Here is a 44,214-nt window from a genome sequence, read left to right as displayed (position 1 = left end):
TGAAAGCCTTTCAGAATTTGGGTTTTTGGTTTCGTCACCATCTGTATACCCTTATTCTAAAGGCTTTTCCAGCTTTTTTAGATGGTTATTACTACTTTTTTTCGCTCAATTGGGGTATTATAGTAATTCTCCTCAATATATTCCGTTATTAATAAAAAACTATCTGAGTATATTAGATAGCTTATGTTTTCCATCTTCCACATCCGCCTCTGCCAAAACCTCTTTTTCGGCAACCTCTGGTTCGGTTCGTATTAAAACCCATTTGATAAAACTTCCGCAGCACCGTCACAAAATCGTCATCCATGCCTTGTGAAAAAAACACACCGTTTTCCAAAGGCTGTCTATATAGAAGATCGTAGCCTTTCCGTTTTTCCTCATCACCTAGTATCTGATAAGCCTCGTTGATCTCCTTTATGCGTTCTTCGCTCCCTGGATTGCCCCCATTCCGATCGGGATGATATTGCATGGCAAGTTTGCGATATGCCTTTTTGATATCCTGTTCGGATGCTTCATACGTCAACCCGAGGGTTTGATAATAATCTTTTGCTATCAATGGTACCTCCTGTCCATATTTTTATCCGCGTCTGCATGTGCCTCCATCCGTGCACGGAGGGGTCTCGCAACGCTCTTCGCGACCACAACATGTCCTGCCCGGAGTGCGTTGCGGCTCTCCAGTCATAAATGAGGCAACGGATAATATCTTCTCCATCTCAGTGCTTCCGCATTCTTTACAAGACACACGTTCATCTTTTCCCATACCCACTAAATACTCCGAGGTGGTTCCACATGCCTTGCAGCGATATTCATAGATTGGCATTTCAAACCTCCTTTAACCTTCTTTTAAACAAAGGGCTCCTTCTTAACCCGAAGAATCGCTAACGCTTGATTCGTCAGGTGGGGCAGAAGGGCTTGCCTGTTCCCGATTTTTCTGTTCCCCTGGCTATCCAGTCTAAAAATCTTTTCCAAGGCCAAGTCTTTCTGGAAGCTTTTTGAGACGAATCGTTTTTGAGTTTTTTTTCTTTATTCATACGCACTTTAGCAAAAATTTTTTTGTCATTCGTTCTTATACGAGTTTCGATCGTGTAAAACGGAATATACTCATGAAAAACAGTATAAAGGACGATTACCTATTCTCAGTCGTTTTTAAAAAATTGGTTCACCATACCAAAGGATTTGGCGGTGTCAAGCACTACCGGTTTTGCAACAAACACATTAGCTATTATCAGAAACCCAGAACATAAAAGATACCCCCAACGAATAGTCCAAAAACAACATTGAAAAATTTAATTACCGCAGAATCCTTAAGGCTATAGGAAAGAAGGGGGAGCATGCCGTGACCATCCTGTACAAATGATGTGGTCAAAAGAACGGAAAAGGGTATAAGGCCTTGTGCATACATCATAACAAATATAAGGTGGGGACCTGATTCAGGAATGACTCCCATAAAAGCACCGATCAGCAATACCCACAGCATATGATCACGGATAAAACTATCCAGATTCCACAAGGCCAGACCCCAGTGCACAAAAAGAAGGGCGCCAAAACTCCACCAGAAGACACGAAACAGGTGCTTCTTAAAGATGTGATCCCAGATGTGAAATTCAAGATAATGCTCGGAACAAATAATAATAATGAATAGGGTGCATACGGAAAGGCATATAAAAGTAATGCGTTTCCAGTCCCAGGTCAATGGGCCAAGGGTTCCCGTTGTGATTAACACCATAAAAGAAACGATAAGTACAAGGAGAAGAAATCGAGCAAAACAAAAGGGTTGGAAATTTTTAATGAGATTTTCTGTTCGAAAAACATCGTGGATACTTTGCTGATTGCCTCTATCAGGCATGCATTCTTCACAATGATTATCCATGCATGATTCGCACGGAGTAAATCTAAGGCGAGGCACAATCCAATCACTGATCCAGGCAAAAACGATTCCAAACACAAACAGCAATCCGAAAAGAGTCAACGCTGTCCCCGGGAATTGTGTGAGCATCACAAACGCTTCATCCCCTGAGGTGGCGATCATTCCACCCACTATGGCACCAAAAGAGATCAAGCCGTGGACATAAAGGCTGACGTTCATGAAAGCACCCAGACAACCAGGGGTGGACCCCAAAAAAGATGCCAAGGTATACTGTCTCCACCGGCCTTCTTTGATGATGCCCGACATACGTCTGCGACTGACCATATCGATAAAATCGACCAGAAGCATCATCACAAACACAAAGAATGTGATCATCAAAGCATGCTTAAAAATAATTTGCATTTCGTTAAATCTCAATACCCTGTGCCAGACTTTTCCATATACCCTTTACCGCTTTGCAACCTTCGCAGTCGTTGTCAAATTCCACCACGGTTTTTCCTTGAACCATTGCCTTGGTGAAGGAGGAGTCAAAAGGGACCCTTCCTATTACTCTTATATTTTTTTGTGTGGCAAAATCCTCAATCGCTTTTCCTTCATCCGGATTGAGATCAAACTTGTTAATACATAACATGGCGGGAATTTTGAAAAATGCGGCAAGCTCGGTAACACGCTCCATGTCGTGCCTACCGGAAACCGTCGGTTCAGTGACGATGAGCACCGCTGTGGCCCCACCCAGGGATGCAATGACCGGGCAACCGATCCCCGGAGGCCCATCGGTAAGAAGTAAATCCAGCTGCTTTTCTTCAGCAAGCTTTTTGCCTTCCTGCCGGATAAGGGTCACCAGCTTGCCGGAATTTTCTTCCGCAATGCCCAGCCGGGCATGGGCCATGGGGCCGAAGCGGGTCTCGGAAAGATACCATTCTCCGCAAGTATTCAGCGGAAACTCGATGGCTTTCTCCGGACAGAAATAATAGCACACACCACAGCCTTCACATTCAACGGCATCTACTACAAAATCTTCGCCAATGGCATTAAACCTGCATAAATCCCGACACAGGCCGCACTCAGTGCATTTGTTTTTATCAATGGTTGCAGTGTACCCGGACTCAAAATCATGGCTCTCTTTAATTTCCGGGTCCATGATAAGATGAAGGTCTGCCGCATCCACGTCCGCATCACAAAGAACCTTGTTTTCAGCAAGCGAGGCAAATGCAGCAACAATACTGGTCTTTCCGGTTCCTCCCTTACCGCTGATGATAACGATCTCTTTCATTTATAGTGCTCCTTTTCAATCTACAATTTTTTTAATACGAAGATATAACTCTGAAAACCTGTCTTTGTATTCAGGCATCGCCTCCACGATCATTTTTCCCCGTGAATAGGCCTCTGCAATCCGTCGGTCAAATGGAATTTCCATTAAAATAGGTACATTTTTTTCTTTGGCATATTTCTCTACCTTATCATCACCCATATCCGACCGGTTAATAACCAGACCATGCGGTATCCCCAGGATTTTAACCGCTTCCACCGCCAGCTCAAGATCATGCAGGCCGAATGGCGTTGGTTCTGTAACCAACAAAACAAAATCGGCATCCTTCATGGAGGCAATCACAGGGCACGATGTGCCCGGCGGGGCATCAATAATAGTCAATATCTCAGGCCGGGTATATTCTCGCACCTTTCTTATCATCGGGGGCGACATGGCCTCTCCGATCCTTAATTTTCCATGGATAAACTCCAGGCCATTTCTATGTCCCGTTTCGATTACACCCAATTCACGTTTCGTTTCGGTGATGGCTTTTACAGGGCAAACCTCCATACATCCCCCGCAACTGTGGCAGAGTTCGGGAAAAGACAATACGGTCTCGGCAATCACCACAATGGCTTTGAACTGGCATATTTCACCGCATTCGCCACATAGGGTGCATTTGTCCATGTCTACCTCGGGCACAGGGGTTGTAATCGTTTTGGTTTCTTCAAAGGTAGGTTGGATAAAGAGATGGGCATTGGGCTCTTCCACATCACAATCCAGAATCTGGACATCGGATCCAAGAGAAACAGCCAGATTGGTGGCGACCGTTGTTTTTCCCGTGCCTCCTTTTCCACTTGCTATACTGATAATCATCATTGACTCCTTTTCATTGCGCTTATCTATTTCCTCAGAGGTTTACTCCGGGTTACATGCCCCGGCCTCTCCCCATTCCGCGTCCCATTCCTGCTCCGCCTCCCATGCCGTAGTGCTCGGCCACATTGGCAGCGCTTGCAGGTTTTATATCGCCCCTTATATATTTTTCTACCGCCTCTCTTACTGTCCCGGAATTCCCTAAAAAAATCTCAATCCGGGCAGCCGAAAGGGTTTGCATGGCATTTGGCCCACAATTACCCGTTATTACGGATTTTACATCCTTAGATGCCACGAATTGGCCTGATTGAATGCCGGCGCCTCCACCAAGAGCGAGATTTTCGTTATCAAAGGCCTCAAAGCTCATGTCCTCTGTTTCCACAACGATAAAATAGGCACACCGGCCAAAACGAGGATCCACCGGGGAATCTAAACTCTTTCCATTACTGCTTACTGCAATTTTCATAACCATTTTCTCCTATGTTATATCTTTATAAATCGCATAAATTGGAATCCACACTGTTTGCACTCATATTTAAACATATATTTTTTACACGATTTCTCTTTAATATTAGATAAGCCGCCCGAGGAACTCAGGCGGCTTAACGTTGGTTGTTTCATAGCTTTAGAAATTTTGCTCAGTTATGGTGTGGATTTTTTAACTTCCAGCTCTTTTAACCGTTTCTTGATCTCTTTAAGACTATCTTCAAAATATTGAGCCTGATTTCTAAGCGCACTCGTTTCCTGCTCCAGGGTCGGAGCATAACTATAGCCAGGGGCATACGGAGCACCGTAACCATACCCGGCGTAGGGCACGCCCCATCTTCCGCCCCGTCCTCCCCGGAAGCCAAGACCGAGGCCCCGTCCAAAGCCTGCGCCGAAACTTCTACCGAGAGTCGGATTGACCGAGCCCGGTGCTGAATATCCGGCACAATAACCGGCTCCTCGTCCTGTCATGGAACCCATCCCTGATGGTCCTGTCCTATCTCCTCCTGGCATAGTCGCCTCCTTTCTTACGGGTTGATGTCATATTTTCTTCCATGAACCATTGGCACTGAAACGCCGCCGTTTGAACCCACAGCCCGGCATCTGGAATTTTGCAGCAGAAAGGTTTCCTTTTAAATAGGCGTCAATGACCTGATTCACATCGCCTGCAACAAACGGAATAACCCGGATACCGTAGGCTTCGATCATGTTTTCTAAAAAATGTGATACCGCACCGCAAATGACCACTTTTACTCCCATGGTATAGATTCTTATAGCTTTTGAAGACAGAATTTCGGAATGAACATTTTCATAGTGACTACTGGCAATCATCCCGTCTTCAATCCTTGCAATAAGCAGCATGCTCGCCGAATCAAGTAAAGGGGAAATCCGATTCTTCCAAACCGCAACAGCTATTTTCATTTTTTAAGCCGTCTCCTTTGGAAACTTAATCATAGCATTTAGCGTGCCACCAAAACCATAAATGGATAGAATTTTTTCTTATAATATATCAGTAGGTTAAGGGAGAATTGCAAGCGGCTGGACAGAATAGATATTAAAATGTGGTGCAGAAATGCGACTATTGCCTTGTTTATAAGTCGCATTAATGCGACTCTATCGGTGTGGCCGCAGTTAATCGGATTTTCTGCGACCGTTCATTTTCGGAAGATAGATACCCAGAGCTTTAATCTTTCTAAATAGGGTGCTTTTATGCATACCAAGCTCATCAGCGGTTGCCAGACGATTGTATTTATTACGTTTGAGTGTGTCTATGATCACCTGGACTTCAACCTGTTTCAAGGTTGAGTTGATCGTATCGCCCTCTTTTGGATTGGGAGTGGTGGGTATAAGAAAATCGGGTAGTGCATCCGGTTTGATTTGTCCCTCCAGGCAAAGCACAAAGGCATGTTCAATAATATTTTCCAGTTCCCGAATATTGCCGGGGTAAGAATGTGACATCAGAAGCGAAAGCGCTTCCTGGTTGAAGCCGGTTATTTTTTTACCTCGCAACCGATTGAGCCGGTTGATAAAATGCTCGGTCAAAAGCGGAATGTCTTCCTTGCGGTGGCGAAGGGGCGGAAGATCTATTCGTACCACGTTTATTCTATAATAAAGATCCTGTCGGAAGACTTCCTTTTTTACCAGATTTTCAAGGTTTTTATTGGATGCGGCGATGACACGGACATCGGCCTTAACCGCTTGTGTCCCTCCAAGAGGGAGAAAACTGCGTTCCTGCAACACGCGCAAGAGCCGCACCTGAAATGCGCTGCTGACATCACCGATTTCATCCAAAAGAATGGTGCCGCCCTGGGCAAGGGCAAAATGTCCCGGCTTGTCCTTTTTTGCATTGGTAAACGCCCCTGCCTTGTACCCGAAAAGCTCAGATTCCAGCAAGGTGTCCGGCAGGGCACCGCAATTGATTGCAATAAACGGCTTTTTACATCTCGGGCTTTGTTCATGAATTGCTCGGGCCAAAAGCTCTTTGCCGGTTCCTGTTTCTCCCTGAATCAATACCGATGAGTCGCTTTGGGCCACCTGGGGAAGAATGGCAAATATTTTGTGCATCAAAGGACTGCGGCTGATCATATCTCCCTGCTGATATTTTACGTCAAGCCTCTTGCGCAACTCCTCTACCGTGCTCATATCACGGAAGGTTTCAACACCGCCTATTACCGTTCCATTTTCATCTTTTAGCAGGGAAGTACATACGCTTACCGGAATGCGCCGTTTTTCACCATTAACGATATAGGTGGAAGTGTCCACAAAAGGCTTGCCCAGTTTCATGGTGCGGCGCAAAGCACAGTCCGTCTCACACATGTTTGAACGAAAAACTTCGCAGCACTGTTTGCCGATGGCTTCCTGACGGAAGATACCCGTAATCTTTTCGGCGGCACGGTTAAAAGAGGTAATCCGCCAGTTACGATCTATGGTAAAAACCCCATCGGAAATGCTTTCCAGTATGGTTTCCGTTATGTGGGGTGATATTTGGCTATGGCTGCCGTTCTTCATTTGCCTGTTCATCTATGGGCCTTTGCTGAGCCGGCTTTGTTTGCTAATGCTTGTGTGAGCTGCAAAGTTATTCAGTCGGTCACAGCATGCAGGTTGGTTTTGGAATGAATAAAGGTAAGTGTAGCAAATTATTTTTAAAAATGAAATAAAAATGCAAATCGACCCGGAGGGCCTATCCCAGAGGGCCGATTTGCTGCCAACAATATGGAGGTAAATGCCAAGTTAAACCTCTATCCAAAAAGACTTCAGCAATTATCATGCCATTTATATGGGCCGGTTCATTTTATTCAAGACTGCGTTTTTTTTAAGGCACAAAAATCGACCAGGTTTGGGAAGATCAATTCCTTTGTATGGCTGGCTAACAGGTCTGTTGCGGATTTTCCGTTACGGGTCTTAAAAAGGATCATTTCTTTTTTTTAATCGCAAAACGCAACCGGTCACATCATCTTTCAATCTAGAAACCACATTCCATAAGTCAACAAGGGTTAAAATTGTTCATTTTTTAATTTCCAAAATCCTCATTTTGTTGCCATCGAGCCTGGCCGTTTATTTAACAGTGAACCTTAAATTATTAATAAAAACTGACAATTCAATGGGTTATGTTTTTTCCGAAGGTAAGTTATATCTTGGCATAAATAATGCTTTAACATCATTTTTTACGTTGCCCATGATCCAAAATTAACCAACCCAATTGCAAATAGTTACCAAAAACACTTGCTTTAAAAATAAGAAAAAAAGGAGGTGATCACATTCATACCGGCTGAATTTAAACACAGATGGAAAATAATCATTGAAGAAAAAGGAGGTCACAATGCCTAGTTTTGTCATTGATGAAAAATGCGATGGATGTAAGGGAGGGGACAAAACTGCATGCATGTACATTTGCCCTAACGATCTAATGGTGCTGGATGCAGATAGAATGAAAGCGTATAATTCCGAGCCGGATATGTGCTGGGAATGTTATAATTGTGTAAAAATATGCCCCACCCAGGCGGTTGAGGTAAGGGGTTATGCTGATTTTACTCCACTGGGTGCAAGCGTTGTCCCCATGAGGGGTTCAGAAGATATCATGTGGACCGTCAAATTCCGCGGAGGTACGATTAAACGGTTCAAGTTTCCCATCAGAACCACACCGGAAGGGGAAGCTAAACCGGACGGCGGATTTGGCATAGGACCGGGAACTTTGGATGATCAGCTCCTGTTCACGGAACCGGCATCATTGAAAGAGGATAAACTCTGGACACTTGGAGATTAAAGGAGGTGACGCGTTATGCAAGAATTCAAAACGATCGAGGTGACGACTGATTTATTGATTATCGGTCCAGGAATGGCAGGATGCGGTGCATGCGTGGAAGGTGCACATTGGGCCAAAGAAAATAATTTGAAAGTCACCGTGGTGGACAAAGCGGCTATGGAACGAAGCGGTGCTGTGGGAATGGGACTTTCAGCCATTAATCAATATCAGGGTGAAAATTCTCCCCCCGATTACCTCAGCTATGTCAGGCAAGACCTGATGGGCCTTTGCCGGGACGACCTGGTCATGGATATTTCCAGACACGTCAATGGAACAGTCCACATGTTTGAAGGGTACGGACTTCCCATCTGGAAAGATGGAGAAGGCAATTATGTTCATGAAGGCCGGTGGCAACTTATGATCAACGGCGAATCTTATAAGGCCATCGTTGCGGAAGCCGGGAAGAATGCGGTTGGTATTGACAATATTGTCGAACGCGTATTTGTGGTTCGACTTTTACTCGACAAAAACGATAAAACTAAAGTGGCAGGCGCCATCGGGTTTAGCGTGAGAGATCCCGAAATCTATGTATTTAAATTTAAGGCCTGCATTGCCTGTGCAGGCGGTGCCGTTCACGTTTTCAAACCACGGTCAACCGGAGAAGGCTTGGGCAGAGCTTGGTATCCACCCTGGAACGCAGGATCAACCTCCTACCTGACCACCACTGCCGGCGCCGAAATGACTTCTCAGGAAGTGGTTTTTATACCGGGAAGATACAAGGATGCATATGGTCCGGTTGGGGCATGGTTCTTGCTGTTTAAGGCGGCAGCGACTTCTGCCAACGGTTTCAACTACATGGCTGAAGGTTTGGCTGAAGGGGGCGAACTTCACAACTGGCCACCCTATGGGGAAGTGAAACCGATCCCCACCTGTCTCAGGAACCACCTGATGATGATTGAAATGTACCAGAAAGGTGATGGCCCCATTTTAATTCATACGGATAAGGCCATTAAAAAGATTGCGGATGAAGCGCCTGATGAAAAAGCGTATAAAAAGGAAATAAAAAAGCTTGAGGCCGAGGCATGGGAGGATTTTCTCGACATGACCATCAGCCAGGCGGTTCTGTGGGCGGCAAAAGATGTCTTTCCCGAGGAGGGACCCTCCGAAATCCAGCCATCCGAGCCTTATTTTATCGGCTCCCACTCCGGAGCATCCGGTGCATGGTGCAGTGGCCCTGAAGATATCCAGACCGAAGAATCCAAGAATGAGTATTTCTGGGGGTATAACCGTATGACTACGGTTAAAGGTCTGTTTGCAGCCGGTGACGGGGTCGGACTGTCAAGCCACAAGTTCTCTTCGGGTTCTTTTACCGAGGGGCGGATCGCAGCAAAAGCAGCGATAAAGTACTGTGTGGATAACCCTGAAATGCCTGAATTTGATTCCGCAGAGGTGGATAAGCTCAAAGAACAGCTTGTGCTCCCGCTTAAGCACTATGAAGAGCATACCGCTTACACCACCCTGGGTACGGCTACCCGAAAATATGATCTGCCGGTGGAAGAGGTCAATCCAAATTATATTACTCCTAAAATGGCCATCTTCCGGCTCAACAAGATCATGGATGAATATGTAGCCGGCTGGGGTACTCAGTATACCTGCAGCGCGATTACACTGAACATTGCTCTGGATCTGCTGAAACTCCTCAAAGAGGATCTTTCCAAGCTTGCTGCCCGGAATCTCCATGAACTGATGCGGTGCTGGGAAAATATTCACCGGGTTCAGATTGCCGAAGCCCATACCCGACATAAACTGTTCCGCGAGGAAACCAGATGGCCCGGGTACTACTACCGTTCGGATTTCAAAAAGATGGATGAAGATAAATGGGGAAAGGTGTTTGTCAACTCTGTTTACGATGCGGAAAAAGATGAGTTTACCATGCTGACAAGACCATTAATGCACCTGGTGGACATTAAAGAGGTGGTAGGCATGTAAGCTTTCTAACAAGCCCCCAGGTGCCCGGAAAATTGCAAACCTGGGGGTTCATTCCGTTTCCAGTCCAGTAGTTGATGTTTCCGCCCAATTAAAGGAGTGCTGAAATGATAGATTTTGATAAAAAAGATATGATTGAGCGGGTGACAGAAATCTATGTTGCGGTTTTCCCCATACCGGTTAACGATGATCGAAAGACAGAGGTAATATTGGCCGGCTTTAAAAAAGACCCGGAAAATTCGAATATGTCTATTGTTCGGGCGACCGTTGAAACTCATGTGGATGCAGTAGATAGTCTGGTCGCCCTGTGCGATGAGATCGTGGATGAACAAGAAGAAATAGATTCTTATCGGTTATTAAAGTTTGATCAACATGGAATGCATATCCTTAATCCTGAAAATTTCCGGACTTTTGAGAAAAAATTCAGGAATGTGAGATGGAGCATCTGTTAACATAGAAACGTTGTTGGTCTGATACCTGTGTAATGCCATACAGGTATCCTCCATTGGCAGCCGTATGAGTTGGCACCCTTGTGCGGCTGCCAATTATTGAAAAGAAATATTTTATGAGCATTTCCAATAAGTTACAATTTGAAGCCATGACAGAAGCAGAGCTTGATCCTGTATTGCAACTTCTTCAGGGGGGCAATCCGGAGACTATCGCTTTAAAAGCTGGAATAACCAGGGAACAACTGTTTCAGATGCGTGATGATTTGCTGTCTCAGGCTGAACGCAAAAGGGTCGAACTTACCGATGTAAAATCGGATAAAATCGGCAGGAATGAATCCTGTCCGTGCGGATCGGGGAAAAAATACAAACATTGCTGTCTGGAAAAACATGAGGCGGCAAAGCGCATGAATCAGATGGAACAAAAAAAAGATCTTCAGGAAAAGGAAAAAGAACAGGAACAACTGATCCGGCATATAGAAAAGGCTTTTTCCCTGCTGGGTTCACACCAATATTCCAAAGCCATACATTCTGCATTAAATTTGCTCAAGCGTTACCCCAATGAGGACAGACTTCACGACATCGTGGCAACGGGTCACTTATATTCCGGTGAGTGCGAGGAAGCGATTAAAATCTGCAGTCATCGATTGGTTGTTTCCAGATCGGAAAAAGCGTATTTTATCGAACACGGGCGTTATCGCGATGCTGAAATAGACAGGCCTGCATTGTCCTACTACTATCCTCCCCTCACCTGGCTGCAAAAATACTGGATTGCGCTCAAGGCAAAAGATTATAAGGCGCAGTATCCTGAGCCGGAAAATCCGAAAATAATCACACTGGTCAAAAACCTCCAAACGGCTGATGATACCAACCAATTCCCCCAGAAGCACTCCAATGGCCTTGAACTGCGGCGTGATAAACTGGGGAAAACACTGGATAGGCTCAAGGAAACAGGACCTGAAGTTATTCCATATATCCTGCCTTTGGCTTGTAAATACTCCTGGACAGGTCTTTTTGTCCCTGAAATTCTTTCCTGTTATAAAAACGAACGGGCCAAGGGTGCTCTGATTGACATATCCATGTTTGGTTTTTCCTATGCCTCAGGAGCCAGCCTTCATTATCTGGAGAAAATAGGAGAAAGCGTAGTACCTGACATTGACGAGGCGTTTGCCAGAGATCAGGAGTTTGACTCCATAAAAACCGGAATCGTATCGGTGCTGGGAAATATTCGCACCCCGGCCTCTTATGAGTTGCTTTTACGCCTTCTTGAGCATAAGAGTTCTCATATCGTCAATTGGGCTGGAGATGCCCTGGGTAAATTCAACAACGTAAAGGCTCTGCCTGCTATGGTTGCCGCCAATGAAAGAATCGGGGGCGAAAAAATGATCGATGCAGCAATCCAAAAACTTAAAGATTTATAGCTTGCTCCATATTACATATCTTGGGCAAGTTTGACTTTAAAAACGGAAAATTGAGATGATTTCCACGCGTAGCTTTTCACCCGTTCAAGTGTTGTTTCATCATGACAGATAATTTGGTTGCAATGACATCTTTTATGGCATTTCTCACAAAAGTAATCATCATTAAGCGCATTGCCGCATGCACAATGAGGTGTCATAACCAGCGATTCTTTTTCTAGTGCGGCTTCATAGTAATCGTTGGGGAGGTCATTTTTTTCTATGATTTTGGTCATGTTCAATCCCTGCTTGATTAATATTTTTAAATCGTTTTAAATTTATCGTTTTTATGTTAATTTCAGCCAGATTTTCCTGCTTTTGGCAAATGTTTTTTGAATTAAATAAGTTGCTCCGTATTGAAAGGAACGAAATATTAGGATGGTCCAACCGAAAACGCCACGATGCCCTCACTGTGGACAAAAGATGAAAAAATGGAAGGTCCCCATTGCCTCCACCTGGCCCAATGAATTTTTTTATGTCTGTTTTAACGATGCCTGCTCCTATTTCGTTCAGGGTTGGGAACAAATATGGGAACAGACGGCAACAAAGGCATCGTATCGCTGCCGTTTAGATCCCGATACCGGTAAATGCGCGCCCCTTCCGGTGTGGTCCTCTGACGCCCTCAAAGATGATATTATTGAGGAATAAAAATTCCGTCTTTAAACACGGAGATGTTGCCTGATTTGAAGCGTCTTTTCTCCGAAGAGAGAAAATCTAAGCCATTTAAAGGCAAATGCCATCAATTTCATATCATCTGTTTGAATATGGGTCAGAACATCCGGGGCAATGTCAAACTTATCCAGAAAAGTGGTTTCAAATACAAAGCGCCTGAATTCATCCAGGTTGTAGCAGGCCAGATAAAACATCTGTAGTTGCGGGTCGCTGAGCGCCTTAATGACTTTTGCCTGCCTGCCTGCAGTAATATTCATAAACAACTCATTTGTTTCATTATCTTCATCCACCCCTTGATCCACGATCCATTCTTGAACCGTCCATTCCTGTTCTTCGTTGAATCCGAGACAATGAGATTCTTTCACCACAAAGTAATACTCGCCGGCAGAATATTTTTCACTAATTTTTAAAGCCGCACGTCCCAACGGGTAAAGCCGACAGGCACCGGGCCGATCTTCATAGACCGCACAACCTTTCCGGCTTACAAACGGACAGTTTCTGCTTTCATCGTCTTTCATTTTTAACCTGACCACCGGAACACCATAGGATTGGTCGATATCACTGGTGGTGAAAGTTTCTAAAAATGCCTCTGATGAGAGGTTGAGCCTGTTTTTAAGGCGAATGACATCGTAAGGTGTAAGCACCAGATTAAGATTGGCACAACACTTGGTGAAGCAAGGCAAGTCTTTATGGCAGGCAAACCTAAACTTTCGGTCCGGTATGGATTGCATCAATGGCTGATCTATCATTTGTTTTTCAACTCCTGCTTTTTGGCCTCCATGACAGCGGGTTTTACCTTGAGCACATGCTGTCCGAGCAAACCGTATTCCAGCCATGTCATAGCGAATTTATAAAGTTCAACATCATCTTGCCTTATTTTTTCCACCGTTTTCCTGTCCATCTCAAAGGTCGCTAAAAACTTGCTTTCAAATACAAAGCGCCTGAAACGATCCAGGTCATAACAGGCCATATAATACATCTCCTGGATCTTTTTATTGATAATTTTATTATTTCTAAGAGATTTATTCATGGTGATATTCTTAAAAGGATTTTCCATCTCTAAGTAAAGGGGAATCCCCTGTTCGACCTTCCATCTTTCCACAGTCATGGCTCTATCCTCAGCAAGACCGAGGCAGAAGGGAACATCCATAACAGAATAATATTCTTTTCCTGATTTTTCTGTTAGTTCGGTACTTTCAGGTTTTAGTGGATATATTCTGCAGGCCCAGGGCCGATCCTGGTATATTTTGCATCCCTCTGGGGCCACAAAGGGACAGCTTTTCTTATCGTCATCGCCCATTCTCAACACGGCTACCGGCAATCCTGCATCGCCGACCACAATATCGGTATAGCGGGCTAAAAAATCTTCCGAAGTTATTTTAAGTGCGTTTTTCATACGAATGATATCATAGGGGGTCAGAAAAATAGTAATATTACGACAACACCGTGTAAAGCAATCTAGGCCTTGATGACACTCAAAATTAAACCGCTCTTTCGGAGTGAGTACGGTTAAGCCTTGCCTTTTATTCTCTTTGTTGCTTTTTGTCATTCCTTATACCTCTCTTTTTCCATTTCAATTCCGTAGCGTATGATTTTGCGGCGGAGGGTGTTTTTGTTGATTCCGAGTTCATCGGCGGTGACCGCTCTTTTCCAGTTATTTCTCTGAAGCGTCTGGAAAATCGCGTTTTTTTCAATTTCTCTCAGGGTGGTCCCTGTTGCAGCAAAGGTTGCATTAATCTTTGATAAAAGCTCATCCGGCAAGTGATGCAGGCCAATAAGCTCTTCTCTGCAAAGTACAAAAGCGTGTTCAATGGCATTTTCAAGCTCGCGGATGTTGCCGGGCCAGTCATAAAGTACTAATGCAGCCATTGCTTCATGGGAGACACCTAAAATATTCTTCTTTTTATCACTATTGAAACGCTGGATAAAATGATCCACTAAAAGAGGAATATCCTCCTTTCGTTTCGCAAGCTCAGGCAGGGTCAGTTTCATCACATTAATGCGAAAATAAAGATCTTCCCTGAATTTGTTTTTTTCAACCAATTTTTCCAGTTCTCGATTGGTTGCGGCTACAATTCTGGCGTTGGTCTTGGCAGGTTTTACGGAACCTAAAGGCTCATAAGCATTTTCTTCCAGAACTCGCAACAGACGATTTTGCAAGGACCGGGGAATATCTCCGATCTCATCTAAGAAAATCGTCCCGTTTTGCGCAAGTTCAAAACGACCCGGCTTGTCTGTTTTGGCATCGGTAAAGGCCCCTGCCTTGTATCCAAAAAGTTCTGATTCTATCAGGGTGTTGGGTAACGCTCCGCAGTTGACCGGTATAAAAGGACCATTTTTTTGCGGGCTGTTATTATGCACCGCCCGGGCCAACAATTCTTTTCCTGTGCCGGTTTCCCCTTCTATTAACACGGTGCAATCGCTTTCAGAAATTAAAAGCAGGGTTGAAAAAATCTCCAGCATCTTTTTATTCCTGCTGACAATATTTCCAAAAGAGTAATGCTTGTAAAAGGACTTTTGTAACTTACTCAAATTAGACAAATCCCTGAAGGTCTCAACACCGCCAACGATATGGCCTCTGTCATCTCTTAGTATGGTAGCATTAACACTGATGGGGATACGCTTTGCATCAGAACGGATGATGTAAACCGGCATATTTACAATCGGTTTGTTGGTATTCAATACCTTGCGAAGAACACAATCTGTTTTGCATACATTGGCACAAAAAATCTCTAAACATGGCCGTCCGATGGCCTTTTCCCTCGATACCCCGGTAATTTTTTCCGCTGCCCGGTTAAACGAAGTAATACGCCAGTCCAAGTCAACCGTAAAGACACCCTCTTCGATACTGTCAAATATGATATGACAATTCTGTTCTATGGAATGCTGGATTTGGTCCATTTGTGCCTCAAATGTGCTGAGTCTTGAAAAGCGTTTTTTACCAACCCTTCGTTTTTAAGCTGTGTCAAAAGAAAAAATATTTTGTTTACAACCAGTGGCCAGACAATTGCCGAGGGGGCACAGCCCATACAGATTCGCCACCACATCGGAGCGGCTGAAGATACCGACGATTTCACCTTCATCCACCACTGGAAGCCGTCCCAAATCATTTTTTATCATCAAATGGGCCGCTTGACCCGGACTTTCTTCCGGATGGATGGTGATTACACGGGTACTCATGAACGCCTTGACCGGTGATTGGAAGTGTGGTGCTTTCTTTATTTTTTGAAAGTCCCTTCTTGAAAGGATGCCGACCAGTTTTCCGCCAGTGACCACCGGAGATCCTTTGTAGCCCTTTTCCCGCAACACTTTTCCGGCCTGGCTCATGGTCATTTCGGGATTCAACGACAGTACGGGAAAGGACATCAAATCCCGAATTTTCATAGATGCTTGATGGTCTTCACCAATCATTGCCCTGATCCAATCTTCCACAGCAGCCGGATCTGTCGATTTCAGCATGGCCGAACCTGCGCCGGGATGCCCGCCACCCCCCATGTGCCGCATGACAGCTGCCACATCAATACCCCTCGACGAACTCCGGCCGATTACCAGGCAGCGATTTCCATCCAGCGCAAAGATACCGAAGGCCGTTTCCACATTCAATATTTGCCGGTACATCTGAACCACCACGGCAAGATTGCTCACGTAACCATGAACTCTTAGGCGGTTTATGCTAAACAAATTTCCACCCACCGTGGTTCTGGAAGGATTTTTAAGCAGCCGGTACAGCACATCTTTTTGTTTTGGGCCGTATGCCGGGCTGAGAAATGTACCGACAATCTGAAGCTCCGCTCCTTTGTCAAGCAAATAACCTGCCGCATGGGCATCTTCCGCCTTTGTGGATTGAAAGGTGAGATTGCCGGTATCTTCATAAAGACCTGCCAGAAAAAGGCTGGCCTGAATGGGGGTGATTGACTCTTTCTGCGCCTTGATATAACGCAGCATCAGCGTAATATTTGCGCCCATCTCTTCCTGGCACTGCCATTTCGCGTTGATATCCCCCTTGTGGGTATGATGGTCGAACAGGATAATTTCAAGATGCGGGTCTTTCTTCAGAGAATCCAGCCGATCCAGACGGTCCCACCTGTTTGTATCAACCACAGTCAGTTTAGATACTTTATCCAAGCTGATTTTTTCAGGGGTGCAGAAGTCAAACAGATCTTTATGCAGCGACAGGAACGCATGGACATTCGGATTGAGGCTTCCCGGCAAAACCGTTATCATGCCCGGATATAACAAATTTGCCGCAACGATGGATGCCAACGCGTCGAAGTCAGTGCCTTTATGGGTGGTTACAATATGCACGGGTGTTTTATATATATTAAGTCTGGATCGCCTTTAATGCCTTTGTGGTGGTGTTTTCATCGACTTTTGAACCTTATCCGTTGTGTGTTCGTCATAGCTAAGTGCATACTTGGCTTGTCATTATTTTATGTCGCACTGGTTGTGTTATTCATTTTTTTTTCGGGATGATACCCCCTACCAATGGTTCATAAATTCTGTACTCGGTTTTTTCTTGGGTTATGGAATCGATCTGCTGCTGAATGGCACTTCTGTCTTTGCTATTTAGCCATTTCTTCCAGTCTTCGGCAGATTGCCAGGTCGATCTGATCAGGTACTCGTCGTCATGGGGTGGTTCGATGCATTTTAATGACTCACTGGACATGTAGCCCGGTTGTGCCCGGGCGAGGGATCGTAATTTTACCATGAGTGTGGCGACCTCTTCAGCTTTTTCTTTTACAAATTTTCGTTTGATCAACACCTGAACAGCCATATTTCTCTCCTTTCTTTTTCAATAAAATGGATCCAACTCCCTCGATAACCAATGAAAAATCTGTGGTTTTCCCCAGCCGGTTCAATTATCTCTTGCAAAATCGACACCCGCTGAACCTTTTATATCGTCTGGTTTCAATTTTTGGCCGGTTTTTATCGACACAATACGCAAATCAGCTATTTTCTGTTCTTCATGCGGTCCTGGAATTTTAAAGCCCTCATTTCCGAATAACCAGATTTCCGGGATGATTTCGGCGATCAATTGGCCTTCGTTGAAAACGCGAACCACAGAGCTTTCAGATACGACCACAGCCACCGCCTGGGTGTCACGGCTGATGGAAGCCGCCGCCACATGCCGGCTTCCCAACCCCAACGGCAGTTCAATCCGACGGGATGAAGCGTTGATATAGCGGGCAGCTGAAATTACCACTCCATCGCCGCTTACAATAAAGGCACCGTCCAGTTGGGCTAGTTCTTTGACCGTTTCCCGCATGTTGGGGTCATAGATTTTTTTTCTGTCTATCGGGTGGCCATAAAGAGGATCGAGGATCAGAGGTCGTGACCTTTTTAAAACTTCCTTTTCATCGGAAACGACAAAAAGGGTGCCGATTTTCCGGCCTTCACGGCCTTCTCTGGCAATCTCAACAGCCAACTGGATTGTTTGCTCCAGTACATCGGCAACACATTTTTTTTTAGGCCCACAAATTCGATTAAAAGCGTTCCCAATCTTCATTGCCTTTCCTCCGTTTAGCAATCCGGTCAGGATGCTTTTTCCGCTTTCCACCTTGCCCCAAATCGATATCTTTTTAAAGTCTCCTCATAGCGGCTTTTTTGGCAACTCTATCTTTTTTTCTCTTTCCGAACATGAAATAAATTTTTCTGAATCTGAATCATAGAATTTGAAGCCTTCGTTTTCTCCCAGCAGATATTTTGAAACTGCAAAATCAACTGTTTTAAATATAGTAATAATACAGTCAATGTGCTTAGCTGCAATTTCAGAGGAGGATTTTTTCCCCATGCTGCCGGCAATAAAAAGACCGCAATCTTTTAGCAAGGCAACGATTTTCTCGGCCTCGCCATGATGTCCGGTGGTATTTTCAATTTCCACATGAGGATTTGTACGCAGTTCCCTGCCGGTAATTTCACCGTTAAGTATTTCAATCACTTGGTAATACCGGCTTGAACCAAAATGACCCTTTCGAATGGTCTTTCCGTCATCCGTGGCTATTGCAATTTTCATTATATTTTTTGCTCATTACTTAACTCAGCAGCTTTTCTGCCTGCTCGGTAAGCAGCGATTTTAACCGATCGAGAGTCACCGGATATGCCTGCATCGGGATTCCCATCCAGTCGCAGTACTCTAAAAATTCTTCCGGTTTTTCTGCCATGTACTGATCGAGATACCCGATGCCATCCAGCACGATGGCTCCGCCGGTATGCCTGGGAAAGTTTTCATTGGCAAGACCCTTATCCCATCCTTTAAATACCTGTTTGCGAAACTTCACCCATCCGGGGGTCATCCACCACACCAGTTCTCCTCCGGCAATTTCATCAGTAATTTTCTCCCTTTCCTCTTCACTGGCCAGCATATCCATGCAATGGGTGGCCTGAATTCTGGCCACCCCAGCTCCCTGCTCTTCAATGATGGTTTGCATCAGACGCGTGGGTTCATCCGGATTAACATAACAAAACTTTCCGCCATATACGACCAGAACCTTATCGGTTTTTTCTCTGGCTTTGTTGACTCGGTTGATCAGCTGGCGTTCCAGTTCAGGAATATCCTGATGCAAACCCGGAGTGGTGTATAAAATATATGGTGTATCCAGGAAGCCTTCCTCCTTTAAATGGTTCAGTTCAACGCTCAATGTTCCGCAGGAAACGACTGCGATATCTGCAAAGGATATATTATTCATTTAGACGCTCCTCTATTCATATTTTTTAGCAAGTTCGTACCCTGCGTGAACGGCTGAAAAGATATCCTGGACCTGTCTTGCATCTCCAATGACTTCTATATCAGCAACCGCTTTCCGGATACCTTCCTCAGGACCGGAGGCTGACAGCATTCCGGAAGAAAGAATAACCGTCTGAAAAGGTTCCAGCGTTAACCGCTTGCCGTCTTGTTCTACGGCCACACTATCAGCTTGAAACTCCTTAACGGCGGTATGCGGCATCAGGGTCACATTTGGTAATTGATCAATTCGCATCATGGCCAGCTTTTTGGTAATCATTTCCATCATGCTGCCGATGGGGTCCGTCCGTTTGGTGGCCACGATTTCGTAGCCATCTATTCCAAGTTTTTCTGCAATTTCAACACCGGATCGTCCAGCACCGATCACCAGGACTCTCGGGCCTTTGACCGGTTTATCCCCATTAAAATATTCCACAGCAGTCATGGTGTACTGGTGGCTTAACCCTTTTATTTGAGGAATATTCTGCACAGCGCCGGTTGCCCACACCAGAAGATCCGGATGGAGTTCATCGATTAGCTTGGAATCCACCGCCCTGTTCAGTATGACGGATTCGGTTTGTGCATTTACATCGTACTCCAGCTTGTCCAGACCCTCATGCATCGATTGCTTGCCGGGGGCTTTCCAGGCCAGGTTAAACTGGCCCCCCAGTTTATCGCTTTTTTCAGCAAGGGTCACTTTGTGTCCGCTGCGCGACAGGTAAAGCGCGGCACTCATCCCGCCGGGCCCTCCGCCGGCGACCAGAACCTTCAACGGCTTGGCCGACGGCTTAAGTTCCGGCAGACCAATTTCCGGGTTTAAGTTACATCCCAGTGGCTCGCCGTTTTTCAGCCTATGCAGACATCCCTGAAGGCAATAACCGCAATAATTCACTTTTTCATTTTGATCATTACCCCATTTATCAATCAAGTCAGGATCGGCAATAAGCGGTCGGCCAAGGGCAACCATGTCGGCAAGCCCTTGATCCAGCACTTGGGTTATTTTTTCTTTCCTGCCCATTCTGCCGGCAGCGATGATGGGAAGCCATGTTTGCTTACGAACCCAGGAAAGCGCATCCAACTGTGGTTTTTCAGGAAGGCTGGCGTGGTGGCAATACCAGGGCGGGCTAAAGCATGAACTTCCCATGCCCACATGTACTGCGCTGATCCTTTCTTTTTCGGCCAGAGAAAGCAGGGATTTTAAATCCTCTACATCAATACCGTATTCAAGAGACATCTCACTGCCTGAAATTCGCACTATCACCGGTATCTCCGGTGCGCCCTCTTTAACAGCCGCAAAAGCTTCTCTGGCAAACAGCAGCCGATCTTGGCCATATTTATCTGTTCGCTGGTTTATTTTTTTATTAATAAATTGGGAGACGAGGTAGCCGTGACCGGCCTGAATTTCTATCATGTCGAAGTTTGCCTGTTTGGCTTTTTCGGCTGCGGATTTGTATCCGGCAATGACCGATTCGATTTCTTCTTCGGTCAACGGCTCAGCAGTCTGAGCTGTGGTGGGGCACGTAATGGCTAAAGGGGCCCTGGGTTTCGTACCGGTTGCCTTGGGATTGGCGGCCGCTCCGGCATGATTTAAATGAAGACAGACCAGACGATTTTCTGCGTGGATGATATCCACGATTTTTTTGAGTTCTGTTGCACTTTCCTTAAGATGAACACAGAGTTGTTTTGGATGCTCCCTGCCTTCAGGAGTCACCGAAGCAGGTTCAAGGATAATAATCCCCGGTCCGTTGCATGCGATCTGTTTATAAAAGGTTAACTGGCGGTCGGTCACCATCCCTTTGGGGTGACCATAGGCGGTTTTTACTGGCGGAAAGACAAATCGGTTGTTTAGGTTTAAATTCCCCAGCGAAAACCCGCTAAACATTTTGTCCATGAAATTCCTCCTTTTTTGTTCAAACCCTAACCCAAGGCTTTATCAATTGCTTCGGAGAGGACTTCAGCCTTTTGAAGACCAATGAAGCGTTCAATTTCAGTACCGTTTTTATAAATGATCAATGTCGGGATACTGGTAATTCCCAGATCCATGGCCGATTGCTGATTTCCATCGACATTTATTTCTATGATTGAAGCTTTGCCATCATAGAGCTTTGCCAGCTGATCGACGATAGGCTTTTGAGCAATGCAGGGTGCACACCAAGGCGCGTTGAAGTCTACCAGGCTTACACCGGTTTGAATGGTTTTTTTAAACTGCTGCCGGCTTAACGGTTTATTTCGGTCCACTTGCTTTACCCTTTACTTAATCTAAATCGAGCAATTTTTTATCTCACAAAGCCCGCCGGTCGCAAAGAGATGATCAATACGATCCATAGGGCTTTGTTAGGACATTAACAAATAATCATTCATTGTGTTATCCACCGAAGTTCCCCGCTCCCAAGATTTGCATGGCTTCGTCTGCACTTACCCGAAGTTTGGAAAGGTTGTCGTCAAACGCTTTACGTTCGGTTCGAATGTCGGCTATGCCGGTTTCAGGTGTGCAGTTCTTCCGGATTTGGTCGATCCTGTCGTCCATCTCCGCAATGAGCATATGGAGATCTTCGATGTTGGGAAGAATTTTGTCCTTTTCTCCACCGGGCAGCTTTTCAATACCACGTACAATATCATAGACATTAGCCTTCCATGCGGCAAGTTCCGCCTCCATGGTTTTACAACAGTTCATTGCTTGCATCGTGTCCACATCTGCTGTCATGCGAAGAGTTGTCAATAACTTATCGAATAGCTCCTTTTCGGCTCTGATATCGCCGATCCCGGTTTCAGGGGTGCAGTCGGCTCGGATTTGTTCAATGCGGTCATCCAGCTTCGCAGTGAGTGTATGGAGTTCTTCGATATTGGGAAGAACCTTTTCCTTTTTACCACCGGGAAGGTTTTCAATATTGCGTACAATATCATAAACATTGGCCTTCCATGCGGTAAGTTCCGCCTCCATGGTTTTACAACAGTTGAGTGCTTGCATGATTACCTCCTTTCTTGGGGATATTAAAAATAATTAATATACTGCGATGCAATCCTCATGCTTTACCGGCATCGCTTCCGGCTTTTTCCGCTTTTAAGCATTAATATCTACAAATTGTATGCCACTGCTGGATTTCTTTATGAGTGAAATGGAGCTGTTTTTACAACTAGCTGTTTTAACAGCAGGATAAAAAACCAAAATGGCCCTCTATATAAGACAACTGGGTTTTGCTTGGCATTCTTCCGATACCGGTTGACAACACAGTTAACGTTACGCTATATTAAGTATAGCGTTTTGTAACGTTAAGGTAACGCTGGTGAGTCCAACGCTTGCAAAAAATGACTCACTATTAAATCATTCGAGGCAGACAATATCCATGCAAGATAAAACCCATGAAATCTGGAATTTTAGATTCGTGAATCAAATTATAGACTCCATGGCTGACGGGGTATTTACCATGGATGCCGACGGACGGATATCGTCATGGAATAGATCCATGGAGCGCATCAGCGGGTATAAGGCAAAGGATGCCATAGGGAAAACCTGTCAGCTTCTCCGTTGCAGCCGCTGCTTTGGTAAGGAATGTCCTGCCGGCATCGAGAATTGCGGCATTATGGAACACGGATTTTCCGAGGCCAAAGATTGCCATGTGCAGCATAAAGATGGACACGATGTTCCGGTGATCAAGAATGCCAGTGCGGTCAGGGATGAAGGCGGTCGTATCATCGGGGTGGTCGAAACGGTTACCGATCTTACTGAATTGAACAAGGCGCGAAAAAAAGCAGAAGAAGCCGTACTTAGGCTGGGTGAAATCCACCGTTTGGACAACATCATCGGTAAAAGCCAGGCGATGCGCAAGGTTTTTACGGCCATCAAGGCCGCTGCATCAAGCGATGCCACTATACTGGTACATGGAGAAAGCGGGACCGGCAAAGAGCTTGTGGCCGGTGCGATTCATTATAACAGCGAACGAAAGGACAAGCCCCTTATTACGGTTAATTGTTCAGCCCTTTCGGAATCCTTACTGGAAAGCGAGTTGTTCGGGCATGTAAAAGGTGCTTATACCGGTGCCATGCGAGATCGCTTGGGGCGCTTTGAAGAAGCTCAAGGAGGAACCATCTTTCTTGATGAAATCGGCGAACTCAGTCCCTTTATCCAGGTAAAGCTTCTTCGTGTTTTGCAGCAACGGGAAATCGAACGCGTGGGTGAATCGCGAAAGCGTAAAGTCGATATCAGAGTGATCACCGCAACCCACCAGGACCTTTATAGCCGCATCCGACAAGGATATTTCCGGGAGGACCTGTACTATAGAATCAAGGTATTTCCCATTTATCTTCCGCCAGTTCGAGAACGAAAAGAAGACCTACCACTTTTAATCAGTCATTTCATTAAGGCGCAAAACCGTAAAACCGGTAAAAAAATCCAGGGGGCTACTCCGGGAGCATTGCGTATCCTTATGGATTATCCCTGGCCGGGAAACGTCCGGGAGATTGAGAATGCGATTGAACATGCATTTGTGCTTTGCACCGGAGAACGAATCAACCCGTTTGATTTGCCGGTGGAAATCCGTCAAAGCCAATATTCGGTCTCAACTGCGGCCATACCCGAAAGATTAAGTTCTAACTCTGTTCCACGCAAGAAGCTGTCAAAACAGGCTCTGCTTACCCTCTTGGAGGAGTGCGATTGGAACAAGGCCGAGGTCGGAAGAAGAGCAGGGCTGAGCAGAACTGCAATATGGAAGTATATGAAAAAATGGGAAATTCCCCTTAAAAACCCATCTAATGCCTGACCTCAAAATACCATTTCTTGTTAAAAATAACACTGACCAACCCGGTCATTAGAAGCACCATCACCAGGGTGAGATGGCACAGGTATAAAAAAATGATAAAACCGGGAGCAAACCCGGAAACCTCATGGTTTCTTATCACCAGAAGGATCCCGGTGATGAGGAGCCCGGCAACCACTGATCCCCGGATGTAACCGGACAGCGTAATTTTTATTTTTTTTCGCCTGAGGACCAGATATTCGATGATAATATACGAAATGATTCCGATCAGCAGTATGGCAAACAGATAATGGATATAAAGGGTGACGTAATACTCAGCCAGCCATCCCAGTCCCGGGATATCCGCAATATAATAGCGCTTGAAAATCGGCATGTTCCCAAAACCGGTCAGAACGAGAAAAAAAATGGTTGCCCGGTATAAGTAGCGGATGATCTTATTTTGGTTGAATTTTGAAGCAGTTATATCAAGGTTCATTGACTTCCTCCGTGGAAACTTATGGTATTACTTACCGGTTTTGGTCATTTGGTAGAATTTACCTGCAGCGGCGGCAAGTCCGGCAATCGGTGCGACAATCATGGCCGCGGCAAGGTTGTTTGAATCGGCCATGCTATCCTTTACCGGCTGCAGATGGGGCTTTCCCTTTCCTTTTTCAATGGCCTGGTTCAGTTCCTGGAACGGAACCGGAGACACGTATATCGTATTGGTTCCACCGTTTTCTTTTTCACCATAGATATATCCGCCGATCTCTTTGGCCAGTTTATGAGCCTGTTTAATGATTTCGTCCCTTGGCCCGATGGTCTGAACATCTTCGGGGCAGGCTTCTATACAGGCGGGCAACTCTCCGTCCGCAATTCTGTTATAACACCGGTCGCATTTGTACATCACACCGTTTCCCGCCAGTGACGGAAGCATATCAAGATACAACCCCACACCGGTCTGACGTTCAGGAATATCCCAGGGACAGACGGCTTTGCATTTGGCACCACCCAGACACAGTTCAGGATCGATCCTCGATATGCCGTTTTCCAGCAGCCTGGCCGATCCCCACGGGCACAGCTTAACACAGGGCGGGTTCACGCAGTGCATGCAGCGCCTGGGAATCGTAAGTTCGGTCTCTTCCCCGTTGATTTTAACATTGGCATGCTGAATAAAAAGCCAGTTGTAAGGTGTCAGACGGTCTGTCACATACTGTTTGTCCGACCAGTCCATTACCGGTACGCGATCTGGATACATTTTAGGAAACGGTTTTTTCGGGTCAGGAAATTTCTTTTCATTTACCTCTTTACAGGCCTCGACACAGGCTTCGCATCCGATACATTTACGAATATCGAGAAGGGTGGCGAGCTGCTGTTTGTCTTCAGCTCCTGCAGCACTTGCCGGGATGCCCGCTGCAGCAAGGGTGCATGCCGTGGCCATGGTTCCCTTTAGAAAAGATCTTCTGGATAATTTGGTTTTCATTTTATCTCCATTTAAAAAAAGTTTATTCAGATATCGTTAAGAGACCTTTGAAAAATGGTAATTTTTGTTCGAGTTCAAGGAAGGCGAAAATTTCAAACACAGGAATATATTGAATATTTCGAGGATTGAAATTTGAGCCTGACGAAGAAATCGGGCAAAAAGTGACGTTATGCAGAGGTCTCGTTAAGTGATATCATAAAAACCACTTGTCAAAGTCTTAAGTTGTTGTTTGTAGCAATTATGTTGATGTCATCCTGTACTAAGTCTTAAGTTAAATCAATATTAGAATAAGTCAACGACAGCAATATTTATGCCAAAAGATTTTGCCATATGACGTCAGAGTATGATTAAAAAGAAATCGATCATGATTTTTCTGTTCGTTTGATTTTTTATATGAAAACTCCTTTTTGGCATTAAAATTGCTTATACTATATTCGAGGGGTTTAACTTGGCATTTACCTCCATCGTTTGTTTTACTACCTCACAAGATGCAAATCGGCCCGTATCCTCATATTATAATAATACTCCATCAGGGTCGATTTGCATTTTTGTAATTTTGGAATAGTTGTAAATGTTGACTTAATACAATTTATCATTAAAATATGTCTACTGCGTGTGAGGGGTTGATTTTTAATTTCTCTTTTTAAAAGAGAAATAAGAAAGGATATTAAAATGAAAAAAACGGACTATGATCTGGTTATCATTGGTGGAGGGCCTGCCGGTCTTACAGCAGGTATTTATGCATCACGGGCAAGACTGAATGTGCTTTTGCTGGAAAAGACCGCACCTGGCGGGCAGGTTCTTACAACAGACTGGATAGAAAACTTCCCGGGCTTTCCCAAAGGAATCAGCGGGTATGATCTGGTAACCAAAATGGCCGAACAGGCGAAACACTTTGGCCTGACCATTGAAACCGGTGAAGTGCTTTCTCTCGGCCTGTCTGAACCGATAAAGAAAATAGAGCTAAGCGATAAAACCATGACCGCTGGTTCCATTATTATTGCCACCGGTGCTTCACCGAGAAAACTGGGAGTTCCGGGTGAAGATATTTTTATCGGCAAAGGGGTATCCTTTTGTGCAACCTGTGATGGGCCGTTTTTTAAAGAAAGTGTTGTTGCTGCTGTCGGCGGTGGAGATACGGCAGTACAGGAAAGTATTTATTTAACCAAATTTGCAAAAAAGGTCTATTTAATACATCGCAGGGATGAATTAAGGGCCACCAAGATTCTACAGGAACGCGCAATGGCAAACGATAAAATTGAGATTTTATGGGATTCGGTATTAACCGGCATCGGGGGTGGCTTGACCAATGTTGAGAAAATAACCGTAAAGAATTTAAAGACTGGTGAAGATAAAGAACTCCCTGTTTCCGGATGCTTTATCTGGGTGGGCACTTTTCCGAATACTTCGTTTTTAAAAGATTCCGTCAAAGTGGACAAATACGGCTTCATTATTGCGGATTACAATATGGAAACATCGGTACCCGGCGTATACGCTGTTGGAGATGTTAGAAACACCCCTTTGCGACAGGTGGTAACGGCTGTGGGAGATGCGGCCATCGCTGCTGTTTCCGCAGAGCATTATATCGAGAACAATTAATGACCTAAGGAATAAAGGGTGCCAAGGCAAAAGAAAAAAGTAAACCACCCACACCCATCGAAGATCTCGTTATACAGAGGAAACGTGGCAAAAAACATCAAATGAACACAAATTTGGAGGTTATCATATGCCCATCTATGAATATAAATGTGAAAAATGTGGCCACTCTTTTGAGAAACTGGTTTTCAACAGTGATGATGAACCTGTTTCCTGCCCCGACTGCAAAGCCAAAGATGTGAAAAGGCTTCTAAGTTCAACCGGTTTTATCAGCAGCTCCGGAGGGAGCGGCTGCGCTGCCGGTGCCCCGTCAGGTTTTTCCTGAGCCGGATAGAATCTAGCGGCGGTCAGCCGCATGAAAAATTTGTCCTCGAGAAAATCCTAAAACGAATAAATCGGAAAAAATTGCTATTAAGACATAAAGGTTGAAATTTGCTTATAAAATTTATCTTTGAACCGGGTGCTTATTGGCAAAAGCGCTTTGTTATAGAAAGCACAGATTTCGAAATGAAGGAATAGACAAGCTGGAGATCATCTGAATGGGAAAATGTGTAAACCATCCTGACAGGGAAACAAATTATTTATGCATGAAGCACAACGTTTATATGTGTGAGGAATGTATTAAATGCCGCGATCCGGAAATTTACTGTAAATATCGTTCTTCCTGCCCCATTAACTTTCTATCTAAAAAAGGTGTGGAAGGTTGGGCTGGAGAAGAAAAAAAGGTGGCAGAAGAGATCGAAACAGCCACTGTTCTGTTTGAATCGGACAAAAAAGAAATAACCGTGCCAAACGGATCATCCCTGCTGGAGGCTGCCCGAAAAGCGGATATACACATTAATGCCTCATGTAACGGAAAAGGGGCCTGTGGAAAATGTAAACTGATCATAAAATCAGGACCGTTTGAAACCGATGACACACCTTTGCTGAGTGATACGGAAAAAGATAAAAATTATGTCCTTGCCTGTTTAACCGAAATCAAAGGGAATATTATCGCAACCGTTCCCGAGGAGTCCATACAAAAGAAACTAAAAGTTGCCGGCATGGGAAAAGATGCAACCAAGAAGCTTAAAGGGCTGGTGACCAAGATCGAGCCGATGTTGGAAAACTTTCCGCTGGAGCTTGATCAACCTACCCTGGAAGATTCCGTCAGCGATCTAGACCGGCTTACCCGCGGCTTAAAAAAAGCAGGCTGCGATGTCAGCCGTTTAAGTGTGGGACTGAAAGTGATGCGGCAACTGGCGTCAACAATGAGGGAAGACGACTGGAAGGTTTCCGCTTCCGTGCTTCATAAAAAATGCTCATCCGAAGTATTAAGAGTTGCCCCTGGAAACGGCTCAAAGAGACCTCTTGGGCTGGCAATCGATCTTGGAACCACATCGATCGTGGTTTACATCGTAGATATGACTGACGGAACCATTCTTTCTGCCACCTCCGGTCATAACCGCCAGGCAACCTGCGGAGACGATGTAATCAACCGCATCGTCTGTGCTGAAAAAGACGGGGTGAAGAAATTAAGCGGTATGTCCCTTATCACCATCAATAATCTTATCAGTGAAGCAACCAGCAGCCTGGAAGACGATTTCAAACAGATCGAAAATGTGGTCATTTCCGGCAACACCACCATGACCCATCTCCTTCTTGGCATCGAGCCGAAATATATCCGGCGCGAACCTTATATTCCTTCAGTTTCGGAATTCCCCATTTTAAAAGCAGGAAACATCGGTATCAAGGCCAACCCTGTTGCTGCCGTTTTTGTTATACCGGGACCCGCCAGTTATGTTGGCGGCGATATCGTATCCGGTCTTTTATATACAGGATTTCACCGAGAAGAGCCTTTAACGCTTTTTATTGATGTGGGCACCAACGGTGAAATTGTTCTGGGCAATAAGGACTGGCTGATGACCGCCTCATGCTCGGCAGGCCCGGCATTTGAAGGCGGCGGAATCCGATGGGGGATGCGTGCTGAAGAAGGAGCCATCGAAAAGGTTTCCATACATCCGGAAACGCTGGAACCGGAAATTTCCACCGTGGGAGATATCCTTCCACGTGGTATTTGCGGTTCAGGGATGATTGACCTGATCTCCGAAATGCTTAAAACCGACATTATCGGCCCCAACGGAAAGTTCATGCTCACATCCGATCATCCAAGAATGGAGAAGTATAAAGGTGAAGGATCTTATATCCTTGAATTTGCCAAAAACACTGCGATGGATGAAGACATCGTATTTACCGAAACGGATATAAACAGTCTTGTTTTGAGTAAAGGAGCGGTATATGCCGGCTTCTCCGTGCTGCTTAACGAGGCGGGATTGGATTTTTCCATGGTAGACAGGGTCATCATCACCGGCGGGTTCGGACAGTACCTAAATATTGAAAGGGCCATCACCATCGGTCTGTTGCCGGATATAGACCGTGACAAATTTTCCTATCTTGGCAACAGTTCCATTGCAGGTGCATACATGGCGCTTCTGTCAGACGATTATCGCAAAGAAGCCAGGAGCATCTCAAATAACATGACGTATATCGACTTTTCCAGCAACAGCAAGTTCATGGATGAGTTTACATCCGCTCTTTTTCTACCCCATACAAATATGGATTCCTTCCCAAGTGTAAACAAACTGCTATCCGCATGATTTAAATCTTAGTGCTCGATTTTTAATCCTCAAAGATTATATTTTCGAATACTCCTTTGCAATTTTTCAATATCTTGTCTCTCATTTCCGCCACGTAACCCGGCCTGATTTCATCTTTCCAGCGAGGATAACCGCCTTGCCAGACATATATTAATAATTGCTGAAATCCAATGCGGGTAAAGCGATAGACACCAAGTTCAATTTCGCTGCCATGGTGTGATACAGTAAATGAAATTTCCTGAGGCTTAGCGTAGTTTGCTATCATTTCAGAAACCTGTGGTTGGGTTTGAAATCCTTCAGGTTTTTGTTTGAAATCCTCAGGCCCTTCAGGAAACGGAAAGCGGCGATAGATTTCACCCATAAACCCGCTTAAATGATTCCCATGAATAGCCCCCATCAGGTCCCCGATATCTTCCGGTGATTTGATAAAATAAACCCGCCAAAGTGCCTGATAAGACTCCTTACCTGCGTTTTCAGCAAGACTTCCCATATAGTTGCAAAAATCGGTGGCAAATAAAAAGTAGTGGTCACAAAGCAGCATATCGGAATCGATGTTGAAGAATCCAAAAGCGATAGTTCCGTGACTGAGCGAATTGAAAGCTAACGGCATCGGGTGGTTTCCTTTCCTTGACTAAGTGAGCCAGATTGTATATTTGGATATAAATAGTATGACTCATTTATGAGATATTAGAAGTAATATACCAAATTGGATTTAAGTCAAGTTCATTGAGGTCGTGAGCAGGACAAAGAAAATCAATATGAATTGAAATTTATTTCTTATGTTAAGAATTTTTCAACATGATATTAATGACCCTGACCGTTTTGTCGTAACGCTGGAACTTGTTCCAAGGAGAACTTCTTTTGGAAAGTCAGTTGATAAAATACTTGCCATTGCAAAGGATGCTTTTGCAGACGGTCGAATATCCGCTGTTTCCATAACAGATAATCCTGGTGGAAATCCATCCCTTAGCCCGGATGTTCTCGGGCGTGATATTTTTAGCCTTGGAATGGACGTAATTGTTCATTTTACCTGCCGTGATATGAACCGCATTGGACTGGAAAGCAGGGCACTTCAACTTTCAAGGATGGGAATGAAAAACATCCTTGCGCTGACGGGTGATTATCCCGGCAAAGGCTTTGGTGGTCAGGGAGCGCCTGTGTATGACCTTGATTCCGTTAGTCTTACCTGCATGCTTTCAATGCTGAGCAGGCGGCTTTATGAATCAGGCGATCCTGATGAATTTTTTACCGGCTGTGCGGTTTCACCATTTAAGGCCACAGAGAGTGAAGGTTTTGCACAATATGCAAAGCTGTGCCGCAAGGTAAACGCCGGAGCCTCTTTTGTGATAACCCAGCTGGGGTATGATTCCCGCAAATATGAAGAGCTGACTCTAATTATTAAAAATATGAATCTAAGCATTCCTGTGCTTGGTTCGGTTTATCTCCTAAGCCCTAAAGCGGCCAGGGCAATGAACAAAGGCCTGGTGCCCGGCGCGGTTGTGGCAGACCATCTATTTTACCAGGTGCAGAATGAATGGAAAGACAAAAAACATGGATTAAGGCTTGCCGTGGAACGGACTGCGAAACTTGCTGTTACTCTTAAAAAGCTCGGTTATCGGGGCATACATATTGGAGGTGTGCAAAGGAGTTATAAAACAGTTGCCAATATACTCGATCGTATGGATGAGATAGAGAAAACCGGGGAAGATTTTTTTGATGACTTTAATTTTTCCGGTTCAAAAACATATTATGCTTTTTCTGATAATTTAAATCATAAATCCTTTTCATCTTCTGAAAAAAAACTTTCAATATTAGAAAAACTTAAATTTCGCTTTCTAAAAAAAGGGCATGATATATTTTTTAGTTTTGATTCTCCTGTTGCGCCTTTATGTCGAATGGTAGCCGAATGGATTGACAAAAGGGGCCTTGGCCGATGGTTGAAAATTCTACTTGAAGACCCTGTCAAAGGATTGCTGCTTTCCTGTCAAAAATGCGGCGATTGTGGTATCCAGCACCTTGCTTTTCAATGTCCTGAATCCGGATGCCCCAAGCATACCAGAAACGGAGCATGCGGGGGGAGTAAAAACGGAATGTGTGAAGTGTTTCCTGACAGAAGATGTGTCTGGGAAAAAGCATATCATCGCCTGGTATCTGTAAATCAAACCGATGTTATGACAAATGAATGCATCCCGCCAAGAATGTGGGAACTGGATCACACCTCCTCATGGCTGAATTTTCATCTAAAGCGCGATCATCAGAGTAAATCATCGGATCTGATCAAGTCATGCAGCTCTGATAGATGCAGATTTGATTCTGCAAAGTTTCACTAAAACATATAAAAGAAGAAATTTTATTTGCGGCTGAGTGTTCTCGGCGTGCATGATAAGGTTGATATGGATAAAATATCATTAACTGTATTAACGGGTGAGTTTTCTATCCATAAGCTGCATCCCTCCACAAAGATACCTGATACGATTCATGAGAGCAAATTCTATCAAATTTGCCGAACAGATGAGGAACTTTCAATCGTATGTGAAACACGCCTTTCCATTAGAAGCGACCATGAGGAAAAAGGATGGGCATGCATACAAGTGGACGGCCCCCTTGATTTTGGCCTTACCGGTATTCTTGCCGGCATTTCCCAAGTTTTAGCTGAAAGCAACATCAGCATTTTTGCCATATCAACCTATGATACGGATTACATACTGGTAAAACATCATTCTTTAGATCACGCAGTCAGGGCTTTTAAGGCAAATGGATATGCAGTCAGGACGGAGGCCGCAACAAAATCCGATCAGCCACCGGATTAAAACTCGTACGGGCGGTTACTGTATTGTACGCTTGGCAAAAGATCAATTTTCCCTTTTTCTTTAATTAATCATATTGAACGATGTGGCGGGAAGAAATTATACGAAGGTACAAATTAAGTGCCATAACGTTTAGAAAAATTTTCAAAATCTGAAGACGAAAATATTTCAGCAAACCTTTGACCTTGTTTGCTATGACCCTTATAGAAAATGATACAGTTCTTTATGATATCGAGTACTTCGTCTTCACTATAAATTCCGGGCAGTTGTTTTGCAAGTTGCGGGTGCCTGCCCAGCTTTCCACCGAGCTGCACCTTAAAGCCGATTTTACCTGTTGAAATGGTCCCGGTGGGACAAGCCTCCATGCATTTGCCACATGCCAGGCACCGATCATCATCAATATCCGGCCTGTTGTTTTCCTTTTGCAATGTAATGGCATTTTCCCGGCACGCATCGACACATGCCTCGCACAAGGTGCAAGCCTCATCCGTCAAAACAGGCTGGCTGGCTCCAATAATTCCAATATCTTTAATTTGCGGCTGGGAACAGGCATTGGGGCAATCAGCCAGGGTTATCCTGAACTCGTGGTGAAACTTAAGATCTCCCTTAACCTGTTGTTTTAGAAAACCGAGCAAGTCTTCTTCTTTAACAAGCGCTTCAATCCGTTTCAGCAACTTGTCTCCCTTATTTGCCCGGTTTGGGCAGCCGCTTGCCCCAAAACAGGTATCGAGCTGATACCCCTTTATTTCCGAACTTATATTGGATAGAAAACGCGCCTGGGTAGCCTTAACATCCGCAAGCGATACCGTTTTTTTACCCGCCTGGGCGGCTTCTCTTTCAATACGTGCACGTACTTTTTTTCTTACAAAAAAAGGTACCTTTTTTACCGCCGCTTCGGCCTGCGAAGTCCATTTCATAACGTCTTTCTCCAATTTCATGAGCAATGATAATTATTTAAGGGGTCGGGGAGTTTCCTCCTCAAAGTTTTTTTTGAGTGAACCGTTTGCGTTTTAATGATTGTCAAAAGTTCGTCTGGAGGAGTCCCTATTCGGCCGTATCAGCCTTAACAAATGATTGTAGAGCCCTGTACACGCCCCCTATCGACTGCAATGCACATACAGGTAGAGACGATCATTGCCTGCGTGGGAATCTGTCTACTGGGGCTGGCTCAAATCTAATTTTCAGCGAGATAGCTGCCGTACGTTAACTCCTCGATATGGTTGTTAAGGCTGATACGGCCGAATAGGGACTCCCCCAGACGAACAGAGCAGTGATTGATAAACTCCCCGACCTCTCAATTATTTTTAAAATATTTACCAATAAAATATATCCATATCTCCCTAATTTGAGTAATTCTTGAAGGTGGTTGTAATTTGTGTTAGGTGAGTCCGGCACTTATTGTACAAACAGGAAAATAAAATGATTATATATATAAAGCTGTTTTTAACCGCTGCTTTCTGGGGCGGGACGTTTATCGCCGGCAAAGTCCTGGCGCAAAACGTAGGCCCGTTTTCAGCTTCCTTTCTGCGGTTTTTGACTGCATCATGCTTTCTTTTAATAATAACCTGGAAAATGGACGGGCGTTTACCTGGAATGCACAGGAAACAGATCTTCCCCGTCATTCTCCTGGGGCTTACAGGTGTGTTCTCCTATAACGTCTTTTTTTTTAAAGGACTGAGGCTAATTGACGCGGGTCGCGCTTCCATTATTATCGCCAATAATCCCATATTCATAACCATCTTTGCTGCGCTTATTTTCAGGGAAAAGCTGACCCTGCCTAAATTCATCGGAGTGCTGATTTCGGTTACCGGCGCAGTGATTGTTATATCAAAGGGTAACCTCAACGCTATCCTGAGCAGCGGTCTGGGTTTGGGAGAGTTGTATATTTTCTGCTGTGTTGCCAGCTGGGTTTGTTATTCTTTGATTGGAAAAGCCGTGATGAACGCCCTTTCGCCCCTTGTTTCCGTGACATACTCCGCAATCATCGGTACGGCCTGCCTGTTTGTCCCTGCCCTGTTTGAAGGAATGCTAAGCGATATGAGGCATTATATGGTCAGCGAATGGGTAAGCATATTTTACCTGGGATTCTTCGGTACCGTTGTTGGTTTTGTATGGTACTATGAAGGAATTAAAAAAATCGGCCCCACCAGAGCAAGCCTTTTCATCAATTTTGTGCCTGTCACCGCGATCATACTTGCCTTTCTAATTTTAAAAGAGCCAATTACGCTGTCCCTTTTCATCGGAACCGTATTTGTTTGTTCAGGTGTATACCTTACCAATAGATCTTAAAATTACATTGATTAACCCGCATCGGTTAAAAATTGCTCCAGGGTTTTCATATTATTTACTGAATAAATTTTTCCCCCGTACTCCTTTGGAAGAATCTTTCTGCTTAAGCCACTAAGGACTCTCCCCGGACCCACCTCCACGAAAATGTCGATCTCTTCTTCAATAAGCTTTCGCATGGAATCATACCATCGAACCGGACTGACAAGCTGTTTTGCCATAATCGATTTGATTTGGGCGGGATCTTCCTCATAATCTGCCGTGACGTTGAAAATAACCGGTTTCTCCGGCTGATTGAAGGCAAACGGATCGATAAACTCCCTGAACTTTTCCTCCGCTCCTTTTATTAATTCACTATGCCAGGCACCGCTTACTTTTAAAGGGATCGATTTAGCGCCCTGTGAGGCGGCCAGGGAAGACACCTTTTTTACCGGTTCAGGAGCGCCGGTAATGACAATCTGCAGCTCGGTATTATGGTTCGCCACCGACACCACACCATCCTGTTGAACATCTTGAACAATTTCGTCCACCTTTTCAATGGGCAGGCCGATAACAGCATGCATGGCCCCGGCATGTTTTATCGATTCATCGTGCATTAATTCCCCCCGCTTATAGACCAGGGCAACTGTATCCTGATTTGAAACGATACCTGACGTACAAAGGGCGCTGTATTCGCCGAGACTGTGACCGGCTGAAACATAAGGTTTTAATCCTTCTTTTTTAATGGCAGCAAGAAATGCAAGATTTACCACTGTGACCGCCGGCTGAAGGTTTACCGTCATGGTAAGATCTTCCATGGGTCCTTTAAAGCAAAGTTTCGAGATATTTATCCTGCACGTCTCTTCGGCCATATCAAAAAGTTCTCTGACAAAATCATACTCCTGATATAAGTCGAGCCCCATTCCCACCGACTGGGAACCCTGTCCCGGAAAAAGAAATGCTATTTTTTTCAAAATATACCTCCGAACAGATCTTATAAATCTGATTTCAATTTTTTATAAACAAGCGTTTTATTTGTCCAACCTGAACAACTTCCTGGCCACATCCAAATAAACCGACTTATCCCGGTGAAAGCCATTGCCTTTTAAAACAAGGGTGGGATCGTGTAAAAATTTATTGACAATTGCGTCTGTCATCCTCTGAATGGCCTGCGAATCAGCACCTGAAACAAAATTCAGCTGCATTGTTTTTTCTATCTCCGTTTTTGCAATGGTTTCGAGCTTGCTTCGCAGAGCAACAATGGTCGGAACCACATCGAGATTGTCATACCACTCCCGAAAACGGATGACGGCTTCATCCACGATTCTTTCCCCTTTGATGGCCTCTGCTTTTCTATCTCCTAAATTTTCATCAACCACACTTTTTAAATCATCAATATCATACACATAAGAGTTGTTCAGCCGGTTTATGCCGGGATCAATATCCCTGGGAACTGCAATATCTATGAAGAAAAGGGGCCGGTTGCGCCTGTTGCGCATGGTTCCTTTTACCTGGTCGGGTCTTAAGATAAAATTTGAAGAACCGGTTGAGCTGATAATGATATCCACTTCCTTTAAATAATGGGTGAGCTCTTTAAACTTGATCGCCTGACCGTTAAATTTTTTGGCCAGTTCAACGCCCCGTTCAAAGGTTCTGTTTGCTACAAAAATCTCACCGGCTCTGTTTCGAATCAGGTGTTCAACCGCGAGTTCCGCCATTTCACCTGCACCGATCAAAAGAACCTTTTTGCTTTCAAGGGTGCCGAATATCTTTCGCCCAAGTTCAATGGCCGCATAACTTATCGATACGGCGTGATCTCCTATTCCGGTTTCACTTCGAACTTTTTTTGCCACAAAAAAAGTTCGATGCAACAAACGATTTAAAATAACACCGGACGTTTTTTTCAATGTGGCCTTCCGATATGCTTCTTTTACCTGCCCCAGAATCTGTGGCTCACCCACCATCATGGAGTCAAGACTTGAAGCGACTCGGAAAATATGCCTGACCGCTTCATCACCTTCATGCACATACAGCGCATCCTCAAATTGGCTAACAGGAACTTTTTTAAATTCAGCAATGAACTCCTTTGCCGCATCAGTACCTTTGGTCCTGTTTTCAGTTACAAACAACACCTCAACCCGATTGCAGGTGGAAAAGATTAAAGCCTCCTTAATAAACGGATTATTATGAAGCGATACCAGCCCTTCAGCGGTCTCTTCTGCTGAGAATGCCAGACATTCCCTCAGATCTACACTTGCTGTTTGGTGGTTTATTCCAAGCAGTATGATATCCGCCATAACTTTATTTCGAGCATCCAGCGAAATTACTGAATTGCTAACTTTTTGTTCTATATGGTTAAAAATAAAAACAATCGCCAAAACAGGCAAAAAATAAAATTAACTTTCGTGCTTTCCCTTTTTCGCTTTTGGGTGATAAAAATCCTTTTTCCCGCTTTATCCGGGTTGGTTTAAAATCTTGTAAATACGCCATGGTGCCCTTTTAGTAAAAAGTTGACACCAAAAAAAGTAAACAACAGGACTGCAAAACCGACAATGGCCATAATGGCTGCTTTTCGCCCCCGCCATCCAACTACCAGGCGTTCATGGAGAAGGGCGGCATACAGAAGCCAGGTGATGCCGGACCATACTTCTTTCGGGTCCCAGTTCCAGAATCTACCCCACACCGCTTTGGCATACACCAAACCGGTAATCAGCCCAATGGTGAGCAGGGTAAAACCGACCACGATACAGGCATATCCGGTGGTATCCAGCAGCTCAAGTGAAGGAAGTCGCCGATAAAAAAATCCGTGAGTTTTAGTCTTTATGGCGTGCTCCTGCATTAGATATAAAATTCCAACCAAGCAAGCCAGCGCAAACGAAGCCTCCCCGATAAAAATGGTGATAATATGGGAGATCAGCCAGAAATTTTTAAAGATATTGGTCGGCTGAGCAGGCTCACCGGGCAATAAATAGGCACCCATGACCACCAGAACTATCAGCGGCGCAGCGAATACTCCCAGAATTTTAAGCTTGAATTTATACTGGATGATTAAAAAGACCCCTGCAATGGCGCATCCAGCCACCATGAGAGTTTCCCGAAGATTATGCGCAGGAAAATGACCTGTTTTTATAAATCCGGAGGCAATGATGGCCGTATGGAAGAAAAACCCGACCAGCAGAATAATAAATCCCGTCCTTTGCAGATAGTCTTTCTGCAAGAAAAGATATGCCAAATATGTTGCCGCACTTAGCATGTACAACAAGATAAAAATGATTGTTACAATTTCCATTGATCCCACTATATTCCGGTTTCCATCAGCAGATCAAACTCAAACCCTTCTCCAAGAACCTCGCGCAGCAAAGAATCAATTTCATCTTTTCGCCTGTCGCGGATCATATTAAGGAGACCTCTGCCGATAAGCTGTTCAAAAAGTCGTTTATGCGCCTCTGGTTGGTGTTTTTGGCTTAACAGATTTTTTCGTATCGCCCCCATCAAGCAGAGTAACTCCGCATACTCACTCCCAAATTGTCCTTCAAGTTCCAGACGCAATTTCTTTGCTAACGCCGGACTTTTTCCGGAAGTTGAGATGCTGATGGTCAAATCCCCCCGGTGAACGATGGAGGGCAGGATAAAATTACAAACTTGAGGGCAATCTGCGATGTTGCACAGTATATTACGCTTCTCTGCCGCTTCGCTGATTTTACGGTTTAAGGCTTCATCATCGGTGGTACCCATCACCAGAAACATGCCGTCAAGATCAGTCGCTCGGTAAGCCCTCTTTTTTAAAACTATTGAATGGCTGCCGGCGAGCTCAAGCAATTTTTCTTTAACATGAGGGCTTACAACAGTCACTTTTGCGCCACATTCCACCAGTTTGCGGACCTTCCGGGTGCCGACAGCTCCGCCCCCGACCACTAAGCATTTTCGATTTTTTATATCAAGGCTGACAGGATAATATCGCATGGTGTCTCATTTATTTTTCTCATGGGTTGATTGGTCGAGCCACTTCCTTAATGCTGCCAATGAGTTTAAAGGTAGCTAATTGATAAATCAAGGAAATATTGCAATTAAAAACCAAGATTCCGTCACTGTCCGTAAAAAGCTCAGGCATTATCCAGCCAGCCGATGCTTTTCCCGCAGCCTTTGCGAAAGGCGACGAATCATTTTAAAGGCTTCTTCCACCGTTTTTTCCTTATCCGGATTGACTATACAGTTTCTCAAAAATAAATTTCGTTTTAAATGATGAAAAACTCGTATACAAGAAGTCTTAAACAAAGAACAGACTGACTTTATAACAATTGCTTTTAGTATGAGAACTGGTGCAACAAATTGACCATATTGCACTTAAGTTCTTTGTTAGCGATTTCTAACACTCGGTGAAGCTTACTCATTTAAAGCGGAAACAACTTGAGCCTCGAAGCTATTTTATAGTAATATTTATCTCACCGTTACAATATGTTTTTTCCATGGAAAAGGAGATAAAGATAAAATTGGACATTCATATCCATTTGTGTGGATCCCTGCAAAATAGAGATAAAACATGGTGAGTTTGCGAATAGAACAGGCTTGGAATTTGAAACCCTGATGTTCGAGGGATAAGACCTTGCTTTTCGTTGAAACAAATATTTACTCTGGGCAATGGGGTATCAAAAACTTCGTACACAAACGAATTGGCTTTATCGGAGATGACACACGACCGTAGTTTGTCTTTCTCAAACGGAATCAATGATTAAAATAGATCGGAGCTGTTAAATCTCTTAATATTTATTTTATCAATACACTCGTTCGCTAAAGCACGATCCGGCTGCCGACACTGTTGAGGACAAAAGCCTCGGGCATTTCCTCGGCAAACCGTGCAATTGCTTTGAACCCGGTACAATGCATTGGCGAAATCAGTTGCAAATCCATTTTTTTCATTTCTTCAATGGTGGGTTCAATCGAAGGCTCCATAACTGGTCCACTCAAATGAAAACCGCCAATGACAGCACAAATCTTTTTTTGACCGGTTATTTGGCTGGCATATAAAACAGAATTCATGATACCGGCATGGGCACATCCGGAAATCACCACCAGTCCCTTTGGACCGAGATTTATGACCAAAGACTGGTCATCCTTGAATGTATCTGAAATAAACTTGCCATTGCGCTTTATCAGAGCCCCTGGCATCCCTTTTTCAAATGAGGTGGTTCGGGGGACTTCACCGGTAACCAGGATACAATCCTGGCCCAACAGGAGCGGGTCTTTGTTTTCCATCACATCTGCCCCCCACTCTTTAAGCGTATCTAAAGAGGGAAATTCAGGTAAAAACACCTGTTGATCTGAAGGAAATCGAATAGAGCGGGGCAAAAAAGCGTCCGGATGAAAGATGAGTTTTGTTCCCGATCCTGCTAAATCAATAACTTCCTTTAACGCCCCAACATGATCCATATGGCCGTGGCTGAGAACAATTGCCTCAACATCTTCTAACGACAGCCCCAGATATTCAAGGTTGTAGGGAACGGCAACATTTGTATAGCCTGCATCAAGTACGATAGAATGAGTCTCTTCCTTTGCCCGAACATTCACCAGAAGGGAAAGACCATGCTCAGCCAGCAACGTGTTTTGGGGAATTATGTCTTCTTTAGCAAGGGGGGGCCGGATGACTGTTTGATTCCCTGGCAAAAGGACATCGGAAAAATTATCCACCAGGGTAATAATCTCTAGTCCATCTGCCTGACGTAAATGTATGATCTCTTTTTTCATTTTCACCTTGTCCTCAATTTGCACACCGGGATAAGACTTTACTTCTCTGAAAGGCGAATATATATGCAGGACCCTTGGGTGTCAAGAACTTAATGAATACAACATGTTGAGAAGAGAGGGCGGGTTTATTCCCGCCTGGTGAAAATATCCGATTAAATGGGCGAAGTACGGATGTGTGCGTCAAATACACGACATTTTTATGATGCTTTTTCTGATAAATCCTGACGCGGCATGCCCCATGGGGGATCTCTTTTTTTAAACCTGCATCAACCGTTCGGGTTCCATGGCACGATGGAATGGTCTTGAAATTATTCCTGACCCACCCACAGAGTCAATGCCCGTAATGACAAAAACAATCTTTGCCGGCTAAAGGCATTGTTCAAGACCCGTGAGGCGCAAATTGCACGATACACTCTTTTTGAGATGAGGTGTTTATAAAAACCGACCCCATGGGACACGGATGCACACTGTTCAACCGCTATCTGTAAAATGTCGGGTAGAAAATGGCCTGCTTAGTAAGTGGCCGCACTCACGGCTGGGCCGTTTCCTCTATTTGCTGTATTTTTTTAACATTTTTACGGTGTAGTCCAGGGCTTCTTGTGCCGGTAGTCCTTTTGCCTTGGCCGCTTTTACATATTCACCCAGGACAGGGTCAACAATTTTTTTCCACTTGGAAGACTCTGCAGCTGAAAGATTTATAAATTTTCGCCCTTTTGAAAGCATAAATTTTTTTCCTTCTTCGTCGCTTGAATCCCAGGCTGCGCCATGCTTGGGAATCCATTCCTTATTGATCTGTGTAATAATTTTTTTGATATCCGCAGGTAGGGCGGCCCATTTACCTTTGTTCATCACCACGTAAAATGTGGAGGTATTGGCTATGGATAGGTCAAGGGTGCAATATTTTATAACCTCGGCCATTCTCCAGCCTTTATTGACTTCAACGGGATAAAGGGCACCGTCCGCGATGCCTTTTTGGAGTGCTTGATAGAGCTCCGGCATAGGCATGGTTACCGCTGTGCCACCCAAGGCCTTGACTACCTTTGCCGTGGTCCCGTGGGAACGTATCCTGAGACCCTTAATATCGGCCAAGGTTTTGACTGCCTTATCCCTGGTGTGTAAGAGACCAGGGCCATGGGCATGGAGATACATGACCTGCACATCACTCAGCTCTTTGGGTTTGAACTTGTTGGCAACGGCATTGGCGACTTTGGTAGCCACAGAGCCCGATGGATACCCTATGGGCAGATCCACCACCTCTATCAGGGGGAAGCGGCCACGGTTATATCCGAAGAGGCAGAAACCGATATCCGATAGTCCCTCAACCACGCCGTCGTATACCTGTCTGGCTTTGGTCAGGGTTTGCCCGGGATAGTGTTCGATCTTGACACGACCATCGGTCCTTTTCTCGATCTCTTTGCACCAGGAATCGGCCAGTTTTGCCTGGATGTGGCTGGGTGGAAAAAAGTTACTGTAAGTGAGTTTTATGGGTGCGGCTTCTGCGTTGAGGGAGCCCATCATCATAAAAGGGACGCATATGGATGCAACTAATAAACACACAAAAACATTCTTCTTCATGGGGAAATCCTCCTAGTTGTGGGTGAGAATGAAGTCTTTTGCCGCGTTTAACCAAAATCGGTGCCTCTTTTCACCTCCTTTTACACAAAAATTTGGGTGGGTTTATCAATTTTTCATTTTGTTCTAAATATAAAGGGATAAGACCTTGCTTTTATGAAAGACGAGTATATGTTCGGGGCACTTGGGTGTCAAGAACTTCGTGTATACAACATGTTGAATTGACTTGATCGTAGATAACACGCGTCCGTGGTTTGGCTTAAACACTGTTGCCTGGATCACAGACGGTTAAAATGTTTTGCCATGCTTTCAGACTGATATACTTTGAGCAGGAAGGTAGAACGAAAAGGCTGCCCCTTTCCCCGGGCCGTCACTTTCCGCCCAGATTTTACCCCCATGCAGCTCCACCAATTTTTTTGTCAGTGACAAACCCAACCCGGTTCCCTGAAAATTCCGACTGGCTGAATTTTCAACCTGTTCAAAGGAATCAAAAATACGCTCCAAATCAATTGACTTAATGCCGATTCCCGTGTCACTGATGCTGACCTCAATTCCCGGTGGTCCGGTGTGCTGTTGGTCCAGGACATCGTCCTGGTTGTCATTGCTTGAACAAGCTTTTACGGTTATGCTGCCGCCATCCGGAGTAAATTTCACTGCGTTGGACAGCAGGTTGTACATGATCTGCTTGAGCTTGCGTTCATCAGCGGTAAACGTATCGGGGAGATCAATGAAATGCCGTGATAATTTTATCCCGTGGTTCAAGGCTTTCTCTTTTATCATTGTCAGGCTGTTCTCCAAAAGTCCTTGCAAGTGAACCATAGAGGATTCCAGCTCATACTTTCCGGCCTCTACTTTTGAAAGGTCAAGGATGTCATTGATCAATAACAGAAGGTGCTTTCCACTACCGTGAACATCCGAAAGATATTCCGTCTGAATTTGGTTCAATTCGCCCAAGTTTTTATCCAGGATCAGCTCGGTAAACCCCAAAATATGGTTCAGTGGGGTACGGAGTTCGTGGCTCATATTGGCAAGAAATTCGCTTTTGGCCTTGTTGGCCCTTTCAGCTTCCAATTTGGCTCTTCTGCTGCTCTCCTGCGCCTGCTTCCGCTCTTCGATCTCGAATTGAAGTTGTTCATTGGCCTTAACAAGTTCTTTGGTGCGTTCATCAACTCTTTTTTCTAAGGCTTCATAGGCCTGTTGCAGCGCCTCCTCTGCCTGTTTCCGAGCAGTGACATCGGTTGCCACCTGGAGCCTTACAATATGACCCTGGTCCCAGTTGATGGCACGGTCATAATTGACATACCATCGCCGGGTTACCGGGTTTTGGTCTTCCCAGATATGCAAATCACCTGGTTCACCGTCGGCATCCAACAGTTTATCATTGGTGCAAAAACAACAAGGTCCCGATTCGTTTCGGAAAACTTTCCAGCAGACCTGACCGGTAAAATCTTTATTAAAACTTTCGATCATATGGCGGTTCATAAAAAGGATCTTATAGTTATCCATGTCCGCCACGTACACATCTGCATCGATGCTGTCTAAAACAGTCAGAAATCTCTTATGGGATTCCTTGAGTTCTTTTTCGGCCAGTTTTCTTTCGACAATCTCGTTTTGCAGGATCTGATTGGTCTTCCGCATTTGCTGACGCTGACTGTCAACAGTGGAAAATGCCCTTGAGAACCGCAGCGACTGCAGGAAGGCCTGGCTAAGGATAAACAGGAAAAGCCCAAGGGGAAATAAATCGGTTGTATGGATGATCGTCTCATTATTTAGTGTCTGAACGACAATTGAAAACTGTTTGAATTTACGATGTAAAATCGCATAGAAGTAAAACGAAGATTTTCCAGAAAATGCATAATTTACTTGCATTGGCAACTCGTTAAAGGT

44 protein-coding genes are annotated in these 44,214 nt (G+C 44.7%); 12 read left to right on the top strand and 32 right to left on the bottom strand.

Going from position 1 to position 44,214, the window contains the following annotated elements:
- Positions 1–181: 181 nt before the first annotated feature.
- The 9 genes from SWH54_02330 to SWH54_02290 all read right to left on the bottom strand — a co-directional run bounded on the left by SWH54_02330 (position 182) and on the right by SWH54_02290 (position 6,992).
- The gene (locus tag SWH54_02330) at positions 182–553 is read right to left on the bottom strand and encodes a DnaJ domain-containing protein (protein MDY6790084.1); all 372 of its coding nucleotides are present in this window, start codon (positions 551–553) and stop codon (positions 182–184) included.
- Between the two features lie 21 nt (positions 554–574).
- Positions 575–817, bottom strand: a complete 243-nt coding sequence (locus SWH54_02325; protein ID MDY6790083.1) for a zinc ribbon domain-containing protein — start codon at positions 815–817, stop codon at positions 575–577.
- A gap of 405 nt (positions 818–1,222) precedes the next feature.
- On the bottom strand, positions 1,223–2,239 hold the full coding sequence (locus tag SWH54_02320; protein MDY6790082.1) for a putative manganese transporter: 1,017 nt from the start codon (positions 2,237–2,239) through the stop codon (positions 1,223–1,225).
- Positions 2,240–2,270: 31 nt separating this feature from the next.
- A complete protein-coding gene (locus SWH54_02315; protein ID MDY6790081.1) occupies positions 2,271–3,137 on the bottom strand; it encodes a 4Fe-4S binding protein in 867 nt (288 codons plus the stop codon).
- A 15-nt stretch (positions 3,138–3,152) separates the two neighbouring features.
- Entirely contained in the window at positions 3,153–3,989 is an 837-nt protein-coding gene (locus SWH54_02310) for an ATP-binding protein (protein ID MDY6790080.1), read from the bottom strand.
- A gap of 52 nt (positions 3,990–4,041) precedes the next feature.
- Complete coding sequence (locus SWH54_02305; protein ID MDY6790079.1) at positions 4,042–4,452, bottom strand: NifB/NifX family molybdenum-iron cluster-binding protein; 411 nt, start codon at positions 4,450–4,452, stop codon at positions 4,042–4,044.
- 176 nt (positions 4,453–4,628) lie between these two features.
- Complete coding sequence (locus tag SWH54_02300; GenBank protein MDY6790078.1) at positions 4,629–4,985, bottom strand: DUF5320 domain-containing protein; 357 nt, start codon at positions 4,983–4,985, stop codon at positions 4,629–4,631.
- 27 nt (positions 4,986–5,012) lie between these two features.
- The gene (locus tag SWH54_02295; protein ID MDY6790077.1) at positions 5,013–5,393 is read right to left on the bottom strand and encodes a NifB/NifX family molybdenum-iron cluster-binding protein; all 381 of its coding nucleotides are present in this window, start codon (positions 5,391–5,393) and stop codon (positions 5,013–5,015) included.
- A gap of 210 nt (positions 5,394–5,603) precedes the next feature.
- Positions 5,604–6,992: a sigma 54-interacting transcriptional regulator gene (locus tag SWH54_02290; protein ID MDY6790076.1), complete on the bottom strand. Its 1,389-nt coding sequence runs from the start codon at positions 6,990–6,992 to the stop codon at positions 5,604–5,606.
- A 799-nt stretch (positions 6,993–7,791) separates the two neighbouring features.
- On the opposite strand from SWH54_02290, the gene aprB reads away from it, so the two are divergent.
- From aprB to SWH54_02270, 4 genes are all read left to right on the top strand, one after another.
- Positions 7,792–8,235: an adenylyl-sulfate reductase subunit beta gene (gene aprB, locus SWH54_02285; protein ID MDY6790075.1), complete on the top strand. Its 444-nt coding sequence runs from the start codon at positions 7,792–7,794 to the stop codon at positions 8,233–8,235.
- A gap of 15 nt (positions 8,236–8,250) precedes the next feature.
- Entirely contained in the window at positions 8,251–10,203 is a 1,953-nt protein-coding gene (gene aprA, locus SWH54_02280; protein ID MDY6790074.1) for an adenylyl-sulfate reductase subunit alpha, read from the top strand.
- A 104-nt stretch (positions 10,204–10,307) separates the two neighbouring features.
- Positions 10,308–10,652 carry a hypothetical protein gene (locus SWH54_02275; protein MDY6790073.1) on the top strand — a complete coding sequence of 115 codons (345 nt, stop codon included), beginning with the start codon at positions 10,308–10,310 and terminating at the stop codon, positions 10,650–10,652.
- A 113-nt stretch (positions 10,653–10,765) separates the two neighbouring features.
- The gene (locus SWH54_02270) at positions 10,766–12,067 is read left to right on the top strand and encodes an SEC-C metal-binding domain-containing protein (protein MDY6790072.1); all 1,302 of its coding nucleotides are present in this window, start codon (positions 10,766–10,768) and stop codon (positions 12,065–12,067) included.
- A gap of 11 nt (positions 12,068–12,078) precedes the next feature.
- Here SWH54_02270 and SWH54_02265 read toward each other — a convergent pair whose 3' ends face one another.
- A complete protein-coding gene (locus SWH54_02265; GenBank protein MDY6790071.1) occupies positions 12,079–12,339 on the bottom strand; it encodes a hypothetical protein in 261 nt (86 codons plus the stop codon).
- Between the two features lie 142 nt (positions 12,340–12,481).
- On the opposite strand from SWH54_02265, the gene SWH54_02260 reads away from it, so the two are divergent.
- Positions 12,482–12,751 carry an ogr/Delta-like zinc finger family protein gene (locus tag SWH54_02260; protein MDY6790070.1) on the top strand — a complete coding sequence of 90 codons (270 nt, stop codon included), beginning with the start codon at positions 12,482–12,484 and terminating at the stop codon, positions 12,749–12,751.
- A gap of 11 nt (positions 12,752–12,762) precedes the next feature.
- On the opposite strand, the gene SWH54_02255 is transcribed toward SWH54_02260, so the two are convergent.
- From SWH54_02255 to SWH54_02205, 11 genes are all read right to left on the bottom strand, one after another.
- Positions 12,763–13,524 (bottom strand): YkgJ family cysteine cluster protein, encoded by a 762-nt coding sequence (locus tag SWH54_02255; protein ID MDY6790069.1) that lies wholly within the window; start codon positions 13,522–13,524, stop codon positions 12,763–12,765.
- Entirely contained in the window at positions 13,521–14,324 is an 804-nt protein-coding gene (locus SWH54_02250) for a YkgJ family cysteine cluster protein (GenBank protein MDY6790068.1), read from the bottom strand. The genes SWH54_02255 and SWH54_02250 overlap by 4 nt, the downstream gene beginning before the upstream one ends.
- Positions 14,321–15,676: a sigma 54-interacting transcriptional regulator gene (locus tag SWH54_02245; protein MDY6790067.1), complete on the bottom strand. Its 1,356-nt coding sequence runs from the start codon at positions 15,674–15,676 to the stop codon at positions 14,321–14,323. The genes SWH54_02250 and SWH54_02245 overlap by 4 nt, the downstream gene beginning before the upstream one ends.
- A 54-nt stretch (positions 15,677–15,730) precedes the next feature.
- Positions 15,731–17,080, bottom strand: a complete 1,350-nt coding sequence (locus tag SWH54_02240; GenBank protein ID MDY6790066.1) for a CBS domain-containing protein — start codon at positions 17,078–17,080, stop codon at positions 15,731–15,733.
- A 148-nt stretch (positions 17,081–17,228) separates the two neighbouring features.
- A complete protein-coding gene (locus tag SWH54_02235) occupies positions 17,229–17,549 on the bottom strand; it encodes an antibiotic biosynthesis monooxygenase family protein (protein MDY6790065.1) in 321 nt (106 codons plus the stop codon).
- A gap of 81 nt (positions 17,550–17,630) precedes the next feature.
- On the bottom strand, positions 17,631–18,281 hold the full coding sequence (locus tag SWH54_02230; protein MDY6790064.1) for a diadenylate cyclase: 651 nt from the start codon (positions 18,279–18,281) through the stop codon (positions 17,631–17,633).
- 84 nt (positions 18,282–18,365) lie between these two features.
- On the bottom strand, positions 18,366–18,788 hold the full coding sequence (locus SWH54_02225; GenBank protein MDY6790063.1) for a NifB/NifX family molybdenum-iron cluster-binding protein: 423 nt from the start codon (positions 18,786–18,788) through the stop codon (positions 18,366–18,368).
- Positions 18,789–18,807: 19 nt separating this feature from the next.
- Positions 18,808–19,461, bottom strand: a complete 654-nt coding sequence (locus SWH54_02220) for a DUF1638 domain-containing protein (GenBank protein ID MDY6790062.1) — start codon at positions 19,459–19,461, stop codon at positions 18,808–18,810.
- A gap of 12 nt (positions 19,462–19,473) precedes the next feature.
- Complete coding sequence (locus tag SWH54_02215; GenBank protein ID MDY6790061.1) at positions 19,474–21,387, bottom strand: FAD-dependent oxidoreductase; 1,914 nt, start codon at positions 21,385–21,387, stop codon at positions 19,474–19,476.
- 26 nt (positions 21,388–21,413) lie between these two features.
- A complete protein-coding gene (locus SWH54_02210) occupies positions 21,414–21,734 on the bottom strand; it encodes a thioredoxin family protein (protein ID MDY6790060.1) in 321 nt (106 codons plus the stop codon).
- Between the two features lie 127 nt (positions 21,735–21,861).
- Positions 21,862–22,464 (bottom strand): hypothetical protein, encoded by a 603-nt coding sequence (locus SWH54_02205; GenBank protein MDY6790059.1) that lies wholly within the window; start codon positions 22,462–22,464, stop codon positions 21,862–21,864.
- Positions 22,465–22,840: 376 nt separating this feature from the next.
- Between SWH54_02205 and SWH54_02200 the strand changes: the two genes are divergently transcribed.
- Complete coding sequence (locus SWH54_02200) at positions 22,841–24,253, top strand: sigma 54-interacting transcriptional regulator (protein MDY6790058.1); 1,413 nt, start codon at positions 22,841–22,843, stop codon at positions 24,251–24,253.
- Here the strand turns inward: SWH54_02200 and SWH54_02195 are convergent.
- Positions 24,243–24,725, bottom strand: a complete 483-nt coding sequence (locus SWH54_02195) for a hypothetical protein (protein MDY6790057.1) — start codon at positions 24,723–24,725, stop codon at positions 24,243–24,245. The genes SWH54_02200 and SWH54_02195 overlap by 11 nt on opposite strands.
- A gap of 27 nt (positions 24,726–24,752) precedes the next feature.
- Entirely contained in the window at positions 24,753–25,709 is a 957-nt protein-coding gene (locus SWH54_02190) for a 4Fe-4S dicluster domain-containing protein (protein MDY6790056.1), read from the bottom strand.
- Positions 25,710–26,381: 672 nt separating this feature from the next.
- Between SWH54_02190 and trxB the strand changes: the two genes are divergently transcribed.
- The 3 genes from trxB to SWH54_02175 all read left to right on the top strand — a co-directional run bounded on the left by trxB (position 26,382) and on the right by SWH54_02175 (position 29,941).
- On the top strand, positions 26,382–27,308 hold the full coding sequence (trxB, locus tag SWH54_02185; GenBank protein MDY6790055.1) for a thioredoxin-disulfide reductase: 927 nt from the start codon (positions 26,382–26,384) through the stop codon (positions 27,306–27,308).
- Between the two features lie 127 nt (positions 27,309–27,435).
- Positions 27,436–27,630, top strand: a complete 195-nt coding sequence (locus SWH54_02180) for a zinc ribbon domain-containing protein (protein MDY6790054.1) — start codon at positions 27,436–27,438, stop codon at positions 27,628–27,630.
- A gap of 214 nt (positions 27,631–27,844) precedes the next feature.
- A complete protein-coding gene (locus SWH54_02175; protein MDY6790053.1) occupies positions 27,845–29,941 on the top strand; it encodes an ASKHA domain-containing protein in 2,097 nt (698 codons plus the stop codon).
- Positions 29,942–29,963: 22 nt separating this feature from the next.
- Here the strand turns inward: SWH54_02175 and SWH54_02170 are convergent, their stop codons facing one another.
- Entirely contained in the window at positions 29,964–30,551 is a 588-nt protein-coding gene (locus SWH54_02170) for a hypothetical protein (protein MDY6790052.1), read from the bottom strand.
- A 169-nt stretch (positions 30,552–30,720) separates the two neighbouring features.
- Here SWH54_02170 and SWH54_02165 point away from each other — a divergent pair, with 169 nt between their 5' ends.
- Together SWH54_02165 and SWH54_02160 are read left to right on the top strand one after the other, a co-directional pair.
- Positions 30,721–32,271, top strand: a complete 1,551-nt coding sequence (locus SWH54_02165) for a methylenetetrahydrofolate reductase C-terminal domain-containing protein (protein ID MDY6790051.1) — start codon at positions 30,721–30,723, stop codon at positions 32,269–32,271.
- Between the two features lie 63 nt (positions 32,272–32,334).
- Positions 32,335–32,751: an ACT domain-containing protein gene (locus SWH54_02160; protein ID MDY6790050.1), complete on the top strand. Its 417-nt coding sequence runs from the start codon at positions 32,335–32,337 to the stop codon at positions 32,749–32,751.
- A 113-nt stretch (positions 32,752–32,864) separates the two neighbouring features.
- Here the strand turns inward: SWH54_02160 and SWH54_02155 are convergent, their stop codons facing one another.
- Complete coding sequence (locus SWH54_02155; GenBank protein ID MDY6790049.1) at positions 32,865–33,665, bottom strand: 4Fe-4S binding protein; 801 nt, start codon at positions 33,663–33,665, stop codon at positions 32,865–32,867.
- A 502-nt stretch (positions 33,666–34,167) separates the two neighbouring features.
- On the opposite strand from SWH54_02155, the gene SWH54_02150 reads away from it, so the two are divergent.
- Positions 34,168–35,037 (top strand): DMT family transporter, encoded by an 870-nt coding sequence (locus SWH54_02150; GenBank protein MDY6790048.1) that lies wholly within the window; start codon positions 34,168–34,170, stop codon positions 35,035–35,037.
- Between the two features lie 11 nt (positions 35,038–35,048).
- Here the strand turns inward: SWH54_02150 and fabD are convergent, their stop codons facing one another.
- The 7 genes from fabD to SWH54_02115 form a co-directional block, all read right to left on the bottom strand.
- Positions 35,049–35,987, bottom strand: coding sequence for an ACP S-malonyltransferase (fabD, locus tag SWH54_02145; GenBank protein MDY6790047.1), 939 nt, complete (start codon positions 35,985–35,987; stop codon positions 35,049–35,051).
- A gap of 57 nt (positions 35,988–36,044) precedes the next feature.
- Positions 36,045–37,310 (bottom strand): glutamyl-tRNA reductase, encoded by a 1,266-nt coding sequence (gene hemA / locus SWH54_02140; protein MDY6790046.1) that lies wholly within the window; start codon positions 37,308–37,310, stop codon positions 36,045–36,047.
- Positions 37,311–37,480: 170 nt separating this feature from the next.
- Positions 37,481–38,302, bottom strand: a complete 822-nt coding sequence (gene ccsB, locus SWH54_02135) for a c-type cytochrome biogenesis protein CcsB (protein ID MDY6790045.1) — start codon at positions 38,300–38,302, stop codon at positions 37,481–37,483.
- 8 nt (positions 38,303–38,310) lie between these two features.
- On the bottom strand, positions 38,311–38,976 hold the full coding sequence (locus tag SWH54_02130) for a bifunctional precorrin-2 dehydrogenase/sirohydrochlorin ferrochelatase (protein MDY6790044.1): 666 nt from the start codon (positions 38,974–38,976) through the stop codon (positions 38,311–38,313).
- An 825-nt stretch (positions 38,977–39,801) separates the two neighbouring features.
- Positions 39,802–40,755, bottom strand: coding sequence for an MBL fold metallo-hydrolase (locus tag SWH54_02125; GenBank protein MDY6790043.1), 954 nt, complete (start codon positions 40,753–40,755; stop codon positions 39,802–39,804).
- A 549-nt stretch (positions 40,756–41,304) separates the two neighbouring features.
- Entirely contained in the window at positions 41,305–42,330 is a 1,026-nt protein-coding gene (locus SWH54_02120; GenBank protein MDY6790042.1) for a TRAP transporter substrate-binding protein, read from the bottom strand.
- A 306-nt stretch (positions 42,331–42,636) separates the two neighbouring features.
- Positions 42,637–44,214, bottom strand: a 1,578-nt coding sequence (locus SWH54_02115) for an ATP-binding protein (protein MDY6790041.1), incomplete at its 5' end; no start/stop codon positions are given.

The organism is Thermodesulfobacteriota bacterium (genome assembly GCA_034189135.1).
GTDB lineage: Bacteria > Desulfobacterota > Desulfobacteria > Desulfobacterales > JAUWMJ01 > JAUWMJ01.
Note: the sequence above shows the minus strand (reverse complement) of the source record. Positions and strands in the feature narration are given on the sequence as shown.

Excerpts from the sequence above, each read along its gene's own strand:
- trxB (MDY6790055.1), top strand. The coding sequence starts at position 26,382 with ATGAAAAAAACGGACTATGATCTGGTTATCATTGGTGGAGGGCCTGCC.
- SWH54_02190 (MDY6790056.1), bottom strand. The coding sequence starts at position 25,709 with ATGAAAACCAAATTATCCAGAAGATCTTTTCTAAAGGGAACCATGGCC.
- SWH54_02275 (MDY6790073.1), top strand. The coding sequence starts at position 10,308 with ATGATAGATTTTGATAAAAAAGATATGATTGAGCGGGTGACAGAAATC.
- hemA (MDY6790046.1), bottom strand. The coding sequence starts at position 37,310 with ATGGCGGATATCATACTGCTTGGAATAAACCACCAAACAGCAAGTGTA.
- SWH54_02215 (MDY6790061.1), bottom strand. The coding sequence starts at position 21,387 with ATGGACAAAATGTTTAGCGGGTTTTCGCTGGGGAATTTAAACCTAAAC.
- aprB (MDY6790075.1), top strand. The coding sequence starts at position 7,792 with ATGCCTAGTTTTGTCATTGATGAAAAATGCGATGGATGTAAGGGAGGG.
- SWH54_02320 (MDY6790082.1), bottom strand. The coding sequence starts at position 2,239 with ATGATCACATTCTTTGTGTTTGTGATGATGCTTCTGGTCGATTTTATC.
- SWH54_02250 (MDY6790068.1), bottom strand. The coding sequence starts at position 14,324 with ATGACAAAAAGCAACAAAGAGAATAAAAGGCAAGGCTTAACCGTACTC.
- SWH54_02130 (MDY6790044.1), bottom strand. The coding sequence starts at position 38,976 with ATGCGATATTATCCTGTCAGCCTTGATATAAAAAATCGAAAATGCTTA.
- SWH54_02155 (MDY6790049.1), bottom strand. The coding sequence starts at position 33,665 with ATGAAATGGACTTCGCAGGCCGAAGCGGCGGTAAAAAAGGTACCTTTT.
- SWH54_02225 (MDY6790063.1), bottom strand. The coding sequence starts at position 18,788 with ATGAAAATTGCAATAGCCACGGATGACGGAAAGACCATTCGAAAGGGT.
- SWH54_02230 (MDY6790064.1), bottom strand. The coding sequence starts at position 18,281 with ATGAAGATTGGGAACGCTTTTAATCGAATTTGTGGGCCTAAAAAAAAA.
- SWH54_02270 (MDY6790072.1), top strand. The coding sequence starts at position 10,766 with ATGAGCATTTCCAATAAGTTACAATTTGAAGCCATGACAGAAGCAGAG.
- SWH54_02160 (MDY6790050.1), top strand. The coding sequence starts at position 32,335 with ATGGATAAAATATCATTAACTGTATTAACGGGTGAGTTTTCTATCCAT.
- SWH54_02325 (MDY6790083.1), bottom strand. The coding sequence starts at position 817 with ATGCCAATCTATGAATATCGCTGCAAGGCATGTGGAACCACCTCGGAG.
- SWH54_02265 (MDY6790071.1), bottom strand. The coding sequence starts at position 12,339 with ATGACCAAAATCATAGAAAAAAATGACCTCCCCAACGATTACTATGAA.
- SWH54_02180 (MDY6790054.1), top strand. The coding sequence starts at position 27,436 with ATGCCCATCTATGAATATAAATGTGAAAAATGTGGCCACTCTTTTGAG.
- SWH54_02245 (MDY6790067.1), bottom strand. The coding sequence starts at position 15,676 with ATGGACCAAATCCAGCATTCCATAGAACAGAATTGTCATATCATATTT.
- SWH54_02150 (MDY6790048.1), top strand. The coding sequence starts at position 34,168 with ATGATTATATATATAAAGCTGTTTTTAACCGCTGCTTTCTGGGGCGGG.
- SWH54_02205 (MDY6790059.1), bottom strand. The coding sequence starts at position 22,464 with ATGCAAGCACTCAACTGTTGTAAAACCATGGAGGCGGAACTTACCGCA.
- SWH54_02290 (MDY6790076.1), bottom strand. The coding sequence starts at position 6,992 with ATGAACAGGCAAATGAAGAACGGCAGCCATAGCCAAATATCACCCCAC.
- SWH54_02195 (MDY6790057.1), bottom strand. The coding sequence starts at position 24,725 with ATGAACCTTGATATAACTGCTTCAAAATTCAACCAAAATAAGATCATC.
- SWH54_02260 (MDY6790070.1), top strand. The coding sequence starts at position 12,482 with ATGGTCCAACCGAAAACGCCACGATGCCCTCACTGTGGACAAAAGATG.
- SWH54_02300 (MDY6790078.1), bottom strand. The coding sequence starts at position 4,985 with ATGCCAGGAGGAGATAGGACAGGACCATCAGGGATGGGTTCCATGACA.
- SWH54_02310 (MDY6790080.1), bottom strand. The coding sequence starts at position 3,989 with ATGATTATCAGTATAGCAAGTGGAAAAGGAGGCACGGGAAAAACAACG.
- SWH54_02175 (MDY6790053.1), top strand. The coding sequence starts at position 27,845 with ATGGGAAAATGTGTAAACCATCCTGACAGGGAAACAAATTATTTATGC.
- SWH54_02125 (MDY6790043.1), bottom strand. The coding sequence starts at position 40,755 with ATGAAAAAAGAGATCATACATTTACGTCAGGCAGATGGACTAGAGATT.
- ccsB (MDY6790045.1), bottom strand. The coding sequence starts at position 38,302 with ATGGAAATTGTAACAATCATTTTTATCTTGTTGTACATGCTAAGTGCG.
- SWH54_02235 (MDY6790065.1), bottom strand. The coding sequence starts at position 17,549 with ATGGCTGTTCAGGTGTTGATCAAACGAAAATTTGTAAAAGAAAAAGCT.
- SWH54_02220 (MDY6790062.1), bottom strand. The coding sequence starts at position 19,461 with ATGAATAATATATCCTTTGCAGATATCGCAGTCGTTTCCTGCGGAACA.
- SWH54_02165 (MDY6790051.1), top strand. The coding sequence starts at position 30,721 with ATGTTAAGAATTTTTCAACATGATATTAATGACCCTGACCGTTTTGTC.
- SWH54_02170 (MDY6790052.1), bottom strand. The coding sequence starts at position 30,551 with ATGCCGTTAGCTTTCAATTCGCTCAGTCACGGAACTATCGCTTTTGGA.
- SWH54_02120 (MDY6790042.1), bottom strand. The coding sequence starts at position 42,330 with ATGAAGAAGAATGTTTTTGTGTGTTTATTAGTTGCATCCATATGCGTC.
- SWH54_02315 (MDY6790081.1), bottom strand. The coding sequence starts at position 3,137 with ATGAAAGAGATCGTTATCATCAGCGGTAAGGGAGGAACCGGAAAGACC.
- SWH54_02255 (MDY6790069.1), bottom strand. The coding sequence starts at position 13,524 with ATGATAGATCAGCCATTGATGCAATCCATACCGGACCGAAAGTTTAGG.
- SWH54_02305 (MDY6790079.1), bottom strand. The coding sequence starts at position 4,452 with ATGAAAATTGCAGTAAGCAGTAATGGAAAGAGTTTAGATTCCCCGGTG.
- SWH54_02295 (MDY6790077.1), bottom strand. The coding sequence starts at position 5,393 with ATGAAAATAGCTGTTGCGGTTTGGAAGAATCGGATTTCCCCTTTACTT.
- aprA (MDY6790074.1), top strand. The coding sequence starts at position 8,251 with ATGCAAGAATTCAAAACGATCGAGGTGACGACTGATTTATTGATTATC.
- SWH54_02200 (MDY6790058.1), top strand. The coding sequence starts at position 22,841 with ATGCAAGATAAAACCCATGAAATCTGGAATTTTAGATTCGTGAATCAA.